This window comes from Curvibacter fontanus, from assembly GCF_054780335.1.
Map to the genome: position 1 here is coordinate 112046 of NZ_BAAGWN010000011.1, position 54686 is coordinate 166731.

At 63.2% G+C, this 54686-nt stretch carries 58 protein-coding genes (2 of these 58 running past the window's edge); 1 reads left to right on the forward strand and 57 read right to left on the reverse strand.

The window, feature by feature from the left end; genetic code table 11:
- The 9 genes from htpX to ACYVH8_RS06670 form a co-directional block, all read right to left on the reverse strand.
- A protein-coding gene (htpX, locus tag ACYVH8_RS06630; RefSeq protein ID WP_460488087.1) for a protease HtpX crosses the window boundary here: on the reverse strand, window positions 1-112 show its 5' portion. The gene continues 764 nt to the left of window position 1, outside the view; only the first 112 of its 876 coding nucleotides appear in the window; the start codon lies at window positions 110-112; its stop codon lies beyond the left edge, outside the window.
- Window positions 113-229: 117 nt separating this feature from the next.
- Window positions 230-964 (reverse strand): DUF3025 domain-containing protein, encoded by a 735-nt coding sequence (locus tag ACYVH8_RS06635; RefSeq protein WP_460488088.1) that lies wholly within the window; start codon window positions 962-964, stop codon window positions 230-232.
- Complete coding sequence (gene pyrC, locus ACYVH8_RS06640) at window positions 943-1980, reverse strand: dihydroorotase (protein ID WP_460488089.1); 1038 nt, start codon at window positions 1978-1980, stop codon at window positions 943-945. The genes ACYVH8_RS06635 and pyrC overlap by 22 nt, the downstream gene beginning before the upstream one ends.
- A gap of 122 nt (window positions 1981-2102) precedes the next feature.
- A complete protein-coding gene (locus ACYVH8_RS06645) occupies window positions 2103-2840 on the reverse strand; it encodes an amino acid ABC transporter ATP-binding protein (protein WP_460488090.1) in 738 nt (245 codons plus the stop codon).
- 96 nt (window positions 2841-2936) lie between these two features.
- Window positions 2937-3605, reverse strand: a complete 669-nt coding sequence (locus ACYVH8_RS06650; RefSeq protein ID WP_460488091.1) for an amino acid ABC transporter permease — start codon at window positions 3603-3605, stop codon at window positions 2937-2939.
- Between the two features lie 162 nt (window positions 3606-3767).
- On the reverse strand, window positions 3768-4490 hold the full coding sequence (locus tag ACYVH8_RS06655) for an amino acid ABC transporter permease (protein ID WP_460488092.1): 723 nt from the start codon (window positions 4488-4490) through the stop codon (window positions 3768-3770).
- Between the two features lie 114 nt (window positions 4491-4604).
- On the reverse strand, window positions 4605-5504 hold the full coding sequence (locus ACYVH8_RS06660) for an amino acid ABC transporter substrate-binding protein (RefSeq protein ID WP_460488093.1): 900 nt from the start codon (window positions 5502-5504) through the stop codon (window positions 4605-4607).
- Between the two features lie 120 nt (window positions 5505-5624).
- A complete protein-coding gene (locus ACYVH8_RS06665) occupies window positions 5625-6554 on the reverse strand; it encodes a LysR substrate-binding domain-containing protein (RefSeq protein WP_460488094.1) in 930 nt (309 codons plus the stop codon).
- 36 nt (window positions 6555-6590) lie between these two features.
- Entirely contained in the window at window positions 6591-8492 is a 1902-nt protein-coding gene (locus ACYVH8_RS06670; RefSeq protein WP_460488095.1) for an ABCB family ABC transporter ATP-binding protein/permease, read from the reverse strand.
- A gap of 40 nt (window positions 8493-8532) precedes the next feature.
- On the opposite strand from ACYVH8_RS06670, the gene ACYVH8_RS06675 reads away from it, so the two are divergent.
- Window positions 8533-8949 carry an acyl-CoA thioesterase gene (locus tag ACYVH8_RS06675; RefSeq protein ID WP_460488096.1) on the forward strand — a complete coding sequence of 139 codons (417 nt, stop codon included), beginning with the start codon at window positions 8533-8535 and terminating at the stop codon, window positions 8947-8949.
- 138 nt (window positions 8950-9087) lie between these two features.
- Here the strand turns inward: ACYVH8_RS06675 and ACYVH8_RS06680 are convergent, their stop codons facing one another.
- The 48 genes from ACYVH8_RS06680 to ACYVH8_RS06915 form a co-directional block, all read right to left on the reverse strand.
- Complete coding sequence (locus tag ACYVH8_RS06680) at window positions 9088-9852, reverse strand: enoyl-CoA hydratase (RefSeq protein ID WP_460488097.1); 765 nt, start codon at window positions 9850-9852, stop codon at window positions 9088-9090.
- A gap of 5 nt (window positions 9853-9857) precedes the next feature.
- The gene (locus ACYVH8_RS06685; protein WP_460488098.1) at window positions 9858-10682 is read right to left on the reverse strand and encodes an acyl-CoA thioesterase; all 825 of its coding nucleotides are present in this window, start codon (window positions 10680-10682) and stop codon (window positions 9858-9860) included.
- Complete coding sequence (locus tag ACYVH8_RS06690; RefSeq protein ID WP_460488099.1) at window positions 10679-11608, reverse strand: alpha/beta hydrolase family protein; 930 nt, start codon at window positions 11606-11608, stop codon at window positions 10679-10681. Before ACYVH8_RS06690 ends, ACYVH8_RS06685 begins: the two co-directional genes overlap by 4 nt.
- A 3-nt stretch (window positions 11609-11611) precedes the next feature.
- Window positions 11612-12811 carry an acetyl-CoA C-acyltransferase gene (locus tag ACYVH8_RS06695; RefSeq protein ID WP_460488262.1) on the reverse strand — a complete coding sequence of 400 codons (1200 nt, stop codon included), beginning with the start codon at window positions 12809-12811 and terminating at the stop codon, window positions 11612-11614.
- Between the two features lie 18 nt (window positions 12812-12829).
- Complete coding sequence (locus ACYVH8_RS06700) at window positions 12830-13225, reverse strand: endonuclease domain-containing protein (protein ID WP_460488100.1); 396 nt, start codon at window positions 13223-13225, stop codon at window positions 12830-12832.
- 69 nt (window positions 13226-13294) lie between these two features.
- Window positions 13295-15715: a 3-hydroxyacyl-CoA dehydrogenase/enoyl-CoA hydratase family protein gene (locus ACYVH8_RS06705; RefSeq protein ID WP_460488101.1), complete on the reverse strand. Its 2421-nt coding sequence runs from the start codon at window positions 15713-15715 to the stop codon at window positions 13295-13297.
- Between the two features lie 259 nt (window positions 15716-15974).
- Window positions 15975-17786, reverse strand: coding sequence for an acyl-CoA dehydrogenase C-terminal domain-containing protein (locus ACYVH8_RS06710; RefSeq protein WP_460488102.1), 1812 nt, complete (start codon window positions 17784-17786; stop codon window positions 15975-15977).
- A gap of 5 nt (window positions 17787-17791) precedes the next feature.
- Entirely contained in the window at window positions 17792-18547 is a 756-nt protein-coding gene (locus ACYVH8_RS06715; RefSeq protein ID WP_460488103.1) for a TetR/AcrR family transcriptional regulator, read from the reverse strand.
- Between the two features lie 286 nt (window positions 18548-18833).
- The gene (locus ACYVH8_RS06720; protein WP_460488104.1) at window positions 18834-19682 is read right to left on the reverse strand and encodes a fumarylacetoacetate hydrolase family protein; all 849 of its coding nucleotides are present in this window, start codon (window positions 19680-19682) and stop codon (window positions 18834-18836) included.
- Between the two features lie 127 nt (window positions 19683-19809).
- On the reverse strand, window positions 19810-20460 hold the full coding sequence (slmA, locus tag ACYVH8_RS06725) for a nucleoid occlusion factor SlmA (protein WP_460488105.1): 651 nt from the start codon (window positions 20458-20460) through the stop codon (window positions 19810-19812).
- Window positions 20461-20682: 222 nt separating this feature from the next.
- Complete coding sequence (gene argB, locus ACYVH8_RS06730; RefSeq protein ID WP_460488106.1) at window positions 20683-21573, reverse strand: acetylglutamate kinase; 891 nt, start codon at window positions 21571-21573, stop codon at window positions 20683-20685.
- A gap of 9 nt (window positions 21574-21582) precedes the next feature.
- A complete protein-coding gene (gene vapC, locus ACYVH8_RS06735; RefSeq protein ID WP_460488107.1) occupies window positions 21583-21984 on the reverse strand; it encodes a type II toxin-antitoxin system tRNA(fMet)-specific endonuclease VapC in 402 nt (133 codons plus the stop codon).
- On the reverse strand, window positions 21984-22217 hold the full coding sequence (vapB, locus tag ACYVH8_RS06740) for a type II toxin-antitoxin system VapB family antitoxin (RefSeq protein WP_460488108.1): 234 nt from the start codon (window positions 22215-22217) through the stop codon (window positions 21984-21986). Before vapB ends, vapC begins: the two co-directional genes overlap by 1 nt.
- Before the next feature lie 92 nt (window positions 22218-22309).
- A complete protein-coding gene (locus ACYVH8_RS06745; protein WP_460488109.1) occupies window positions 22310-24172 on the reverse strand; it encodes a polysaccharide biosynthesis protein in 1863 nt (620 codons plus the stop codon).
- Window positions 24173-24187: 15 nt separating this feature from the next.
- Window positions 24188-24565, reverse strand: coding sequence for an H-NS histone family protein (locus ACYVH8_RS06750; protein WP_460488110.1), 378 nt, complete (start codon window positions 24563-24565; stop codon window positions 24188-24190).
- Window positions 24566-24593: 28 nt separating this feature from the next.
- The gene (locus tag ACYVH8_RS06755; protein WP_460488111.1) at window positions 24594-25157 is read right to left on the reverse strand and encodes a sugar transferase; all 564 of its coding nucleotides are present in this window, start codon (window positions 25155-25157) and stop codon (window positions 24594-24596) included.
- Complete coding sequence (locus tag ACYVH8_RS06760; RefSeq protein WP_460488112.1) at window positions 25154-26089, reverse strand: UDP-glucose 4-epimerase family protein; 936 nt, start codon at window positions 26087-26089, stop codon at window positions 25154-25156. Before ACYVH8_RS06760 ends, ACYVH8_RS06755 begins: the two co-directional genes overlap by 4 nt.
- Window positions 26086-26841, reverse strand: coding sequence for a glycosyltransferase family 2 protein (locus tag ACYVH8_RS06765; protein ID WP_460488113.1), 756 nt, complete (start codon window positions 26839-26841; stop codon window positions 26086-26088). The genes ACYVH8_RS06760 and ACYVH8_RS06765 overlap by 4 nt, the downstream gene beginning before the upstream one ends.
- Window positions 26841-27833, reverse strand: a complete 993-nt coding sequence (locus ACYVH8_RS06770; RefSeq protein WP_460488114.1) for a hypothetical protein — start codon at window positions 27831-27833, stop codon at window positions 26841-26843. Before ACYVH8_RS06770 ends, ACYVH8_RS06765 begins: the two co-directional genes overlap by 1 nt.
- Entirely contained in the window at window positions 27812-28615 is an 804-nt protein-coding gene (locus ACYVH8_RS06775; protein WP_460488115.1) for a class I SAM-dependent methyltransferase, read from the reverse strand. The genes ACYVH8_RS06770 and ACYVH8_RS06775 overlap by 22 nt, the downstream gene beginning before the upstream one ends.
- Window positions 28612-29355: a class I SAM-dependent methyltransferase gene (locus ACYVH8_RS06780; RefSeq protein ID WP_460488116.1), complete on the reverse strand. Its 744-nt coding sequence runs from the start codon at window positions 29353-29355 to the stop codon at window positions 28612-28614. The genes ACYVH8_RS06775 and ACYVH8_RS06780 overlap by 4 nt, the downstream gene beginning before the upstream one ends.
- On the reverse strand, window positions 29352-30272 hold the full coding sequence (locus tag ACYVH8_RS06785) for a glycosyltransferase family protein (protein WP_460488117.1): 921 nt from the start codon (window positions 30270-30272) through the stop codon (window positions 29352-29354). Before ACYVH8_RS06785 ends, ACYVH8_RS06780 begins: the two co-directional genes overlap by 4 nt.
- Window positions 30272-31966, reverse strand: coding sequence for an ATP-binding cassette domain-containing protein (locus ACYVH8_RS06790; RefSeq protein ID WP_460488118.1), 1695 nt, complete (start codon window positions 31964-31966; stop codon window positions 30272-30274). The genes ACYVH8_RS06785 and ACYVH8_RS06790 overlap by 1 nt, the downstream gene beginning before the upstream one ends.
- On the reverse strand, window positions 31966-32907 hold the full coding sequence (locus ACYVH8_RS06795) for an FkbM family methyltransferase (RefSeq protein ID WP_460488119.1): 942 nt from the start codon (window positions 32905-32907) through the stop codon (window positions 31966-31968). The genes ACYVH8_RS06790 and ACYVH8_RS06795 overlap by 1 nt, the downstream gene beginning before the upstream one ends.
- Complete coding sequence (locus tag ACYVH8_RS06800) at window positions 32904-34142, reverse strand: phytanoyl-CoA dioxygenase family protein (protein ID WP_460488120.1); 1239 nt, start codon at window positions 34140-34142, stop codon at window positions 32904-32906. Before ACYVH8_RS06800 ends, ACYVH8_RS06795 begins: the two co-directional genes overlap by 4 nt.
- A gap of 255 nt (window positions 34143-34397) precedes the next feature.
- Window positions 34398-36023, reverse strand: a complete 1626-nt coding sequence (locus tag ACYVH8_RS06805; protein ID WP_460488121.1) for a hypothetical protein — start codon at window positions 36021-36023, stop codon at window positions 34398-34400.
- 90 nt (window positions 36024-36113) lie between these two features.
- Complete coding sequence (gene pseI, locus ACYVH8_RS06810; RefSeq protein WP_460488122.1) at window positions 36114-37175, reverse strand: pseudaminic acid synthase; 1062 nt, start codon at window positions 37173-37175, stop codon at window positions 36114-36116.
- 1 nt (window position 37176) lies between these two features.
- Window positions 37177-38469: an MBL fold metallo-hydrolase gene (locus ACYVH8_RS06815; RefSeq protein ID WP_460488123.1), complete on the reverse strand. Its 1293-nt coding sequence runs from the start codon at window positions 38467-38469 to the stop codon at window positions 37177-37179.
- Between the two features lie 4 nt (window positions 38470-38473).
- Entirely contained in the window at window positions 38474-39370 is an 897-nt protein-coding gene (locus tag ACYVH8_RS06820) for a class I SAM-dependent methyltransferase (RefSeq protein WP_460488124.1), read from the reverse strand.
- Between the two features lie 8 nt (window positions 39371-39378).
- Complete coding sequence (locus tag ACYVH8_RS06825; protein ID WP_460488125.1) at window positions 39379-40074, reverse strand: WbqC family protein; 696 nt, start codon at window positions 40072-40074, stop codon at window positions 39379-39381.
- Window positions 40075-40085: 11 nt separating this feature from the next.
- Window positions 40086-40631: a GNAT family N-acetyltransferase gene (locus ACYVH8_RS06830; RefSeq protein WP_460488126.1), complete on the reverse strand. Its 546-nt coding sequence runs from the start codon at window positions 40629-40631 to the stop codon at window positions 40086-40088.
- A complete protein-coding gene (gene pseG, locus ACYVH8_RS06835) occupies window positions 40624-41658 on the reverse strand; it encodes a UDP-2,4-diacetamido-2,4,6-trideoxy-beta-L-altropyranose hydrolase (protein ID WP_460488127.1) in 1035 nt (344 codons plus the stop codon). Before pseG ends, ACYVH8_RS06830 begins: the two co-directional genes overlap by 8 nt.
- The gene (pseF, locus tag ACYVH8_RS06840; RefSeq protein ID WP_460488128.1) at window positions 41655-42353 is read right to left on the reverse strand and encodes a pseudaminic acid cytidylyltransferase; all 699 of its coding nucleotides are present in this window, start codon (window positions 42351-42353) and stop codon (window positions 41655-41657) included. Before pseF ends, pseG begins: the two co-directional genes overlap by 4 nt.
- Window positions 42350-43510 (reverse strand): UDP-4-amino-4,6-dideoxy-N-acetyl-beta-L-altrosamine transaminase, encoded by a 1161-nt coding sequence (gene pseC / locus ACYVH8_RS06845; RefSeq protein ID WP_460488129.1) that lies wholly within the window; start codon window positions 43508-43510, stop codon window positions 42350-42352. The genes pseF and pseC overlap by 4 nt, the downstream gene beginning before the upstream one ends.
- Window positions 43511-43513: 3 nt before the next feature.
- Window positions 43514-44515 (reverse strand): UDP-N-acetylglucosamine 4,6-dehydratase (inverting), encoded by a 1002-nt coding sequence (gene pseB, locus ACYVH8_RS06850; protein WP_460488130.1) that lies wholly within the window; start codon window positions 44513-44515, stop codon window positions 43514-43516.
- A 17-nt stretch (window positions 44516-44532) separates the two neighbouring features.
- Window positions 44533-45642 carry a DegT/DnrJ/EryC1/StrS family aminotransferase gene (locus ACYVH8_RS06855; protein ID WP_460488131.1) on the reverse strand — a complete coding sequence of 370 codons (1110 nt, stop codon included), beginning with the start codon at window positions 45640-45642 and terminating at the stop codon, window positions 44533-44535.
- Window positions 45626-45994 carry a sugar 3,4-ketoisomerase gene (locus tag ACYVH8_RS06860; protein WP_460488132.1) on the reverse strand — a complete coding sequence of 123 codons (369 nt, stop codon included), beginning with the start codon at window positions 45992-45994 and terminating at the stop codon, window positions 45626-45628. Before ACYVH8_RS06860 ends, ACYVH8_RS06855 begins: the two co-directional genes overlap by 17 nt.
- A gap of 11 nt (window positions 45995-46005) precedes the next feature.
- Window positions 46006-47370: a UDP-glucose dehydrogenase family protein gene (locus tag ACYVH8_RS06865; RefSeq protein WP_460488133.1), complete on the reverse strand. Its 1365-nt coding sequence runs from the start codon at window positions 47368-47370 to the stop codon at window positions 46006-46008.
- A complete protein-coding gene (gene fcl, locus ACYVH8_RS06870) occupies window positions 47367-48338 on the reverse strand; it encodes a GDP-L-fucose synthase (protein WP_460488134.1) in 972 nt (323 codons plus the stop codon). Before fcl ends, ACYVH8_RS06865 begins: the two co-directional genes overlap by 4 nt.
- Window positions 48335-48820, reverse strand: a complete 486-nt coding sequence (locus ACYVH8_RS06875; RefSeq protein WP_460488135.1) for a hypothetical protein — start codon at window positions 48818-48820, stop codon at window positions 48335-48337. Before ACYVH8_RS06875 ends, fcl begins: the two co-directional genes overlap by 4 nt.
- Window positions 48817-49119 (reverse strand): nucleotidyltransferase domain-containing protein, encoded by a 303-nt coding sequence (locus tag ACYVH8_RS06880; RefSeq protein ID WP_460488136.1) that lies wholly within the window; start codon window positions 49117-49119, stop codon window positions 48817-48819. Before ACYVH8_RS06880 ends, ACYVH8_RS06875 begins: the two co-directional genes overlap by 4 nt.
- A gap of 1 nt (window position 49120) precedes the next feature.
- Window positions 49121-50245 (reverse strand): GDP-mannose 4,6-dehydratase, encoded by a 1125-nt coding sequence (gmd, locus tag ACYVH8_RS06885; RefSeq protein WP_460488137.1) that lies wholly within the window; start codon window positions 50243-50245, stop codon window positions 49121-49123.
- Window positions 50246-50262: 17 nt separating this feature from the next.
- Window positions 50263-51939, reverse strand: coding sequence for a sugar phosphate nucleotidyltransferase (locus tag ACYVH8_RS06890; RefSeq protein WP_460488138.1), 1677 nt, complete (start codon window positions 51937-51939; stop codon window positions 50263-50265).
- Window positions 51936-52481: a dTDP-4-dehydrorhamnose 3,5-epimerase gene (gene rfbC, locus ACYVH8_RS06895; protein WP_460488139.1), complete on the reverse strand. Its 546-nt coding sequence runs from the start codon at window positions 52479-52481 to the stop codon at window positions 51936-51938. Before rfbC ends, ACYVH8_RS06890 begins: the two co-directional genes overlap by 4 nt.
- 8 nt (window positions 52482-52489) lie before the next feature.
- The gene (locus ACYVH8_RS06900; RefSeq protein WP_460488140.1) at window positions 52490-53044 is read right to left on the reverse strand and encodes a hypothetical protein; all 555 of its coding nucleotides are present in this window, start codon (window positions 53042-53044) and stop codon (window positions 52490-52492) included.
- Complete coding sequence (locus ACYVH8_RS06905; protein WP_460488141.1) at window positions 53041-53346, reverse strand: hypothetical protein; 306 nt, start codon at window positions 53344-53346, stop codon at window positions 53041-53043. Before ACYVH8_RS06905 ends, ACYVH8_RS06900 begins: the two co-directional genes overlap by 4 nt.
- A gap of 35 nt (window positions 53347-53381) precedes the next feature.
- On the reverse strand, window positions 53382-54299 hold the full coding sequence (gene rfbA / locus ACYVH8_RS06910; protein ID WP_460488142.1) for a glucose-1-phosphate thymidylyltransferase RfbA: 918 nt from the start codon (window positions 54297-54299) through the stop codon (window positions 53382-53384).
- A 30-nt stretch (window positions 54300-54329) separates the two neighbouring features.
- Window positions 54330-54686, reverse strand: partial view of a TA system VapC family ribonuclease toxin gene (locus ACYVH8_RS06915; RefSeq protein WP_460488143.1) — the 3' portion only. 93 nt of this gene lie beyond the right edge of the window; the window shows 357 of its 450 coding nt (coding positions 94-450); its start codon lies off the right edge, out of view; the stop codon is at window positions 54330-54332.

A 54686-nucleotide genomic window follows, 5' to 3' on the forward strand; every position in this document is an offset into this window, starting at 1 on the left:
GGTTCAGACCGTTGGCCGTCAGGAACTTGTTGACGCCCAGCAGGCTGGCCACGATGCCCAGCACCACCACCACGGCAAGGTTGGTCAGGACGAACAGAATGATGCGTTTCATGGTTTCCTTCTCATACAGCCCGACACAAGCGGACCGATGGCGCAAATGGTAAGGGTGAATGTGGCGAATTCAAGCATGGAGGAGCCATTTCCACATCAACTGTGGCGATTTGGTGCCTCAGCCCGGGCGCGGCGGGCGAAACACCCGGGCATCGGCATAAAAAGCCGCATCCTGCTCGGGCCACCAGCCCGGCACGCCCAGCACCGGCAGGGGCACAAAGGGCTTGCCGGCCAAGCGCTCACCGTGCAGGTCCTGCGCCAGCCAGGCATCGAGCACGGCCGGCCCCAGGCCCTGCGGCACAGGGTAAACATGGGCGGTGATGGCCTTGCGCGGCTGCACCAGCTTTTCCAGCAGGGCATGACCGAACAGTGTCAGGCTGACCTGCGTCCACAGCGGTCGCAGGCCGATGAAAAGCTGCTGCCAGTCGCGCGCGACCAGCGCCTCCCAGAGCGCATCGGGCGCCTGCAGCAGGGCAGCGTTTTCATCGAACACGGTGAGGGCGTCGCGCAGCGGCCCGCGCACCGGCTGCACGCCATCGGCGGCGATCTGCGCCGCCTGCAGCTGGTTGAGGCGCCGCTTGGTCTGCGGAAAATGCAGCCAGGCCAGGCCGTTGAAAAAATCATGCAGGCCGTCGCGCGTGGGCACACGCTGTCGCTCGAAGATGAACTGCTCGTAGGCCATGCCGGCCGGCAGCTCGGTCTGCGACACGAAGCGCACCGCGGCGCCGGCGCCGTCGAGAATCTCGGCGCAGCTGCCGCCGGCCTGGATCTGCTGCGCCAGCGGTACTCCGATGTCGCGATAGCCCGCCAGCCAGGGCGCGTCCCAGCCGATCAGCTCCAGACCATGCGCCATGGCAGCGCCTCACCCGAGCGCAGGGGTTTGAGCTCGGCCTCGCCAAAGGGGAAGCTCTCGGGCGGGGTCCAGCTCTCGCGACGCAGGCGTATCGTTCCCGTGTTGCGCGGCAGGCCGTAGAAATCGGCGCCATGGAAACTGGCGAAACCCTCCAGCTTGTCCAGCGCGCCGGCCGCGTCGAAGGCTTCGGCGTACATCTCGATCGCGGCGTGGGCGGTGTAGCAGCCGGCGCAGCCGGTGGCGTATTCCTTCAGGTGCACGGGGTGCGGCGCGCTGTCGGTGCCGAGAAAGAACTTCGGGCTGCCGCTGGTGGCAGCGGCCACCAGGGCCTGCCGGTGCACTTCGCGCTTGAGCACGGGCAGGCAGTAGTAGTGCGGACGGATGCCGCCGGTGAAGATGGCGTTGCGGTTGTAGAGCAGGTGGTGCGCGGTGATGGTGGCGCCGGTGTAGCGGTCGCTCTCCATCACGTACTGCGCCGCCTCCTTCGTGGTGATGTGCTCGAACACGATCCTGAGTTCGGGGAAATCACGGCGCAGGGGCTTCAACTGCTGTTCGATGAACACGGCCTCGCGGTCGAACAGATCGATCTCGGGCGAGGTCACCTCGCCGTGCACCAGCAGCAGCAGGCCCTCGCGCTGCATGGCCTCCAGCGTCCTGTAGGTCTTGCGGATGTCGGTCACGCCGGCATCGCTGTTGGTGGTGGCGCCGGCCGGGTAGAGCTTGCAGGCCACCACGCCGGCCGCCCTGGCGCGCTCGATCTCCTCGGGCGGCAGATTGTCGGTGAGGTAGAGCGTCATCAGCGGCTCGAAGGCCACGCCGGCGGGCACGGCGGCGCGGATGCGCGCGCGGTAGTGCGCGGCCTCGTTGGCCGTGGTCACCGGCGGCTTGAGGTTGGGCATGATGATGGCGCGGCCGAACTGGCGCGCCGTGTGCGGCACCACGGCGGCCAGCGCGGCGCCGTCGCGCACGTGCAGATGCCAGTCGTCGGGGCGGGTGATCGTGATTTCCTGTGTCATGCCGCTATTGTCCCAGACGTGGGCAAGGGCTCCCTAACGGGGGCTGCCGCAGAACCGGCTTTGCCGGGCTGCTGGCAGCGTCCCCTGAAGGGGAAGCGGCGCAGCCGCTCAGGGGGGTGCGTTTAGTGGGCGAGGATCTTGTTCAGGAAGTCCTTGGTGCGCGGCTGGCGGTTCTCGGGGTGGGCAAAGAACTCGTCCTTGCTGCAGTCTTCCAGGATACGGCCGCCGACGTCGATGAAGATCACTCGGCTGGCCACCTTGCGGGCGAAGCCCATCTCGTGCGTGACCACCATCATGGTCATGCCCTCCTTGGCCAGAGTCACCATGACGTCCAGCACCTCGCCCACCATCTCGGGGTCCAGCGCCGAGGTCGGCTCGTCGAACAGCATCACGATGGGGTCCATGGACAGCGCACGCGCGATCGCCACACGCTGCTGCTGGCCGCCCGAGAGCTGGCCGGGGAACTTGTCCTTGTGCGCCATCAGGCCCACGCGGTCCAGCATCTTGAGGCCGCGGACCTTGGCCTCATCGAGGCTGCGGCCCAGCACCTTGACCTGGGCGATGGTCAGGTTCTCGGTCACGGACAGATGGGGAAACAGTTCGAAGTGCTGGAACACCATGCCGACGCGGCTGCGCAGCTTGGGCAGGGCGGTCTTGGGATCGTGCAGGGGCACGCCGTCGACGAAGATCTCGCCCTGCTGGATGGGTTCCAGGCCGTTGACGGTCTTGATCAGCGTGGACTTGCCCGAGCCCGAGGGGCCGCAGACCACCACCACATCACCCTTGTTGATGCTGACCGTGCAGTTGTTGAGCACCTGCACCGGGCCGTACCACTTCGAAACGTTCTTGATTTCAATCATGTCATGCCTCCTGCCGAGCCGCCTCAAGGGAGGCATGCGCCCCCTCGGGGGGCCGCGAACGAATGTGAGCTTGGGGGTTCATGGTTTCTCCGATGCTTAACGGATGATGGCAATCTTGGCCTGCAGGCGCTTGACCAGCCAGGAGAGTGCAAAACAGATCACGAAATACACCACGGCGGCCAGCAGATAGGCCTCTTCGGGCCTGCCGTAGATCTTGCCGGCATTGGTGAAGCCCTTGAGCAGGTCGTAGGCGCCGATGGCGTAGACCAGCGAGGTGTCCTGGAACAGGATGATGGTCTGCGTCAGCAGCACCGGCAGCATGTTGCGGAAAGCCTGCGGCAGCACGATCAGGCGCATGTTCTGGCCGTAGCTCATGCCCAGGGCCTCCCCGGCGAAGACCTGGCCGCGCGGGATGGACTGGATGCCGGCGCGCATGATCTCGCTGAAGTAGGCCGCCTCGAAGGCGATGAAGGTGACGATGGCCGACACTTCGGCGCCGATGGGTTTGCCGATCAGGAAGGGAATCAGCAGGAAGAACCAGAGGATCACCATCACCAGCGGGATGGAGCGCATGCCGTTGACGTAGAGGGTGGCCGGCAGCATCAGCGCCTTGCGGCCCGACAGGCGCATGAGCGCCAGCACGGTGCCGAAGAAGATGCCGCCCAGCGTGGCGATGAGGGTCAGCTTGATGCTGAACCAGAAACCACCCAGCACGAACTTGCTGATGATGTCCCAGTCGAGGAAGGTGAGGTCGAGGCCTAGCATGTCAGACCTCCTGCAGAGGCCGGCCACAGCAGATCAGCTACGCCTTCAGAAACCGAAACCCAGGAACGCCGTGGAACCGGCTGGGCCGGGCCACTGGCGTTGCCCCCTGCAAGGGGGGTAGCGGAGCGACACGAAGTGCGCGGAGCTTGGGGGTGTGCCATCTTAATGCCCCCCGCCCGTGCCGCCCGCAACGATGAAGCCGGGGATCTGCACCCGCTTCTCGACGAAGGCGAAGATGCGGTTGACCGCGAAGGCCGACAGCATGTACAGCGCCGTCACGGCCAGGTAGACCTCGACACCGCGCGAGGTCTCCTCCTGCGCCTGCATGGCGAACATGGTCAGCTCGGCGATCGACACGGCGAAGGCCACCGCCGAGTTCTTGAGCAGGTTCATGGATTCGCTGGTCAGCGGCGGCAGGATGATGCGCAGGGCCATGGGCAGGATCACGTAACGGTAGGCCTGCGCCGTGCTGAAACCCATGGCCAGGGCCGCATGACGCTGCCCGCGCGGCAGGGCCTGGATGCCCGCGCGCACCTGCTCGGCGATACGCGCCGAGGTGAAGAAGCCCAGGGCGAAGACCACCAGCGCGAAACCCGGCACCTGCTGGAAGGCCGGGAACATCTTGGGCACGACAAAATACCAGAGGAAGACCTGCACCAGCAGGGGGATGTTGCGGAACAGCTCCACCCAGACCGTGGCCAGGCGCACCAGCCAGGGGCTGTCCTGCAGGGTGCGCAGCGTGCCCATGAGGACGCCCATCACCACGGCCACCACCCAGGAGCTGCCGGCCACGGCCAAGGTCCAGCCCCAGGCGTCCATCATCCATTGCAGATAGGTGCGGCCGCTGCCGTCGTCGTTGAGGAATACCTGCCAGTCCCAGCTCATGTGCGGTGTCTCCGTGCGGAATGACGCGTCTTCTGTCGTCCTTCATGCACAAGCAAAAACCCCGCCCGGATGGTGACCGGGACGGGGTTGAGCCTGTGCTTTGCCAGGCGCCCGTTATTTCTTGGCGTAGTCTTCCATGGGTCGGTCGTTCGGAGCAGCCCAGGCGCCCTTGGTGCTTTCGCTCAGGGCCAGGCCCACCTTGACGTTCTTGGGCGGGATGGGTTGCAGGAACCACTTGTCGTAGATCTTGGCCATCTCGCCGGACTGCATCATGCCCTTGAGCGTGTCGTCGGCCAGCTTCTTGAAGGCCGGGTCGTCCTTGCGCAGCATGATGGCGATGGGCTCGACCGACAGCACCTCACCGACGATCTTGAAGTCGGCCGGGTTCTTGGCATTGGCGATGTTGCCGGCCAGAATGGAGCCGTCCATCACGAAGGCGTCGGCACGGCCCGATTCGAGCAGCAGGAAGCTGTCGGCGTGATCCTTGCCGTAGATCTCGTTGAAGTTGATGCCCTGCGCGCGCTCATTGCGACGCAGGGTCTGCACCGAGGTGGTGCCCGTGGTGGTGGCCACGTTCTTGCCGTTGAGCTGGTTGATCGAGGTGATGCCCGAATTCGCCTTGACGGCCATGCGCACTTCCTCGACGTAGGTGGTGACGGCGAAGGCCACGTCCTTCTGGCGGGTGGCGTTGTTGGTGGTGGAGCCGCACTCGATGTCGACGGTGCCGTTCTGCGTCAGCGGGATGCGGTTCTGCGAGGTCACCGACTGGTACTTGATCTCCAGCTTCTTGCCCACGGCCTTCTCGACATTGGCCACGATGCGCTGGCAGAGCTCCACATGGAAACCGGCGTACTTGCCGTCACCCAGGGTGTAGGACAGGGCGCCGGACGAGTCGCGCACACCCATGGTGATGCTGCCTGCAGCCTTGACCTTGGCCAGGGTGTCATTGGCCTGGGCGTGGGCGCCCGCGGCGAAGGTGGTGGCGATGGCGAGTGCCAGCAGATGCTTCTTCATGCGTAACTCCTAAAAAAGAAAAGTCAGAACAAGAGTATCCAGCAAAACCCGTGCCGGAATGCGCTCGATGTGGCGCTTATTAAGAACGAGCGCTCTCGTTTTGGCAAGACAGGTCTACCCTCATGGACCCTGCCCGCCCCCGGCCAGAAAGCTCCAGAGCGCCTGGGCCGTGCGTTTGGGCAACTGCCTGCCCTGGGGTTTTTCCCGATACAGGCGCATGTCCATGGTGATCTGCCAGGCCAGCCCCGCCGGCGCGGCGGGCACCAGGCGACCCGCACGCACATCGTTGCGCACGGCGCTGTGCGGCAGGAAGGCCAGGCCATGGCCTTCGAGCGCCATGGCCTTGAGGCCTTCGGCCATGTCGGTCTCGTACACACGGTCCAGATGGACGGCCGTTCCGGCCTGCTTGAGCATGAAATCCACCACCTGGCCGAGGTAGGCCCCGGGCGCGTAGCCCAGGTAGGGCAGAGGCTGGTCGGCCCGCCCGGGCAGCGGGAACAGGGGCTGGCCCTGGGCGTCCGGCCGGGCATAGGGGGCAATGGTTTCCTGCCCCAGGCTGACCAGCTCGTAGCGTTCCGCGTCGAGCTGGAAAGGGTGCGAGGCATGGTGGTAGGCCAGCAGCAGGTCGCAGCTGCCTTCGGTCAGGCGGATCACTGCGTCGTGCACATTGAGGGCGATCAGCCGGCTCTTGAAGGGCCCGAAGTTTTCCCTCAGACTGGAGACCCAGGCCGGAAAAAAGGTGAAGGCCAGGGTGTGCGGCACGGCAAACTCGATCACATCCTCACCGGCCTCGGTGTGGCTGCGCAGCATGGCGCGCGTGTGCTGCAGGGCCTGCAGCATCTCCAGGGCCTGGCCGTAGAGGGTCTCGCCGGCGGGCGTGAGGCGCGTGGGGTAGGCGCTGCGGTCCACCAGGTCGGTGCCGGCCCAGGCCTCCAGCGACTGGATGCGGCGCGAGAAGGCCGGCTGGGTCACGTGGCGCAGCTGGGCCGAGCGGCTGAAACTGCGCGTCTCGGCCAGGCTGACGAAGTCCTCGAGCCACTTGGTTTCCATGCCGTCAATTATGACGGCGGCCCATCGCGGCAGAAACTATTCGGCGCTCTGCTGCAGCGCCCACATGCGGGCATAGGCGCCGTTGCGGGCCAGCAGCGCGCTGTGCGAGCCACGCTCGACGATGCGCCCGGCCTCCATGACCAGGATCTCGTGCGCATCGACCACGGTGGACAGCCGGTGCGCGATCACCAGCGTGGTCTTGTTTTCGGCGATGCTGCGCAGCTCGGCCTGGATCGCGCGTTCGTTGGCGGAATCGAGCGCCGAGGTGGCTTCGTCAAAAATCAGCACGGGCGGGTTCTTGAGCAGGGTGCGCGCGATCGCCACGCGCTGCTTCTCGCCCCCCGAGAGCTTGAGCCCGCGCTCGCCCACCATGGTGTCGTAGCCCCTGGGCGTGGCGCTGATGAAGGCATGGATGTGGGCGGCGCGCGCCGCCTCCTCCACCTCGGCGCGGCTGGCGCCGGGGCGGCCGTAGGCGATGTTGTATTCCACCGTGTCGTTGAACAGCACGGTGTCCTGCGGCACGATGCCGATGGCCTGCCGCAGGCTGGACTGCGTGACCTGGCGGATGTCCTGCCCGGCGATGGTGATGCGGCCGTCGCTCACGTCGTAGAAGCGGTAGAGCAGGCGGGCCAGCGTGGACTTGCCTGCGCCCGAGGGGCCGACCACGGCCACGGTCTTGCCGGCCGGGATCTCGAAGCTCACCTCATGCAGGATGGCGCGCGCCGGCTCATACGAGAAGCTGACGCGCTCGAAGCGCACGGCGGCCGCAGTGCCCTCACCCCCGCCCTCTCCCGCAAGCAGCGGGAGAGGGGGTACCTCACTCCCTCTCCCCTCGGGAGAGGGTTGGGGTGAGGGCGGCAATTGCAGACCGGGCGCACCCGGCGCGTCGGCCACCTCGCGCTCACGCTCGAGCAGGGTGAACATCTTGTCGATGTCGGTCAGGCTCTGCTTGATCTCGCGGTAGAGCACGCCCAGGAAACCCAGCGGGATGTAGAGCTGGATCATCAGCGCGTTGATCATGACCAGGTCACCCAGGGTCATGCGGCCGTCGATCACGCCCTGGGTGGCACGCCAGAGCATGGCCACCAGGCCGGTGGCGATGATGAGCTGCTGCCCGGTGTTGAGCAGGCTCAGGCTGGTCTGGCTCTTGACGGCAGCACGCCGGTACTTTTCCAGGTTCTCGTCGTAGCGCCGGGCCTCGAAGTCCTCGTTGTTGAAGTACTTGACGGTCTCGTAGTTCAACAAGGAATCGACGGCGCGGCTGTGCGCGGTGGAGTCCAGCTCGTTCATGCGGCGGCGGAAACGCGTGCGCCATTCGGTGACGGTGACGGTGAAGGCGATGTAACTCACCAGCGCGGCCAGCGTGATCCAGACGAACATCAGGTCGAACTTGACCGCCAGCAGCGTGAGCACCAGCGTGAACTCGATCAGCGTGGGGATGATGCTGTAGAGCGAATAGGAGATCAGCGAGTGCACGGCGCGCGTGCCGCGCTCGATGTCGCGTGTCATGCCGCCGGTCTGGCGCTCCAGGTGGAAACGCAGGCTCAGGGCGTGCAGGTGGCGGAAGACCTGCAGCGAGATGGTGCGCGCCGCGCCCTCGGTGGCCTTGGCGAAGACCAGTTCGCGCAGCTCGGTGAACAGCGAGCTCATGAAACGCAGGGCGCCGTAGGCCAGCAGCAGCGCGGCCGGCACCAGCCACAGCGCGGCCGGGTCGCTCAGGCGCAGGCCCATGCGGTCCACCAGCTCCTTGAGCAGCAGGGGCACCCCCACATTGGACACCTTGGCGCCCACCATGAAGGTCAGCGCGGCAATGACCCGCCACTTGTAGTGCCAGAGGTAGGGGAAAAGACGCTGCAGCGTGCCCCAGTCGGAGCGCACCGAGGCGGTGGACGGGCTGGAGGGATCGGGGTGGGGGGCAGTTTCGCCGAGGCGTCGCATGGGGGACAATCAGGGTCAGTCTTTACACCGATTGTCCCCCATGAGCGAATTCCCCAGCACGGCCGCCCTCCAGCCCCCCTCCGACGAGGAGCTGGTTCTCAAGGTCATCCCCATGCCAGCCGACAGCAATGCCAACGGCGACATCTTCGGCGGCTGGGTCATGGCCCAGGTCGACCTGGCCGGCTCGGTGATCCCGGCCCGTTATGCGGGCGGTCGCATCGCCACCGTGGCGGTGAACGAGTTCATCTTCAAGCAGCCCGTGCGGGTGGGCGACATCCTGTCCTTCTACTCCAAGCTCACCCGCATCGGCAAGACCTCGATCACGGTGAAGGTGGAGGTCTATGCCGAGCGCTTCCAGGCCCAGGGCCGTTTCGTCAAGGTGACGGAGGCCAACCTGACCTATGTGGCCATCGACGAGAACGGCCGGCCGCGCGAGGTGCCGCGCCGACAGTTATGAGTCATGACGCCCGCTGCGCGAGCATGACCTCGCGCTAAAAGCGCATGGATGACGCGGACTGCGCCCGCATGACTTCGGTCATTTCGTCATCGCCGCTGCGCAGCGGCGAAGTCATGCCCGCGCAGCGGGCGTCATGCGTCAAACCTTGCTGAAGTCCGGCTTCCTCTTCGCCATGAAGGCGCCGAAGGCCTCGCGCGCGGCAGGTTCGCGCAGCATGCGCCCGAAGCTCGCGCCCTCCTCGCCCATCTGCGCCATGATCTGCGCCGCCTGGCCCTTTTTCATCAGGCGCTTGGTCTCGATCAGGGAGGGCAGGGGCTTGGCAGCCAACTTGCGCGCCTGCACCTGCGCATAGCCATTGGCCTCGGTCGGCGGCAGCACGCGGTTGACCAGGCCGGCTTCGAGCGCGGCTTCGGCCATGAAGGGCTCGCCCAGCAGCAGGGCCTCGGCCGCGCGGTGATAGCCGAACATCTGTGGCACCGTCAGGCTGGAGGCGAACTCCGGGCACAGGCCCAGGTTCACGAAGGGCATGGAGAAGGCCGCGTTGTCGCCGGCGTAGACCAGGTCGCAGTGGAACAGCAGGGTGGTGCCGATGCCCACGGCCGGGCCGCTGACGGCGGCGATCACCGGCTTGGGAAAGCCGGCCAGCGCGCGCATGAAACGCCAGACCGGCGCATCGGGGTCCGAAGGCGGGGCGTTGAGGAAGTCGCCGATGTCGTTGCCGGCCGAGAACACCGTTTCGTGCCCCTGGAACACCAGCACGCGCACGGCGGCGTCCGTCGCGGCCTGCGTCACGGCGTCGGCCATGGTGGCGTACATGGCCGAGGTGATGGAGTTCTTGCGTTCCGGGCGGTTGAAGCTCAGGGTGCAAACACCGGCTTCGGTGTGGACGAGGATCTCGCTCATGGTGTTCATTCCTTGAAGTAGACGATCTGGTGCGAGGTGCAGAGCAGGGTGCCGGCCTCGTTCCAGAGCTGGGCCGATTGATCGAAAAAGCCGTTGCGGAATTCCTGGCCGCGCGCCTGCCCCAGCAGGTAGCCGCTGCCGGTCTCGCGCAGCTCCTTCTCGCCGGCGTGGAAATAGGTGGTGATGGACACGGTGCCGGCCGGCACGCGTGTGGCGCGGCGCAGCCAGACGCGCGGATAAAAGATGTCCGAGAGGGCCAGCAGCGAGCAGAAGTCCAGCGGGCGCAGTGGCTGGTCGCGCATCCACAGCCGCGAAACGCTGTGGTCCTGCTCGCGCCCATCCCAGGCCTGCGGGATCAAACCACTGACCGGGCGCAGTTCATAGTGGTCCAGCCAGGCCATGGCCTTGTCATAACGCATGGGCTGCGCCTCGCTGGGCCGGGGCACGGCCGGCATGGGCAGGTCCGACAGGCTCCAGGTCTCGCGCCGCACAGCCGTGATCACGGTGGCCGTGGTCGCGACGACGGGCTGGCCCTGGGCGTCGTTCTGCACGATGGCCGCCGTCCAGTGCTGGGTCGAGCGGTTGGTGCGTGCCGGCAGCAGCTGCACCTCGAAAGGCCCTTGTGCCAGGGCGCCGGCGTAGTTGACCGTGATGGACAGCGGCGCGCCCAGCAGCTCGGGGTGGCCGAGGACGGCCTTGAGCACCGTGGCGGCCGTGCAACCGCCGAAGGGGCCGACCATGTTCCAGTAGTCCGCGCTGGTGCGGCCGGCATAGCGGCCGGACGCGATGGGAGTCAGCGCGAGCGCGGCGTCGAAAGCGTGTGGTTTCATGGCAGCGTAGTTTGCACTTGTGCCGCCACCGCTTCCGTCCCCGGCGTGACGCCGGACGCGACCAGGGATTGCAGGGCGGCCAGGCTGCGCGGCCACAGGGTCGGCCGCATGGCCTCGCGGAAGAAGCCGAAATGACCAATGCGCCGCGAAGGCACCTCGACCGGGTGGATCACCTGCACACCCTGCGGCGCGGCACTGTAAAGGCCCAACAGGCTGCGTGTGCCGCGCAGGGTCATGAGTTCGTCGTCACTGAAGGACCAGGCCAGCACGGGGAAGCGCGCCCGCGCATAACGCTGCGCCACCTCGGGGCCTTCGGCGCCCACGCTGTAGCGCGGGTGCATGCACCAGCGCCGCCACTGGTGGATCACGCCGGCCGGCAGGTTGCCCACCATGCCCAGACGCTTGCCCGGAAAGTAGCCGCAGACGCGCGTGGCCAGCGGCACCATGACATGCCAGAAGAAGAGCACACGGCGGCGCAATTGCGGCGCGTTGTCTCGCCAGTAACCGCTCCCCGCGGCGATGCTGAACAGGCCATCCACCTGCTCGGGATGGCGGAACAGGCCCGGCAGCTGCGCGCCCAGGCTGTGGCCCAGCAGATAGAGCGGCAGCGCCGGCCGCTCGCGCCGCGCCGTCAGCACCACGGTCTCGTAGTCGCGCGTCCAGTCGAACAGGTCCGCACTGAAACCGCGCAGGCTGTGGCCGGGCGTGTGCGGCAGCGATTCGCCGTGGCCCCGGTAGTCGAAGCTCCAGACGCGGTAGCCCTGGGTTGCCAGCCAGGCGGCATAGGGCGCGTAATAGTCCTGCGGCACGCCCATGGCGCTGCCGATGACCACCGTGGCCCTGGCTTCACCGGACGCCTCGTAGACCCGCAGCGCCAGCGCGCCGCCGCCTTCGAGTGGCAGACTGCGTTGCTGCGCTGCGCTCATGGCTTACACGCGCTCGAAAATACCTGCAGCCCCCTGCCCCGTGCCCACGCACATGGTCACCATGCCGTACTTGAGCTTGTGGCGATGCAGGGCATGGACGACCGTGGCCGCACGGATCGCGCCGGTGGCGCCCAGCGGGTGGCCCAGGGCGATGGCGCCGCCCATGGGGTTGACCTTGGCCGGGTCCAGGCCCAGGCTGTTGATCACCGCGAGTGACTGGGCCGCGAAGGCTTCGTTGAGTTCGATCCAGCCGATGTCCTCGTGCTGGAGGCCGGCGTAACGCAGCGCGGCGGGAATCGCCTCGATCGGGCCGATGCCCATGATCTCGGGCGGCACGCCGCGCGCCGCGAAGCTGACAAAACGCGCCAGCGGCTTGAGGCCGAACTGCTGGACCGCCTTTTCGCTGGCCAGGATCAGCGCGCCGGCGCCGTCGCTGGTCTGCGAGCTGTTGCCGGCGGTCACGCTGCCGCGGGCCGCAAAGACCGGCTTGAGCTTGGCCAACGCTTCGAGCGTGGTGTCGGGGCGCGCGCCTTCGTCCAGGTTCACGGTGCGGGTCTTGCTGAGCACTTCACCGGTCGCCAGGTCGGGCGTGCGCTCGACCACATCGATGGGCGTGATCTCGGCCGTGAACCCGCCGGCCTTCTGCGCCTTGATGGCGCGCATATGGGATTCCAGCGCGAAGGCGTCCTGCATCTCGCGCGTGACCTTCCACTGCTGGGCCACCTTCTCGGCCGTCAGGCCCATGCCGTAGGCGATGCCGACGTTCTCGTCACGGGCGAAGACCTCGGGGTTGAAGGAGGGCTTGACGCCGCCCATGGGCACCAGGCTCATGGACTCGGCGCCGCCGGCGATCAGCACATCGGCCTCGCCCACGCGGATGCGGTCGGCCGCCATCTGGATGGCCGTCACGCCCGATGCGCAGAAGCGGTTGACGGTCACGCCGCCGATGGGGTGCTTGAAGGCCAGGCCCACGGCGATACGCGCCATGTTCATGCCCTGCTCGGCTTCGGGGAAGGAGCAGCCGATGATGGCGTCCTCGATGGCCTTGGGGTCCAGCGTGGGCACCTGCTGCATCGCGCTCCTGATGGCGGCGACCAGCAGATCGTCCGGACGGGTGTTGCGGAAGAAACCGCGGCCCGAGCGGCCGATGGGCGTGCGCGTGGCGGCAACGATGTAGGCGTCTTGAACTTGCTTCACAGGAATACTCCTTTTCAGTTTGTCTTACTCCTTCCCCCTCTGGGGGAAGGCAGGGATGGGGGCAGTCGGCATCAAATCAGCCAGCCGGCTGATGATCACCTGAAGCACTCCCTCCAGATTGATAAATGGCGCGTTCGAAGGAAAACGCAGGACTTCGTACCCTTGCTCCCGAAAGAATGCTTCACGTTGCGTGTCATAGCGCTGCTGCTCCTGATGCTGTGATCCATCGAGTTCGATCATCAACCTGGGGGACAAGCTGGCGAAATCCGCGATGTAAGGACCCACCGGGTGCTGCCGCCGAAACTTGACACCCAGTTGCTCACCACGGATGCGCGACCATAGGCGACGCTCAGCATCCGTCATGTCCCGCCGCAGGATGCGCGCGTTCGCTTGCGCCGTCGACGTAGCCTGGTTTTGCATAGGTGTGATGGTTTGGGTTCGTGCCCCCATCCCTGCCTTCCCCCAGCGGGGGAAGGAGTGGGACAGGTGTCAGTTGCGCACCGGTTTGCCCGTCGACAGCATGCCCATGATCCGCTCCTGCGTCTTGGGATGGACGATGAGCGAGCAGAAGGCCCGGCGCTCCAGGGCCATCAGGTACTCCTCGCTCACCAGGGTGCCGGCGTCCACGTCGCCGCCGCAGACCACGTTGGCGATCAGGGCAGCGATGTGGAAGTCGTGTGCGCTGATGAAACCGCCGTCGCGCATATTGACCAGCTGCGCCTTGATGGTGGCCAGGCCGTTGCGGCCCGCCACCGGGAAGGTGCGGCGGTGCGGTGCGCGCCAGCCGCCCTGGTACAGGGCGCGCGCTTCGTTGAGCGCGGTGTAGAGCAGCTCGTCCTTGTTGGGCACAACGAGGTCGCTGTCCAGCAGATAACCGAGCTTGCGCGATTCCAGCGCGCTGGTGCCCACCTTGGCCATGGCCGCGGCGGTGAAGCCCTCGGTCAGGAAGGGCAGGATGTCCTTGCCCGTGGAGGCGGCCATGTTCTCGGCTGCGCGGCGCGCGATATAGGTCAGGCCGCCGGCGCCCGGGATCAGGCCCACGCCCACCTCCACGAGACCGATGTAGGACTCCATCGCCACGACACGGCGCGCGGAATGCACGGCCAGTTCGCAGCCACCGCCCAGGGCCATGCCGCGCACGGCCGAGACCACGGGCACGCCCGCGTAGCGGATGCGCAGCATGAGGTTCTGCAGTTCCTGCTCGGCACCATCGATGGCGCTGACACCGGCCACCATGAAGGCGGGCAGCATGGCCTGCAGGTCGGCGCCCACGCTGAAGGGCTCGTCGCCCGACCAGACCACCAGGCCCTGGTAGTTCTGCTCGGCCAGCTCGACACCCCGCGCCAGGCCTTCGGCCACGGCCGGGCTGATCGCGTGCATCTTGCTCTTGATGCTCGCGATCAGCACGCTGCCGCTGGCGGCTTCGCGGTTTTCGTCCAGCGTCCACAGGCGGATGGCCTCGTCCTCGAACAGGGTCTTGCCCGCGGTCTTGTAGTCGGGCGAGCCGTCGCCCAGCAGGCTTTCGCGGAAGTACTGGATGCCGTAGACCGGCAGCTGGCGACGCGGCTGGAATTGGCCCGTGCTCGGGTTGAAGGAACCTTCGGGCGTGTGCACACCACCCGCTTTGGCCACCGGGCCCTCGAACACCCATTGGGGCAGCGGCGCCTTGCTCAGCGCCTTGCCTGCATCGATGTCCTCCTGGATCATCTGGGCCACTTCGAGCCAGCCGGCTTCCTGCCAGAGTTCGAAGGGGCCTTGTTTCATGCCGAAGCCCCAGCGCATGGCCAGGTCCACGTCGGCCGCGGTGTCGGCGATGGTGGCCAGGTGCACGGCCGCGTAATGGAAGCTGTTGCGCAGGATGGCCCAGAGGAATTGCCCTTGCGCGCCCTCGGCCTTGCGCAGCAGCTTGAGGCGTTCGCCGGCCGGCTTCTTGAGCATGCGCTCGTAGACCGCATCGGCCTTCTCGCCGCCGGGCACGTAGTCCTTGGCCGCCGGGTCGAAGCGCAGGATGTCGCGGTCGACCTTCTTGTAGAAACCGGCCTTGCTCTTCTGGCCCAGCTTGCCCATCTCGATCAGGGTCTTGAGCACGGGCGGCGTGCCGAAGCTGGCGTAGAAGGGATCGCTCTTCTCGTCCAGATTGTCCTGCAGGGTCTTGACCACGTGGGCCATGGTGTCCAGGCCCACCACGTCGGCGGTGCGGAAGGTGCCCGAACTCGCGCGGCCGAGCTTCTTGCCCGTGAGATCGTCGACCACGTCGTAGCTCAGGCCGAAGTTCTCGACCTCCTTCATCGTGGCCAGCATGCCGGCAATGCCGACACGGTTGGCGATGAAGTTGGGCGTGTCCTTGGCGCGCACCACACCCTTGCCCAGGCCGCTGGTGACGAAGGTCTCGAGCTGGTCCAGGATGAGGGGCTGGGTGGTGGGCGTGGCGATCAGCTCCACCAGGACCATGTAGCGCGGCGGGTTGAAGAAATGGATGCCGCAGAAGCGCGGCTTGATTTCCTGCGGCAGCACTTCGGAGAGTTTGGTGATAGACAGGCCCGAGGTGTTGGAAGCCACGATGGCGTGCTCGGCCACGAAGGGGGCGATCTTCTTGTACAGATCGAGCTTCCAGTCCATGCGCTCGGCGATGGCCTCGATGATGAGGTCGCAGTCCTTGAGCAGGGCCAGGTTTTCCTCGTAGTTGGCGGCCTGGATCAGGCCCGCGTCGTCGGCCACGCCCAGCGGCGAGGGCTTGAGCTTCTTGAGGTTGTCGATGGCCTTGGTGACGATGCCGTTCTTCGGCCCCTCTTTCGCTGGGAGATCGAACAGGATCACCGGCACCTTGACGTTGACCAGATGGGCGGCGATCTGCGCGCCCATCACGCCGGCGCCGAGCACGGCAACTTTTTTCACTTGGAATCTAGACATTGCTTTCTCCTGTTCCCTCCCCCGTTGGGGAAAGATATTTCATGCTCCCTCCCCCAGAGGGGGAGGCAATCTCATCATTCCTCCCCCTCTGGGGGAGGGGGGGTGGGGGCTCGCAACGCCTGCCCTCACCCCCGCCCTCTCCCAGAGGGAGAGGGAGTTAATTACCCTGAGATCCATCCCCTCTCCCTCTGGAGTGGATTCTCAATCCCCTCTCCCTCTGGGAGAGGGTTAGGGTGAGGGCTGCCTTCATGCAGTACTTTCACGCCAGCGCCAGATCTGTGTCCATCAGGACCTTGGCGCCGGCACGGGCGGTGCGCATCAGCGACGCGGTCTCGGGGAAGAGCTTGGCGAAGTAGAAGCGCGCGGTCTGCAGCTTGGCGGGGTAGAAGGGGTCGGTCGGCTTGCCTTCCTTTTCCGCGGCGGCGATCTGCTTCAGCGCGACCGAGGCCATGCGGGCGAAGAAGTAGCCGAACACCAGGTGGCCGGCCACGCGCAGGTAATCCACGGCGGCGGCGCCCACCTCGTCGGGGTTCTGGAAGCCCCTGAAGCCAACTTCGGTGGTGAACTTGCTCATCTGGTCACCCAGGTAGGCCAGGGGGTTGATGAACTCGGCCATCTTCTCGTTCACGCCCTCTTCTTCCACCAGCTGGCCGACCAGCTTGCCGAACTTCTTCAGCGTGGCGCCGTTGTTGCCCAGGATCTTGCGGCCCAGCAGGTCCAGCGACTGCACGGTATTCGTGCCTTCGTAGATCATGTTGATGCGGGCATCGCGCACGAACTGCTCCATGCCCCATTCCTTGATGTAGCCGTGGCCACCGAAAACCTGCTGGCACATCACGGTGGCCTCGAAACCGTTGTCGGTCAGGAAGGCCTTGATGATAGGGGTCAGCAGGGCCAGCATCTCGTCGCTGTCCTTGCGCACCTTTTCGTCGGGGTGGTAGAGGTGCTGGTCCAGCAGCAGGGCGCAGTAGCAGGCCAGGGCGCGGCCGCCTTCGGCGTAGGCCTTGGCGGTGAGCAGCATCTTGCGCACGTCGGGATGCACGATGATGGGGTCGGCGTCCTTGTCCTTGGCCTTGACGCCCGACAGGCTGCGCATCTGGATGCGGTCCTTGGCGTAGGCCAGGGCGTTCTGGTAGGCCACTTCGGTCAGGCCCAGGGACTGGTTGCCCACGCCCAGGCGGGCGGCGTTCATCATCACGAACATGGCCTGCAGGCCCTTGTTGGGCTGGCCCACCAGGGTGCCGACCGCGTTTTCCAGGATCATCTGGCAGGTGGAGTTGGCGTGGATACCCATCTTGTGCTCCAGGCCGCCGCAATAGATGCCGTTGCGCGTGCCCAGGGAGCCATCGGCCTTCACGTTGTACTTGGGCACGGCGAACAGACTGATGCCCTTGCTGCCCTTGGGCGCGTCGGGCAGGCGGGCCAGCACCAGATGCACGATGTTCTCGGCCAGGTCATGCTCACCGGCGCTGATGAAGATCTTGGCGCCGTTGAGCTTGTAGCAGCCGTCGGCCTGGGGCTCGGCCTTGCTGCGCAGCAGGCCCAGATCGGTGCCGCAATGGGGTTCGGTCAGGCACATGGTGCCGGTCCATTCGCCGCTGACCAGCTTGGGCAGGTAGAGCTTCTTCTGCTCGTCGGTGCCGTGGGCGTGCAGGGCCTCGTAAGCGCCGTGCGAAAGGCCGGGGTACATGGTCCAGGCCTGATTGGCCGAGTTCATCATCTCGTAGATGCACTGGTTCAGCACAAAGGGCAGGCCCTGGCCGCCGTAGTCCGGGTCGCAGCTCAGCGCGGCCCAGCCGCCTTCCACGTACTGCGCATAGGCCTCCTTGAAGCCCTTGGGCGCCTGGACCTCGTGCGTGGTCTTGTCCAGCTTGCAGCCTTCGGCGTCGCCGCTGATGTTGAGCGGGAAGATCACGTTGGCGGCGAACTTGCCGCCCTCTTCGAGCACGGCGTTGATGGTGTCGGCATCGGTGTCGGCGTGGCGCGGGATCTGCTTGAGCGTTTCGGTGGCGTTTAGCACTTCGTGCATCACGAACTGCATGTCGCGCAGAGGCGGGTTGTAGCTGGGCATGGGCCTTACTCCTGTTTGGATGGGGTGACTGATCTGGTGGTGGATTTGCGAATGGGCTTGACGTTGGCAACCTTGGGTGCCACGGTCTTGACGGCCGGGCCGGCGGCGCCATAACGGGCCAGGATCTGCTCGAAGGCCTTGTTGGCGCGTTCGAGCGATCCGGGGGCCTTGAGAAAGCGGGCCTCGTAGTGCACGGCCAGGATCAGGGCGTGGATCTCGAAACCGATCTGGCTCGCATCGGCATCGGGGACCAGTTGCCCCTCTTCCTTGGCCTGCACCACGGCGCGCTGCACCGCAGCCAGCCAGGTCTTGACAGAACTGGCCAGGGCGTCGCGCACGGGGCCGGGCCGGTCGTCGAAGTCGACGGCGCCGCTGATGAAAATGCAGCCGGACTGGATTTCCACGGTCACACGTTTCATCCAGTTGGAGAACAGGGCCTGCAGGCGCGGCAGGCCGCGCGGCTCGTGCAGCGCGGGATAGAAGATTTCCTGCTCGAAGCGGCCGAAATACTCGCGGATGACCGAGATCTGCAGCTCCTCACGCGAGCCGAAATGGGCGAAGACGCCCGACTTGCTCATGCCGGTCACCTCGGCCAGCACGCCGATGCTCAGGCCCTCCAGGCCGATCTGGGTGGCGAGGCCGAGCGCGGCATCGATGATGGCCAGCTTGGTCTGCTGGCCCTTGTGCAGGGCGCGGCCATCGCGAGGTTTCTCGCGAGCGACGCTGCGTGACGGTTTGGCGGCCGGGGTGGCAAGGGACATGGCGAGGAATAAAAACGAACGGTCGTGCTATTTTGCACTAAAAAACCCGTCCGTCAACTGCTGTCTGCAAACCGGCCCTTGCCGGCACCCTCACCCCTGCCCTCTCCCAGAGGGAGAGGGGGGGTTGCACGACGCCCTCGCCCCTCCGGAGAGGGGGGGTTGCACGACGCCTTCGCCCCTCAGGGGAGAGGACTCAAAAACAGCGTTGGATATGGTGCATGGAAGTTACACGGCTCCCTCGCCCCTTTGGGGAGAGGGTTGGGGTGAGGGGCAGGAACCCGGCAGCTCAGCGCTTGAAAGGCACGACGCGCTGGGTCTGCGTCCCCAGGCCCTCGATGCCCAGGGTCATGACATCCCCCGCCTTCAGGAAGCGCTGGGGTTTCATGCCCAGCCCCACGCCGGGCGGGGTGCCGGTGATGATGACATCGCCCGGCATCAAGGTCATGTACTCGCTCAGGTGGCTGACGATCCTGGCCACGCTGAAGATCATGGTGCGGGTATTGCCGGTCTGCATGCGCTGGCCGTTGACGTCCAGCCACAGGGCCAGTTTCTGGGGATGGGGGATCTCGTCCTTGGTGACCAGCCAGGGGCCCAGGGGACCGAAGGTGTCGCAACCCTTGCCCTTGTCCCACTGGCCGCCGCGCTCGAGCTGGAACGCGCGCTCGCTGACATCGTTGGACAGGCAATAACCCGCCACGTGGTCCAGCGCGGCCTTCTGCGTGACGTAACGCGCCTGCCTGCCGATCACCACGCCCAGCTCCACCTCCCAGTCGCCCTTGACCGAGCCCCGGGGCAGCATGACGTCGTCGTCCGGGCCCTGGATGGAGCTGATGGCCTTGGTGAAGACGATGGGTTCCTTGGGGATGGGCATGCCGGCTTCATCGGCATGGTCCTTGTAGTTCAGGCCGATGGCGATGAACTTGCCGATGCCCGCCACGGGGCAGCCCAGACGCGGCTTGCCGCGCACCAGGGGCAGCTTGTCGGTCTTGAGCTTGAGCAGCTTGCCCAGCACGGCGTCGCTCAGCTGGGCCGGGCCGAGGTCCGGCAGCAGGCCGCTGAGGTCACGCAGCTTGCCGGCCGCATCGATCAGGCCCGGCTTTTCCTTGCCCGGGTTGCCGTAGCGCACGAGTTTCATGGGGTTTCCTTTGCTTGGATGAAGTCTGACCGTTGTCTGCCCTCACCCCTGCCCTCTCCCGGAGGGAGAGGGAGAAAGACGACTCCCTCGCCCCTCCGGGGAGAGGGCTGGGGGTGAGGGGCCGGCCTCAGCGCAGCATCTGGCCCAGGCTGGCGTCCAGGTGCTCGGTGGGCAGGCGGCGGAAACCCGAGCGTGCGAAACGCTGCAGGCGTCCGACCACAAAGGCCGTGAGCACCGAGGACTGCACCTGGGCGTCGGCCGTGGGCGTCATGGAGCCGCCCGATTGGGCGCCGTCACGCAGGCACTGCTTGAGGGTGGCTTCGATCTTGTCGAAAAACTGGTTCATGCGCTGCTGCAGGCGTTCGTTCTCGAACACCAGGGCATCCCCCACCATGACACGCACCATGCCGGGGTTCTTCTCGGCAAACTGCAGCAGCATGGTGACCACCTTGCCCGCATGGCGGCCGCCTGCGGCGGGGTCGGTGGCGGCGGCCTCGCGCTCGGCGATCTGGCCCACCAGGGTGAAGACGGCCTGCTCGATGAACTCGATCAGGCCCTCGAACATCTGGGCCTTGCTGGCGAAATGCCGGTACAGGGCGGCCTCGCTCACCTCCAGCTTGGCGGCCAGGGCCGCGGTGGTGATGCGCTCGGCGCCCGGCTGCTCCAGCATGCTGGCCAGGGCCTGCAGGATCTGGACCCGGCGCTCGCCCGGCTTGGGGCGCTTGCGGGCCGGGGTTTCGGCAGACTCGGCGGCGGGGGTTGGGTCGGCGTCAGACATGGTGTACGGCTATCCTTTTTTTGATTCTCGCACAGTGCCGGCTGGAGCTTAGTCCTCAGTGGCCGCCCACTCCGGTTTGTAGCTTTGAGGCCACGCGCGCTCCACCGCGGAAGGTGCTTACCACCCTCTCCCCTCTGGGGAGAGGGCAGGGTGAGGGGCCCGGCAGCATGTCGCCCGCCCTCACCCCAACCCTCTCCCAAAGGGAGAGGGGGAAAGCCCCGCTCAATGGGAGCGGATCATCGTGCCGTAGGCCTGGTCGGTCAGGATTTCCAGCAGCATGGCGTGCGGCACACGGCCGTCGATGATGTGCACCGCGTTCACGCCGCTCTTGGCGGCGTCCAGCGCGCCGGCGATCTTGGGCAGCATGCCACCCGAGATGGTGCCGTCGGCCACCAGCTCGTCGATGCGCTTCATGGTCAGCTCGGTCAGCAGCTGGCCCTGCTTGTCCAGCACGCCGGGGATGTTGGTCAGCATCAGCAGCTTTTCGGCCTGCAGTACGGTGGCCAGCTTGGCGGCCACCACGTCAGCGTTGATGTTGTAGCTCTCGTTGTGCTCGCCGAAGCCGATGGGGCTGACGACCGGGATGAAGGCGTCGTCCTGCAGGGCCTTGACCACGCTGGGGTCGATGGACTCGATGTCGCCCACCAGGCCGACGTCGTGCACCTTGCCCGGGTCGCTGGCATCCACCATCCTGAGCTTTTTGGCGCGGATCAGGCCGCCGTCGCGCCCGGTCAGGCCCACGGCCTTGCCGCCGGCCTGGTTGATCAGGCCCACGATGTCCTGCTGCACCTCACCGGCCAGCACCCATTCGACCACCTCCATGGTCTCGGCATCGGTCACGCGCATGCCCTGGATGAACTCGCCCTTCTTGCCCAGGCGCTTGAGCGCCGTCTCGATCTGCGGTCCGCCGCCGTGCACCACCACCGGATTGATGCCCACCAGCTTGAGCAGCACCACGTCCTCGGCAAAGGCGGCCTGCAGGGCGGGGTCGGTCATGGCGTTGCCGCCGTACTTGATGACCATGGTCTTGCCATGGAAGCGACGGATATAGGGCAGCGCCTGGGCCAGGATCTGGGCCTTGTCGTGCGGGGCGATGGCGAGGGTGTCGGTCATGGTGAACTTTCAGATGACCCAATTGGCCAGTTGCAGGGCTTCCACACGCTCGAATTCGCGCTGGTTGTTGGACACCAGGGTCAAGCCCTCACTGCGGGCATGCGCCGCAATATGCAGGTCGTTGACGCCTATGGGTTGCCCCTGTTTTTCAAGTGCGCTACGAATGCTACCGTAATGCTGTGCGGCCTTGGGGCCATAAGGCAGCACTTCCAGGCGGCTGCAAAAGTCTTCCACTGTGGCCAGAGAACGCGCTGGCGCGCTGCTCTTCTCGGCGCCGTGCAGCAATTCGGCCAGCGTGATGCAAGAGATTGCCATGTGGCCCGCGTGCTCATTGAACAACTCCAGCGCGGACATGGGACGGCGCTTGATGACATAGATCACGATATTGGTGTCCAGCAAGTAGCGCAACATTACAGCGCCTCGCGCTCGGGCTGATGCTGGCTGGCGCGCGATTCCATGAAATCGTCGGCCGCTTCAGGCCCATTGATGAAGAAACTGTCCCACGACTGGCCCAATGGCGCAATGATGCGCTCGCTGCCCCGGGCACGCACGTCCACCCGCTTCACGTTTTCAGGCAGACGCAGTTCTGCTGGCAGCCTGATGGCCTGGCTGCGATTGTTGATGAACACGGTCGTGGCAGTCATGCTTTGCTCCTTCCATCGCAAATGGATAGCGCACTAGTATATGCCAACTATTTCACTCACAAGTGACACAGCAAGGGTCCGCCAGGTGAGCCTTAGCTGGTGTGTGCCCCATAACCATGTACGCAAGCCTGCAAGACACGACGGATGCCTTGCTCATCAGCACCGTCGGCAGCGATCCGCAAACACTCGAGCTGCCCGGCCAACTCCTGCCAGGGCAGCAAATCTTCATGCGCCTTCATGATGCGCGGATGGCCGGTCGGCGCGGGGTTGTCGCCGATCAGCAGTTCCTCGTAAAGCTTTTCACCCGGGCGCAGGCCCGTGATGGCGATCTCGATGTCGCCCTGGGGGTGCTCGGGGTCACGCACCGTCAGCCCGGACAGCTCCACCATGCGGTGCGCCAGGTCCAGGATGCGCACCGGCTCGCCCATGTCCAGCACGAACACCTCGCCACCACCGGCCATGGCGCCGGCCTGCAGCACCAGCTGGGCGGCCTCGGGGATGGTCATGAAATAGCGCGTGACGTCCGCATGCGTGACCGTCAGCGGCCCGCCTGCCGCCAGCTGGCGACGGAACAGGGGCACCACACTGCCGCTGGAACCCAGCACATTGCCGAAGCGCACCATGCTGAAACAGGTCTGGCCGGCCTCGGCCGCCAGGGCCTGCAGCACCAGTTCGGCCATGCGCTTGCTGGCGCCCATGACGTTGGTCGGGCGCACGGCCTTGTCGGTGGAGACCAGGACGAAGCGGGCGACACCGCAGTCCCGCGCAACACGGGCCATGTGCAGCGTGCCGAAGACGTTGTTGCGTATGCCTTCGGCGGGGTTGGACTCCACCAGGGGCACATGCTTGTAGGCGGCGGCATGGTAGACCGTGTGGGGGCGGTACTGGCGGCAGATTTCATGCAGCCGGGCCTCCTGGTTCACGCTGCCCAGCAGAGGCACCAGCTCGATCGTGCCACCCAGCTCCGCGCACGCGGCCAGCAATTCCTGGTGAATGCTGTAAAGCGCGAACTCGCTGTGATCGAGCAGCAGCAGCCGGCTGGGCTGCTGGCGCAGGATCTGGCGGCAGAGTTCGCTGCCGATGCTGCCGCCGGCCCCCGTCACCAGCACGACCATCCTCGACAGGTCACGGGCCAGCAGTTCGGCATTGGGTGGCACCGGATCGCGTCCGAGCAGATCCTCGATATCGAGCTCACGAAAATCCTGCACGGTGACCCGGCCACTCGTCAGATCCGACATGCCAGGCAGGGTGCGGATATGCAGGGGCAGATGCCGCAGGCTTTCGATGATGCGGTTGCGACGCTCGCGCGTCACGCTGGGCAGCGCCAGCAGGATGTCGGTGATGCCCTCACGCTCCACCAGGGCCGCTATGTCCCGGCTGGCGTGGACCGGCACGCCATTGATGCTGCGCCCGATCTTGGCCGTGTCGTCGTCAACGAAGCCGACGAGTTCGTACTGGCCACTCATGCCCAGGGCCGCCGCCGTCTGCGCACCGGCCAGCCCGGCCCCATAGATCAGAAAGCGGCTTTGACCCGCATGCGTGCGCCCCCAGCCGGCCAGCCAGAAGCGTGCCAGCGCACGACTACCGCCCACAAGCAGCAGGAAAATCAGGGGTTGCAAAACGCCCACGCTGCGCGGCACATTGGTCCAGCGTGCCCACAACAGGACACCCAGCAACAAGACACCGTAGATCGCCACCGCCTTGGCCGTGGTCAGCAGCGCAGCCTGCCCGGTATAACGAAAGATGGCGCGGTACAGGCCCAGACGCACGAAAACCGGGATGGCCAGCAGCGGCGCCAGCACATAAATGCGCAGCTGCATCTCATCGGGCCAGTTCGGATTGTCCAGGCGCAGGGTAAAAGCCAGCCAGGTCGCCAGCAGCGACAAGACCACGTCCATGGCCACCACCACCAGGCGTTTCACGGCCCGCGGCCAGGCAAGAATCTTCTGCTGCATGACGATCGCCGGTCCTCAGCCCTTGATGGCGAAACTTTCACGTGTCCGACCCTGCGCCACCAGTTCGGCCAGCCAGCGCGGCATGGAGCCGCGCCCGCTCCACGTCTCACCCTTGGGGCCGCGGTACTTGGCCGCCACCTTGGCGCCCGCTTTAACCGCAGTTTTGCGCACAGACTTCTTGACCGCTGTTTTCTTGACAGGCATCGTCTTGGCCTTGCCGCGACGCTGACGCGGCTTGCCAGCGGCCTGCTGCAGGTCCCGCAGCGTGATGCCGAAAGCCTGCATCTTGGCCAGGATGTCCTTGACGGTCTTGTCGAACTCTCGTGTCTTGATGTCGGCGGCCTGCTTTTGCAGTTTTTCGATCTGGTTTTGAATGTCGATCAGATTGCCCACAGCGTTCTCCTAAGGAAAATCCAGCGCATTAATGCGAAATGCTTTCACGTCGTATGACTTTGACCGCCGTCCGGAGGATTATCTGCAAATCGAACAGGAAGGAACGGCGCTTCAGATACTCGACGTCCAAGGCCACTTTCTGCGGGATCGGGAGCTCGTCCCGGCCGTTGATCTGCGCCCAGCCCGTGAGCCCCGGCAGCGCCTCATGCACCCCATGCTGCGTGCGCAGCGTTATCAGGTCGGTCTGGTTGAACAGGGCCGGCCGGGGACCGACAAAACTCATGTCCCCCTTGAGGATGCTCCACAGCTGCGGCAACTCGTCCAGGCTGGTCTTGCGCAGCAGCCCCCCCACCGGCGTCAGCCAGGCCTGGGGGTTCTCCAGCAAATGCGTGGCGACCGCCGAGGTCCCGACCCGCATGCTGCGGAACTTGGGCATGCTGAAGATCCGGTTGTCCCGCCCTATCCGATCCGACCAGTACAGGACCGGTCCCCTGCTGCTGAGCTTGACCATGAGCGCGATCACCAGCATGGGAAGGCCCAGCACCAGGACCGCGAAGACAGCCAGGCACAGATCGAACACGCGCTTTTTCATGGTTTGCAATGCGATACCGTTTGCGACAGTCCCTGCCGCACGCTCTGCGGAGGACGCCAAGCCAGTATTGTGCGTGCCTTCGTGATGTCCACCTGAAGATTGCCGCAGACGCGCTCCATGGCCGCTTTGCGCCCGGCCAGCGCGGCCAGGGCCCGCAGCAGCCCCTGCGGCAGGGCGAACAGCCGCGGCGGTTTCCCCATGGACTGGGCAAGCCGCCGGATCAGCTCGGGCGTGGACAGGTCTTCGCCATCGCTGACCAGAAAGGTCTGGTTGGCCGCCGCCGGGTGCGCCATGCAGGTCACGATGAAGTCGACCAGGTTATCGAGCCCGACGAGGCTGCGTCGGTTGTCCACGGCCGCCAGCGGCAGCGGCAGGCCCTTGGCCACGGCCCGCATCAGGGACTGGAAGTTGGCGCGCACGCCGGGACCATAGACCAGCGGCGGGCGGATGATGACGAGTTCCATGCCCGTCTCTCGTGCGATCGTCAACAACCCCTGCTCGGCCTCCAGCTTGGACAGACCGTAGGCATCCTGCGGAGCTGGTGCATCGCCCTCAGAAAATGGGCGGCCTGCTGGCGTCGACTCGCCGTGCACCTTGACCGAACTGATGAAGACAAAACGCCGCACGCCTGCCGCCGCGGCCTGGCGTGCCAGGTTCAGCGTGCCGGCCACATTGGTCCGCCGGAATTCATCAAACGGGTCGGCAGCCGTGTCGCGCATCACGTGGACGCGGGCTGCCAGGTGGACCACCGTCTGACACCCCTGGACGGCCTCCGCCCAGCGTGTCGCGCCATCGATGTCACCGACCACTTTCTCGCCCGGTATCCCGCATGGACGCCGCACACCGGGCACGGCCTGATGGCCCGCCTGGTCCAGCCGCGCGCAGAGCGCCCGCCCGACAAAGCCATTCGCACCCGTGACCAGGACTTTCATTTGCGCAGAAACTCGAGGAGCTTGGCCGGGTATTTGGAGAGGATCTTCAACCAGTTGCTGGCGATCCCGTTCTCCCGGCATGCCCTCAGCACCTCCTGGTTCAGAAGCAGGGTGCTGCGCAAGCCCCCCGTGCTGATGCCACCGGTCCGCATGCGCACCAGCACCTCGGGCATGTGCTGGTAGACCAATTCACCCGGGTGGAATATGCGCGCGACCAGTTCGAAGTCACCCGCGATGCGATAGTCCGGCCGGAAACCGCCATAACGTTCGAAGACCTGGCGCTTGAGGAAAAGCGCCGGGTGGGCCGGCATCCAGCCCCAGGCGATCCGGTCCGGCCGGAAGCGGTCGGACCGGTAGCGGCGGACGGGTTTGTTGAGATTGGAGGGATGGACGAACTCCGTATCGCCATACAGGGCGTCGAGTCCGCCCTGCTCCATGAGCGCACCGACCCGCGCCAGCACGTCATTTGCCGCATACATGTCGTCGGCGTTGAGAAATCCGATCACGTCGCCCGTCGCCAGCCGCAGGCCCTTGTTCATGGCGTCGTAGATGCCTTTGTCCGGCTCGGAGATGATGACCTTGCCGCCGCGGCCCAAAGTGTCGGCCAATTTGACCGTGCCGTCTCGCGACCCCCCATCGACGATGACATGCTCCACGTCCGGGTGCGTCTGATCGACAACAGACCGGAGCGTGTCGCTGATGGTGGCCGCGCTGTTGAAGCAGACCGTGATGACGCTGATCTTCATGGCCATCAATACTTCACGATCCGCTTGAGGAGTTCCTTGAGGCGCCGCGGCAGGAAGCGATGCGCCCATCGGCGTGACCTGATGTAGGCCGTGGACTTCATGCCGCGCGTGAAACCGGGCACCAGCGACTGGACCTCGGACACCACGTTCCGCAGGTTCTTCTCATAGAGGTGGTAGACCTCTTCGGGCGGTGCCATTTCTGTCGTATAGAAAGAAGACAGGCGGTCAAACCCACCGTCATCCAGCAGCTGAAATTGATGGAAATGGTAAAAAATCAGCGGCTGACCATCGACCAGCACCGGCTCATCACCTGCACCCTCGATTTTGTAATTCGGGTAGTTCCAGGGCGCCAGGCCCGCGCCCGGATGCTGCAGCACGCAGGTGGATGCATAGCGTTCCGGCCATTCGTCGAGGTACTTCTGGTCCCCCATGCGCCCGTCTTCAAGCCGCGCATAACACCAGTCTATGCACTGCTTGCGCCATCGATCGAGGCAGGCCAGCCCTTCCTGATCGCGTCGAAACGTCACCCATTCCACGCAGAAACGGCCGTTCTCTTCCAGGTACTTCAGCCGCGGCGTGAACCGGTGCTCGATGATGGCAATGGAGGATGCGCCGATTTCTTCGAACAGGGGTTCGACCGAAGAATAGAACATCAGATCGGCGTCGACGTAGGTGAGCAGGTCCACCTCCGGGCGCCTGTCCATCACCCATGCCGGCAGGCTGGCCGAAAGCGTCCAGCAGTATTCGGCAATGTTGCGATCCTTCTTGGCCGCGAGCAGTTCGGCGCTCTCGATTTCCGGCAGTGAAATGCAAGTCACGCCCGGCAAACCAAGTTGTTCGAGCATGCGCCGGCACGGTTCGTCCATGCACAGGACAAAAACCTGCGCGCCCGTACAGTGCTGGCGCAGCGTGCGCAGCATCACCACCCCTTTGAAAAGGTAGTTGCTGTCGAAAAGGGTGCAGAAGTACCTGCTGATCAGGTCTTTATTTTGCCGCATACATAGGTTCTCACTGCGGTCTTGACACCTTGATGCACATCCTCGTCCAGGGTATGTGCATCGACCAGCGCCAGTCCGTGCTTGCTCAGCAAGGCCAGGAATTCCGCCTCCCCAAAATGGATTTCAACCGTCTCGACCCCGTACGCCAGCTTGCGGAAATGCATCGTGGACTGATGCGGCAGAACGGGTGTCCGATGGAAAATGGCATGGTGCCGAGCCACCCGCGCCGTCTCCGCAATGGCTGCCTCATACTCGGGAATATGCAGGAGGCAACACCCCGAGATGACGACATCGAATTGCGCGTCTGCATAGGCCAGTGCGGTGGCATCCTGGACATCGAACTGCAAACCCGGATATGTCTTCCGGGCCAGCTCCACGAATGCGGGTGAGTAATCGCATCCGGCATACGTGAATGGCAAACCCGCGATACCGAACACCTCGGAATAGTAGCCACTCGAACAGCCGATTTCGAGAAGCGAGCCCATACCGTTCAGACGCGGGAGCTTCTTGATGGCTCCGACCAGAACGTCGAACACGTCGACGCACTGCCCAGCCCGGTAGTGCGCCAGCTGACGATCGACCAGTACGCGCTGCCTCGCCGGCAATTCGTCTGCCTGCCACGAGTTACGGAGTCTGCCGGCCTCCGATTCCAGATCAGCGCTGGATAACTGGACGAAATCGGTCGACACAGAATGCCGCCCGGGGATGAATGATCTGATCCGTCGCGCCGCGCTTCTCAGGCGCGGATGTTTTCCGAGCCACTGCCGGAGCAGGCTTATCACGATGCACCCTCCACATCCCCAGCCTTACGTTCCGCCACCACCAATTGATCGAGGAAGAAATCCTCATTTCTTGGCAGCAGCACTGATGCCAGCAGCCCCAGCATCGACACCGGGGCGAACAGGAACACACGCAGCACCAGCTTCGCCAGGATGGACCGCGCACCCGTCACCTTGAAGAGATAGGCATTGGCCATCTGGAACAGGATGGATGCGTCAGCCAGAATCTTGCGCTGCCGAACGATATGGAAACCGTTTCTTTCCAGCATGGCACGCAGGCCAAAGCTGGAATACCGGGCGTAGTCGTAGGGCTGCTCATGCTCGTCCCAGACAAAAGGAACGGTCAGCAGCAACCGGCCCTGCGGCCTCAACACTCTGGATATTTCCCTCAGGAAGTCATCCGGCGTGAAGACGTGTTCGAGAACCTGGTTGCACAGGACCGCATCGAAACTGGCGTCATCGAAGGGAAAGGATTGCCCGTCGTAGTAGGCTTCCGCCACATCACGCTGCCGGGCTATGGGCGTGTCTATTTCAAGCCCTGTATAGGAACGAACCCTGAACAGGGATTGATAAGGCTTCGTACCACAGCCGACATCGAGCAAGTCACCCGTCAGCATCGGGCTTGCCGCCTCGATCTCACGCCACAACCCCCGACGCGCCAGGAAAAAAGGATTGATGAAGACCCCGACAATACCGGGCTTGAACTGCCTCGCGGCAAACTGGCGACGCAGATTGACACTCATGATTTTTTCAGCGCCTCCCACAGACGGGTGATCACGCGTTTGGCCCGGGCGGCGAATGCGGTATGTTGCCCAAGGAATCTGGCGAAACTGTCGTGGGCCGCCACACTTTCCTGTACCTCGATAGGCAGGACATTGACGGGAACGACAGCGACAAGCTGTTCGAAATCATCGGTTGTCGCGCAGTGCGTCCCGCTGTCATCCGTCCCGATGTTGTTGACCAGGCTGCGTCCAGGATAAAGCGTCAGCATGTTGTCCAGGAAACACGAGGCATGCCAGCGCACCGCCCACGAATCATTCTTGCCCGCTACCTGGTTGGCCAGCATCTTTCTATAGGGATAGGCGCCCCCCATGTCAAAAGCACGTGTCAGACGCTCACGTCGCAATGCATCCAGCAGCTTCTGGCCATCCGGCTCGAAATGACGCCACGCGCGGGACCAGGTGGCCCAACCCCAGCAATCCGCCCCGCGCAGGAAAAAGGTTTCCGGCAGCGTTTCGGGCACCGGGTAGCAGTAACCATGAATGCTGGCGACGCGCTCCTGGTCCCGATACTGCTGCAAGCCTTCGTTCATGAACTTCAGAAAATAGGGCGAGACGACCAGATCGTCTTCCATGACGATCACCGAATCGTGCGTGGACAGGGTTTCGCTCACGCCACTGATGATGGACCGGGCCAATCCCAGGTTCTGGTCACGGTAAATCCGCGTCACGGATGCAAAGCCCTCGATCGAGTCGACGTAGGCACGCACGGCGTCGGTTTGCGACTTGTGCCCTTCGTGCCTAGGCCCGTCGCAAAACACGTACAGCGATGTCGAGCCGGCCTCCCGGTTAGCCCGCAAGGACTCCACCGTCTGGCGCAAGTGGTCCAGGCGGGCATATGCAAACAGGACTACGGGGGCGAAACGGCCAGCGGTACTCATCAGACTGTTTCCTTTTGGATCTGCAGCACCTGGTCTGCCAATGCCGCAATCTCTTCATCATGTGTGATGAAGATGATGATCCCATCGCGCATCCTGGTGCGCAACTTGCCCACCACCTCGACCCGTGTCTCCGGATCGAGCGCGCTGGTCGCCTCATCGAGCAGCAACACCTCGGGCTTGCGTATCAAGGCACGGGCTATCCCCAGACGCTGGCGTTGCCCGCCGGAGAAGTTCTCCCCCAGATAGCTCAGCCTGGTATCCAGCCCTCGGTCGAGCGAGCGGATCAGACCATCCAGGTTCACGCTTTCCAGGGCGGCGTACAACTCTTCATCGCTGGCCTGCGCCCCCAGAAGCAGGTTTTCCTTGACCGTGGTCGAGAATATTTTCGGCTGCTGTTCCACCAGCATGAAGTGCGCACGCGCAGCCCCCAGCGGAATACGCCCCTCATTGACCACCACCTGACCGCTGTCCGGGACACTCAAACCCAGCAGGATGTCTGCCAGGGTGGATTTGCCTGCACCGGAGGGGCCTACAACGGCATAGGTGTGCCCCGCCTCGAAGCGGAAAGTGACATCGGCAAGCACCCGTCCCCGATCTCCATAGGCAAACGAAACCTGCTGCAAGGCCAGTGTCCGCACACGATCGACTGCGGCGTCCGACGTGGCGCTCTGCCTTTCTTGCGCCAGTTCAACCAGGGCGCCAATATCCTTGACGGCCCGGATATCCGTCAAGAGCTGTGAGCCCGCCGTCACCATCTGCCCCAGGGAAGCAAATACCCGGATGATGATGATGGTGCCGGCAAACAAGGCCGCATCGGTCATGTCCACGGCGGCGCCTGGCCGCAAGGCAATGGCTGCCAGCAGCAGCAGCACGATGGCCGGAAATGCCTTGACCCCCGACTTGATGGCGTCCATCTCCACCAGCATGCGGATATAGGCGTGGATCTGCGCGGCATAGGTGGCCATGACGAACCGTTCACCATGCAGCGAACGGATGGAGCGCAGGCTGTTCAGTGCCTCCACGAAGGTGGTGCCAAGTTCCCGCGACAAATTGACCGCCCGATTGTTCACGCGTACCACGCGCCGCAGCAAGAAGGCGATTACGGCCAGACTGGCCAACAGGAACAGCACGACGCCGGCGAACACCTGCTGGGAAAACTGGTACAGCACCACCATGCCAACCAGTGCGGTGAAAAAACCCACCGCTGCCTGCAGGAGGCTGCTGACGATGGTGCCACTCTTGAAGGTGTCGTCTCCCGCCATCGTGATGTAGTGCCCCACGGAGCGCGTGTACACCCGCCCCATGGGCTCCAGCAGCAGGATGTGGCCAAAGACCTTGCCGCTCAGGGTTTCATGCACCCGCTTGCCCAGCCAGGTCGTCAGCACCGACAGGACGTAACCCAGCACCAGCCGGGCCATCATGACCATGAAGAACAGCCACAGCCACGTCCTGGAGACCGGCTCCAACCCCAGCTGCCCGGCAACCTGGCTCCAGACCTGGGTGACCGGCGAGTTGGCCGCCGTCTGCCCCGGAGCCATGGGAATCATCAGACTGGTCGCCAAGTATTCCAGCACCAGCACCAGTGCGGCCAACGCTACCACGATATAAAAAGCACGGAAATTCCGCGCCACAAAACTAGCATAGTGGGCGATCTGACCCGCCATCGCGGAGATCGAAGCTAGGACGTTGACCATCAGACCACTGCTTTGAGGGTAGCCACCAGAGCATCCACGCCGCAACCCTGTGTGCGCAGGAAACCCGCTACCTCTGCGTCCCGCTCCAGCAGGGACAAGCCCTCCTCGTAGAACAGGTTGGTCAGGTAGAACGCTAGCAGGTTGACACGGTACTCCACCGCCAGCGCAGCGGCCACATCCAGACGCAGTGCAAACACGGCATCACATTCGTTGAGAAAGGTGTGCAACTGCGGCCTGGACCGCCCGGAACGGCGTGGCGCATGGATGGGCTTGACGTGCAGCAACTCGAATCCCTGCTGCTCCATGTATTCGCACGCTTGCCAGAATTTGCCCGAGCCCTTCATAACCGGCTGCGCCAGCATGGTGGATTCCATCTCAATGCCGACGATACGCTGGGCATCGAACAAGGTCTGCGCGCCCTGCAAGATGGAAAGTTCCGTGCCCTGCGTGTCAAGTTTCACGAAGACCGGAGCCGTGACCGACAACCCTGCCATCGCCTGCACCAGGGTGAGAGTTTCAATACGGCGCTCCGTCACGGGGAAGAAATATTCCAGATTAGTGACGCGGTGCTTCATGGATGGCGTGATTTCCGGCGGAAGCAGACTGGAGCCGGTGTCCACATTGGTCACATACAGGACTTGTTCGCCCCCTTCGTGACTCAACCCAGTGGTGCAGGCGGACACCTGGCAGGGCCAGGCCCAGGATTTCACGTATGCGATGTTGGCTTCATTCGGCTCCACCGCCAGCCACTGGGTGCCTGGAGCGTTGAGGAATGCCAGCCACTTGCCATGCGGGTAATACGAGGCCCCCACATCCACGCAAACTGCCGCCGGCAAATACGGGCTTAGCAATTTTGAAACACGCCATGGCAGCGTATGTTGACGCAAAAAGTTCTTGAGCGACTGCGGAATCATCCGGCGCACGGCCTGGCCCAAACTCATGACACCATCCTTTTCACCCTGCTGACAGCACGCTCCGTAAACGTCAGATCCGAAAAAATCACCTGGAGCGCTACGCGCTCGCCTTCCTGCATCAACCCCCCGCGGTGCAGCAGACAAGCACCGTCGAAAGCAATGAAGGTGCCTGCCGGTCCGGTCATCTTGCGCTCGGCAGCTGCCAGTTGGCTCTCCAATTCGCTGCCCGGCGCCACATCCCAACCCATGTGCGAATTGAAACGCAGGCACTCGGGCAAGCGCATGAAATGCCGCCTGAAGTTCTCCGAATTCACGGACTGGTGGTACTGCTTGGCGTAATAGTCCTTCAGGGGAGAATCGGGTCGCGTGCCCACCGTCCCCACCACGCGGCCTATCATTTCCTGCAACGGATTCAGCTGCATGGCTTCGTAGGCACCCGGATAGCACCCGGTAGGGCCGTTCTGCTCGGTCACATCCGAGAGATAGACGATGGACTTAGGGCAGGAAATGGTTTCGTCCACGTGAGCGTAAAGCGTCTGGGGCGGGCGATCCAGACCCGTGATGGCGTTTTTCCACCATGTGGCCTGAGGCACACTGAGCTCAAGGGCCAAGCCAGTCACCCGGGTCTTGCGCCCCGTATAAGCACTGACCGCATCCAGCACCCCCAGCTTTTTGAACTCCCGATTGAGCACGGCGCGGATAGCGCGCACAGTGGGGCCGGAACTCACCGATAGCTCATCACGCTTGAGCCGCCCCGCGGCCGCATTGACCCGAAACTGTCCCAGCTCCCGCTCTGCCAGACTGCGCAACTCGGCGACGGCCGCTTGGGGCAGGCGGCCAAAATAATGCCTGTCCCGCTGCATCCGGACGGCATCCTGCCGCGCCCGCTCATTGGTCAGGTCCACGAAACCCACCTGCGGCTGCCTGACATACCAGGTCAGTTCCTCGTCCAGCAGGCGAACGCTTGCGCTCCTAAGCTCAAGGAGAAAACATGCTTCGTATTCGTCTGCCGACTGCTCGTGAAAGGATGCGAACACCGCGTCAAGCGCCTGCAACAGCTCCTTCTGCAATGCGATCCGGCTCTCACCATCCAGTGTCGAACCAAACTGTCGGGCTGCCTTATAGATTTCATTGAAGACAGCCAGCTTTTCGGCAGGCAGATCCCAATGGGGAGCGGCAAAGCTGAAGGCCGGGTGGTTCCGGTAGCTGCTCTCCATCAATGTTTTCAATACTTGCATTTTGATCAGTTTGTCGTCCGTCATGCATACCCTGCAGCGCCATCAGATATCACCACGAGATCACAGCGAACACATCCACCAGGCACACCGCTTTGTGTAGGTGAATTTTATTCCGCAAACAGCCGCAGGAATAGCATCGGGGCACCCAATCGCCCGGAGCGAACGCCCGCCCGGGGATACAGCTCAATGCCAGGCTGGCCCGGTATAACCCAGACTATATGCCTGCCCACAAAACCGTCACTGCGCCGGCACGCTCCCGGTCTCCGGCACGGCCCCATCTCAAACCGCACGCGCTCCCTGTTCTTCCCGGTCATTGGCCATCGCCGTGACAAAGCGATCGAATGCAGGAAGCTGGACCAACGCCAGGAAAGCCTGCATCACCTCGTGCTCTGCAGCCACCCCGACATTGCACGCCCTCCAGAAATTCACAAAAGCCTTGCGCAAGACACTCTGATCTCCAGCGCCGTAGAGGTTATGCATGTAGTAGAAAACCAGCGCCTGGCGCCGCATTTCATCCTTGGGCACCGGCAACGTAGCGTAGGTCTTCAGCATGCCCGCATACTCTTTTCGCGTGCGAGCCGTGCGGCAAAAGTCGAAGGCGTGGTGAGGATGGCGCGCACAACCGATGCTGGGTACACCCAAGTATGCCAACTCGTGCGCCACCGTGCCATACACAGTGACCCCGCATGAGATACCTGCCTGGGCCAATTGCACGTTGGTGATGGCGACCGGCACCCAGTTCAGACCTGGGTATTTCTGCCGCAGATGCCGCAGGGCCTCGTCGCTCAGTTCGATCTGATTGGGGTGCGGCTTGAGGAAGAAGCTAACGCCCTCTGCCTGCAAAGTCTCGATGGTGAAACAGACCCATTGCCAGAAATCGTCAAAAACCAGATCGGGATAGACATGCGGGCTGTCGTAGAAATCATGCAAGAAGATGACAACAGCCCCCTTCAAACCGGCCGGTAATGACTCGCTGGATTGCCCGTAGGCCGACCGGCGCATGTAGCTCGTAGCCGCATCGATGCCTCCAGACAGCCGCTTTCCCAACTGTTCGCGGGCCACCTCCAAGAGATCGGATGGGCGGCTCAGAGAATGAAAGTCTTCTCTATAGCGACTTGAATTCACGGTCTGGTAAGGATCAGACGGCGTCAACTTCTTACCGAAACGGCTCAGATTCCCGAATGACCAGACGTCCACACCGTGCTGCAACGCCACTCTCGCTGGGATTCCATGCTCAAGATAGGAAGTGTAGGACGTCAGATACCAGCGCGGCTTGACGGTCCCGAAGTATGCGTGCGCCTGCCTGACATCACGCAAGGCCTGCCAGATCAAACGCCTCACGAACGGATCCGACGCAGAAAACTCGGGTGCCGGCTTGAATCGCAAGTATGAGCTGATGACAAGATCAGCGGCTTCGATGCCATCAATTTGAAGCGAGTAGTTCCCGCTTACTGCCTGCTCTTGTAAGAGGGTCCAGAACGAGCGAGACCTGATCCAGTCCCGGAAATCGGCGAAGGGATGCATCCAGGTCGCACATCTGTAGGCAACACGATCGATGGCCGGGCCATAGGCTCGGATCCACGGCCCACTCCAAAGCCATGCAATCAGCGCCGACCTCTTCAACTCGGAAGACCAGCCAGAACCTACCGCACCACTGACAGACCGCACAACCACCAAGTCCGCACGTGCAGCCAGGCGCGATCTGAATGCACCAAACAACAGAAAGTAGAACTTGTCCGATACGGACTGAAAAGCCAGGACGTCGAGGCTGGCGCCCTTGCCGCCCTCCTGTCCAATCTGAGCAAACGCACGGGGCGACACCCCGACCTCATCCGGATAACGAGCGATGAGCTTCCGCAGATTGACCAATATTTTTTTATATGCAGCTGCCATCACATAGCCCAACAGATTGCCTCGACACCGCTCCGAACGGGGCAGCCGGCCATTTCGTACGCCTTCAATAGCGGCCCGATCGGTCCCTGCTCGCTCAACCAGCTAGGCAATCAGATCCCACGACAGCGCCGTGCCCCGCTTCACGGCGACTTTCACCTTGCGCCCCAGAACCACATCGAGATATCCGGACGTCAACTCCCCGCCCGGACGGATGGCTTTCACATTGACATGCGTCAGCACGTCGCCAGGTGCCAGGTCCGCAACGACACGGAGTCCGCGACGGTATTTCAGCGACTTCAACTCCGCGGCGGTCGGGCCATACGAGATCGATCCCAGCGATCCCCACGCCCGTTCCGTTTCCTCGACCAGTGCGCGCATTTCGTGGGGCTCAAGAGAAAAAGCTGAATCCACGCCCCCGTCCGCGCGCGCCAGGGTGAAGTGTTTTTCAATCACACTCGCCCCAAGCGCAACACTGGCAACACTGACCCCCACGCCCATCGTGTGATCTGACAGGCCCACCTCACAACCAAACAACTCCCGCATATGCGGAATGGTCCGTATATTTGTATCGTCCGGAGGAGCGGGGTAGGAACTGGTGCATTTCAGCAGCACAAGGTCACGGCAGCCGCTTTCTCTGGCTGCGGCAACCGCATCGCCCAACTCCGAGGCAGTGGCCATGCCGGTCGATATGATCATGGGCTTCCCCGTGGAAGCCACCTTCCGTATGAGCTGGATGTCCGTATTCTCGAAAGACGCGATTTTGTAGCACGGCACGTCCAACGACTCCAGGAAGTCTACAGCGGAGGCGTCAAACGGGCTGCTGAAGGCAATCATTCCCAGCTGAGCCGCACGCTCGAATATGGCCTTATGCCACTCCCAAGGCGTGTGCGCCTCCGCATACAACTTGTAGAGCGTCGTCCCGTGCCATAGATTATTTTTGTCGCCGACAAAAAAATCCCCGCCATCGAGATCAAGCGTCATCGTGTCAGGGGTGTATGTTTGAATCTTCAGCGCGTGCGCACCACTTCGCGCGGCGGCCTCCACGATCTGAAGTGACCGAGGCAACGACTGGTTGTGATTTCCAGACATTTCGGCGATCACAAACGGCGGTGCATCTTGACTGATACGCCGCCCACGCAACTCGAAACCGGTGTTGGCAGCCATGCTAAACCTTCAGAAAATTCAACAGGACATAAATCGACGGGTCATATACGTTCGGCCTGCGCTCATAATCTAAAAATAGCGCTGCATCCGCAATATTCCAGGATATATGCCCGATCAACAACATGATCTGCAGCGTATCCGATCCGGACATTCTGAGATAAGGCTCCTTCAGCGGCTTGCGGATATCCGACTCCACCACATCCTCAGTCGCCAAATCAATTTCAAAACGGCGCTGGCTAGTGTTGAAATCAAGCACCAGGCATGTCGCAGGAAATGTCTGACGCCGCGTCTGCACTTCCCAAAGACGCTTGCGCGCGTGCCGCACGAGGCGATCGATGGATACCGATGGACCAAAAGTGACTCGCTCATGGTCATAGGTGTAGTGCGAAAGATGTTCGGCGATATGACGCTCGCGCTCTTCTTCCGTGTATTCTTTGTAAGGCATGTCCGGTTTTTTTGTCTGGTCACCCAAATCAAAAGATTGGCCCGAATTCAGCAACAGCAAGCGCTCGCCCAATCCCGCCTCCCGCACCTGCTTGCCCACAACCCCGGGACACGAGCCGTGGGAAATGAATCGATTCAAATGAGCGCGCGAACCGCCGACAACATACTGGTCCGCGAACGGCACCACATATTTCGGATTGATCTGCCTGGTGCTTTCGATGAACCCGGCGATCCGCCGTTCAAGAATTCGCTCTCTTTCCGAGATTTTTTCACCTTCAGACAAATTGCTGTAGCAACTGGGATAGCCTGAACCGCCGGAGTAAGGCAACAAGGCAAGATCGATCTTCGGGTAATTCTTTCTCAGGTAATCGATGCCGTCAGGATGAGGCTGGCAATCGTTCGCGTTAAAGATGACATGATCGCCCCATCGAATGACGATGGATGAATCCACCAGATAGGCCATTTCATTCGCCAGATCCGCCTCAATCATGTCGACAAACAGATCTTCCGAGAGGCGCAGACCTTTGCGCGGAGGGACCAGATGCACCTTCGAGAAATTAAACTCGTGCGAGCTCAGGAAGTTGGCGACAAAATTTGGCCGTCGGTCCATGATGATGATTTCCGCATCACGATTAATGTGCCGAATGGTCCCCGCCGAGCAATGGTCCTCATGAATATGCGAGATGTACACATAGTCAAAGCGACCGAGATCTTTTATGTCAGCCGAGACCGGGGGCCAATGAAACCATGATCCATGGAATATGCCGTCATCCAGCCAAGGATCAAAAAGCATCCGCTTGCCGCGATGCTCCAGGATTGCTGTCGCACCACCCAGATTAATAAACTTCATAGCTTTACGCGCCCTTCAATGCATAGGCGATAACTTGCCTGCCCAGATCGACGTCGGCCAACGCCTTGTAAAAAGATCTCAGCGCTTTGCCCCGCCCCTGCTTGCGCATGTTCATCTCGAACGCCATGCGCCGCTCGTGACAATACCGTCCCAGCTGCCTGTCAGACACGTAGTTCTCGCCCATCAGCAGGAACAGCTCCATCGGGAACGAAGCCTCGACATGCGGCACCTCGAAGCCCGACCCTCGCAGCAATGCAGCCAACGATGAAGAACTGAAATAGTTCAGATGAGCCGGAGGAGCCACCCACCATTGCGAAAGACAGTGCAGCTCCTGGGCCGCCATCTGGAATGCATTGAACTCGTTCGGGACCTCCACGACCAGCATCCCGCCTTTCTCAAGAACGGAGCCGCAGATATCCTCGACCACCTTGACCGGATCTGACAGGTGTTCGAGAACGTTCATGAGCAGCACCACATCGAAGCGCCGCCCCTCGAACACGTCCATCCTTTCCATCCCCGCTCGCACGCATTCCAGACCTATCGACTGGACGTAAGACACGGCTTCCGGCGCGGGATCAAAGCCAGAACAACGCGCCCCCTTCGAGGCCAGGTACTTCATCGTCTGCCCCCAGCCACAACCGATATCAAGAATGCTCAAACCACTCAGCGGGCGCCCGAGGAGTCGCTCGATATTGGTTGCGATGTCTTCACGGTGTGCATCGTGAAATTCCCGGTCGGCCTCCTGAACCTCCAATGCAGAGTTATTGAAGGCCTTGTACTTCGAGCTGTAAAACTCCTCAGCATAGAAACGGGTGATCTCCTCCTGCGTCGGCGTTGGCTTCACCTGGAGGAACCCAAACTTCGGGTGTCGCTCCAAATTTGTCTTTTGAGTGTCGGTCATGATTCCCTCTAAAGAATTCGAACGGATTCGGTCGTCGGATGAATATAGCTTTTTGTTTCGCCCCAGCCCAGATGCGCCACCACATCAAGAATGGACAAATGGCTGACAAACTCTTCGGTGTCGCGCTGCATGTACTTGGCCGGGTGGAAATCATGGACAAGCAGCCTGATCTTCGTGTGCTCCACAAACGCGTCCTCGTGGAGGTACCCCAACGCTCCAGGAGGAGTGACATATTCGGTCGCTCCGAGCTTCTCCAGCATGGCAATCAGGCGGTCCGTCCGCGTGCCGGGCACCCCCAGCTGGCTGCTCCGCATCGTTGGCGTCGTAATTCCAAGCCTTTGACGAAACCACTCCAGCAACGCGATGTTCAGATCCGCGAGACAGGCATGCGAAGCGACACCCAACAGTTCCGCCACCTCGAGCATCTCGCGCGCATAAGCATGACGGGCATACGAATTGGACAGCAGTGCAACATGCTTCCGGCGCCAGGGAGTGGCGTCATCCACCGCAACATGATTGATCTGCGCCCCGAGAAACCCCCTGACAACGGGCACCGTCAGCCAAGTCGGAGCCCCTTTCACTAACACCCGATTCCGATTCTGCCAAGAGGACCTCTCATACTGCGCATCATCCAGGTAGATAAAAGCATCTACTTGCGTCATCAGATTCAGATACCCCGCCCACGGCACGTACGTCGGCTGCATGATCGCGAACCTCAAGGTTGCCACCCTTCGCCGGACATGCCACGCCACTCGGTCACCAACAATGACCAGCGACGTTGACTCACATAGACGCCGTCCACCAAGAGGGCCTCGCGCTCGACACCTTCAAGCACAAATCCATGCTTTTGATATAGCGCCTCAGCCCTCACATTTTCAGGGAACGTATGCAACCAGACGCGATGCAGTCCATATTTTTCGTACGCAGCTTTCAGCACGGCAAGAAACGCTTTCTCTCCGAGCCCCAAACCGCGAGCACGGGGCTCGCCGATATAAATCTGAAAATATCCAGACCGGTGCCGCTGATTGATCTTGAGCAGAACATTTCCAACGTGGTGCCCGGTCGGCTCACGGATCGCCCAGATCTGGGTGTCAATCGCCGCTTTCACCCAACTCCGATGCGAGTCGAGACTGACCTCCTGCCGCAATCCAAACGTGGCCCGCAAATCAGCGGAGTTCAGCCAGCCGACGGTTTTTTCGTCATACTCAGACGTATAGGGAGTCAAGACCTCCGAGACCAGTACCGATTGCCGCTCAGTCATCGCCGACACCTTCTGAAAACAACTTCTGAACAATTCGTTGCGCACCCAGCCCATCTACCGAGGACAACCCCAGAGCACGCGTAGCTGCCAGCGATGCCTTGTCCTGCAAGAAATCTTTGAAAAGCCGTACGAACTTTGGCTCATCAAACTCCCAAGCCGCCCCCAGATACCTGCAAAACCCTTGGCGCTCCAAGTCACGCAGTATTGGAATCTGGTTGCTCGCAGTCGCAACGAGACCAGATGGCAAACCGATGCAAGCGCGCTCCCAGGTCGCTGTCCCCGGGGAACCGACAGCCATGTCGCACTGCGAGTACTCCCAAGCCATGTCATCGACGTGCCGTTTCCATTTCAGCCGTGGACCATAGAACTCGACCAGCCGGGCCATGGCCTCCTCATCACCCAACCCCACCGCCGATACACTTAATGATGGCGCCGCTTCAAGCATTGCGCTGACATATGTAGGCAGCCATCTCGCGGGTGACCCGCCACCGAAGAAGACATGGGCTCGGCAAGCCTCAGGCCACACCGGAGCAGCGTCGTGATACTCGGCATACGAGGGCTTCAAAATCGCGTACTGGGTTCCCAACAACATCTCTGCCCGGCGCCCCATCAATCCTGCGTAATCCCCGGCCCGACGCCCGAGGCCGGGATCCACGAGCAAGTCACAGTCATGAGGGCGGTCCGCCAGATCATCCAGCGCCAATATACGCTTGGCCTTGGCACGAGCGATCCGCTCCCACCCAGCGTCAAGACCATAGTGATCAACCACGAACCAGTCGGTGGCCTGTAGCATTTTCTGCACGACTGCTTCGGCATCCGTCTCTGGAGCGCTCGCCTCGTCCACATCCAAAGAGAACACCTCATGGATCGTATTGTTAAGTATGCGCTCTGCGTACTTGTTGACGTGGCACAAGAAAAAGGCGCACCTTCCCCCACGAGCAGCAATCGCATCGGCCAACACCAGACACCGCACCAAATGTCCCGCCCCCAGGGCCTCCGATGCGTCTACGCGAAAATGAACCTTCATTTTCCGGACATCGCAGCCAAGGCCGCATGCAAGGCCTCGGCCAGCTCCCAATCCTCGGCTGTATCAATATCCACGACACGCGATCGAGGCAACACGACTGCGGCTGAGTTCTGAAGCATAGGGAAACGACCTTCAAGAAACGCCGCCGCAGTACCCCAGCAAAATTGTCCGGCATCATGGAAGGCCGGCTCCATGTCTTGGGAGCGGGTGAGGGCGTATTCAGCGAAGAACATAGACACATGCCCCGTCGCGCTCATTCTCAGGGCCCGCTGTATCGGGTGGCCAAAATTCGCCACGCCCAAACAAAACGGACTTTCAGTCTGAACGATGCGCTCATATGCCTGCGACAACGACTCAGGCAAAAGTAGCGGCGCAGTGGGATAGATGCAGCAGACGTAGTCTGGAGTCCGCCCTTGATCAGCGTACCAGTTGATGGCATGAGCCACCACAGGCAAGGTTCCTGTGTGGTCATCGGCCAGCTCTGCTGGCCGCATGAACGGCACACTCGCCCCCCAATGCCTGGCGACATCGGCAATCTCGGCATCATCGGTGGACACGGCAACCTCGTCAAAACAGCCGCTCTGCAATGCCGCCTCAATCGACCACACAATCATGGGCTTGCCGCGAAAGAGCTTGATATTCTTCCGTGGGATGCGTTTGCTGCCCCCTCGGGCAGGAATGACCGCCAACCTCATGCCTGCAAAGCCTTACGAAGAGCCGCAACGACCTGATCCTGCTGGGCATCAGTCAAGCCGGAATACAAGGGCAAACTGATGGCCTCGGCGTAATAGCGGTCAGCCTCCGGGAATTGCCCCGTTGCAGTCCCCAGGTCTCGGTAATAGGGTTGCGTGTGCACAGGGATGTAATGCAGATTCACGCCGATGCCCTGCTCGCGCAATGACTCGAAAGTCTGCCGATGGCCACGACTGACCTTGCCCAGTTGCAGGCGGATGACATACAGGTGCAGGCCGGAATAGCCATCCGGATGCTGCCATGGTGGCGTAACGGGCAAACCATCCAGCAAGCGGTCGTACCGACGTGCCAGTGCATGTCTGCGCTCGATATAGCTGTCCAGGCGCGTCATCTGGCTCACGCCCAGGGCAGCCTGGATGTCCGTCATGCGGTAGTTGAAGCCCAGGTCCACCTGCTGGTAGTACCAGGGGCCATCAGGCACGTGCGTCATCAGCGCGGGATCGCGTGTGATGCCGTGGCTGCGCAGCAAGGCCATCCGGCCCGCCAGCTGCTCATCGTTGGTCATGGCCATGCCGCCTTCGGCGGTGGTGATGATCTTCACCGGATGGAAGCTGAAGACAGTGATGTCGCTGTAACGGCAGTTCCCCACCGGTTCGCCCTTGTACTTCCCGCCTATGGCGTGCGATGCATCCTCGATGACCTTGAAGCCGTATTTCCCGGCCAGTGCGTGGATGCGCTCCATGTCGCAAGGCTGTCCGCAGAGATGCACGGGAACGACGACCTTGGGCAGGCGGCCCGTGCGCTGCGCCTCTGTCAGCTTGCGCTCCAGGGCCTCCGGGCACAGGTTGTAGGTTCGGGGATCGATGTCGACGAAATCGACCTGGGCGCCACAGTACAGGCCGCAATTGGCCGACGCCACGAAGGTGATGGGCGAGGTCCAAAGCCAGTCCCCGGGGCCCAGACCCAGGGCCAGGCAGGCAATGTGCAGAGCCGAAGTAGCGCTGTTCACGGCGAGCCCATGGCGAGCACCACAGTAGCCGGCCACCGCCGCCTCGAAGCGCGGAACCATGGGGCCCTGCGTCAGGAAATCTGATTTCAGAACATCAACAACGGCATCGATATCCGCCTGCGTGATGTCTTGACGCCCGTATGGAATCACAGCTTATGCCTCTGCCATCTGGTTAAATTTAGCGATTTCTGCAGCAGAAAGAAAAACCGGATTGGTGCCCGAGTTGTACTCGAAGCCCTGCGGCACTGGCCGCCCCTTTTCCCCCAGTCCATTGGTCGAAAAATCATTCGACCGCGAAGCGAATGAAATGGTCGGACTGATCACATAGTGGTCTTCAAACTCATGGGTAAGGTGCGAATCGTCGGCCGGGCACATCACTTCGTGGAGCTTTTCGCCGGGTCGGATGCCGATCACCTGATGCGGCATGTCCGGCGCCATGGCCTTGGCAAGATCGACGATGCGCACCGACGGGATCTTGGGCACAAAGATCTCGCCGCCATGCATGCGCTCGAAGTTCTTGAGGACGAAATCGACGCCCTGCTGCAGGCTGATCCAGAAACGGGTCATGCGCACATCGGTGATGGGCAGGTCGGCAGCTCTCTGTGCGATCAATTTGCTGAAGAACGGCACCACCGAGCCACGCGATCCGACGACATTGCCATAACGCACGACGGAAAATTTGGTCTTGTGCCCTCCGGCCATATTGTTGGCGGCGACAAAAAGTTTGTCCGAAGCCAGCTTGGTTGCGCCATAGAGGTTGATCGGGTTGGCCGCCTTGTCGGTCGACAGGGCAATGACCTTGTCCACCTCGTTCTCGAGAGCGGCGTGAATCACGTTCTCTGCCCCGTGGATATTGGTCTTGATGCACTCCATGGGGTTGTATTCGGCAGCAGGCACCTGCTTCAGCGCTGCGGCATGAATCACGTAGTCCACGCCGCGCATGGCCTGGACCAGGCGCTGCTGGTCTCGCACATCACCGATGAAATAGCGCATGCAGGGCGCATTGAAGTCCTGCTGCATTTCGTACTGCTTCAGCTCATCACGCGAGAACACGATCAGCCTGCGCGGCTTGTAATTCGCCAGCAGGGTCTTCACATACTTCTTGCCGAATGAGCCCGTACCGCCGGTGATCAGTATGGATTTGTCGTTGAACATGGTTCCTTGCGCCTCGGTTATTTGAATTTTCGGACGATTTCCGACACGAACTCCACGTCTTGCGTGGTGTGGCCCGCTGAAATCGGCAGGCTCAATTCGGTCGCATGCAGCTCGTCTGCGATCGGACAGTCACCATGAAGAATACCTTTCATGGCCTCCTGCCGGTGCGGGGGTATGGGATAGTGGATCTCGGTCTTCACGCCATGGTCCAGCAGATGCTGACGCAAGGCATCGCGCCTGGGATGCCGGATGCCGTAGATGTGGAACACGTCGAACTCGTCCGGCCTCCGCGGCGGCTTGGCCACGCCTGCGGGCAGGCGAGCAAAGTAGACCTCGGACAGCGCCCGTTTGTGCGCCGTCATTTCGTCGAGATGGCGCAACTTGACGCGCAGCAGCGCAGCCTGCAGCTCATCCAGTCGGGAGTTCACCCCGACATAACGGTTCACGTATTTTTGCCTGGAGCCATAGTTGCGCGTATGGCGCAGGCGATCGGCCAGGGCATCGTCGTTGGTGACGATGGCGCCGGCATCGCCAAAAGCCCCGAGGTTCTTGGTCGGGTAGAAGCTGAAGCAGCCTGCATCGCCGAAAGTGCCGGTCATCTGCGCGCCCAGCCGGGCGCCATGTGACTGGGCGCAGTCCTCCACCACCCGCAGGCCGTGTTCCCGGGCGAAGGCGCCGATGGCATCCATGCGGCAAGTCTTGCCAAACAGGTGCGTGACGCAGAGGGCACGGGTATTGGAGGTGATGGCCTGCGGCAGCAGGGCGGCGTCCATGTTGAAGGTTTCAAGCTCAGGTTCCACCAGCACCGGCTTGTGCCCCGCCCGAACGATGGCGAGGATGGTGGCGATGTAGGTGTTGGAAGCCACCAGGATGTCGCTGCCCCTGGGCAGGTCCAGGGCCTCGATGGAGAGGATGAGCGCATCCAGTCCGTTGGCCACGCCGATGCAGTGCCTGGCGCCGACATAGGCGGCGAACTCGGCTTCGAAGGCGCTGACTTCCTGCCCCAGCACGTACCAGCCGCCGCGGATCACGCGCGCGGCCGCCGCCTCCAGCTCCGCCATACAGGGCTGGTTGGAGCGGGCCAGGCTTTCGTATTCGATCATCTGCGGCTCAGGCATAGGGCTCATCGATGTATTCGCTGCGGTCGTAGGGATGCGAGGACATGACCAGCAGCACCGCACCGGGGCCGAAGGTCATGGTGTGCCAATCCTTGGGCTCCACCAGCAGGCACTGCCCGGGCCGCTGCAGCACGACGTTGTCACTGGCGACACCATCGTTCATATAGATTGTGACCTCGCCATTCAGCGCCACCAGCGCCTGCCGGGTGTGGCGATGGCGGTGACCGCCACGGGTCTGGCCGTCGGCGCCGTAGATCCAATAGGTGCGCACGGCGGCAAAAGGCAGGGCCTTTTCGAGCACAGTCAGCGACCCCCGCGGGTCGGTGAATGTGGGCAGATCCAAGAGGGTGAAATGAGACATGTCTTCCAAGCTCAGGCCCGGCGGCCGATGCCTTCGTACTGAAAGCCGGCTTCACGCACATCGGCCGGTTCATAAAGATTGCGTCCGTCAAAAATGACCGGCTCGCGCAAAGCCGCCTTGATGGCTGCGAAGTCCGGGCTTCGGTAGGCCTTCCATTCGGTGGCGATCACCAGGGCATCCGCCCCCTGCAATGCCTGCATGGGCTGCTCATGGAAGGTCACGGCCGCCAGATGCGCGGCCGGCAGATCCAGTGCCAGGCAGCGCCGGGCCTCATGCATGGCCACGGGATCATTGGCCTGCACGCGTGCGCCACGGCGCACCAGTTCCGCAATGATCACGCGGCTCGGTGCGGCGCGCATATCGTCGGTGTTGGGCTTGAAGGCCAGGCCCCACAGAGCAAAGGTCCGGCCTCGGAGGTCATCGCCAAAACGGGCCAGGATCTTGCCGACCAGCACCTGCTTCTGCCGATGGTTGGCCGATTCCACGGCCTGCAGTATCTCCAGCCCCTGGCCGTACTCGCCAGCCGTGCGCACCAGGGCCTGCACATCCTTGGGGAAACAGCTGCCACCGTAACCGGTCCCGGCGTACAGGAAGCTGTAGCCGATGCGCGGGTCCGAGCCTATGCCCTTGCGCACCTGCTCGATGTCCACCCCCACCCGGTCCGCCAGATTGGCCAGCTCGTTCATGAAGCTGATGCGCGTGGCCAGCATGGCGTTGGCGGCATATTTCGTGAACTCGGCGCTCTTGACGTCCATGGTCAGGATACGGTCGTGGTTGCGCGTAAAAGGCGTGTAGAGCCGCACCATGAGTTCACGCGCGCGTCGGCCGTCCGGCTTGGCGTCATCCGCACCGATCACGATGCGGTCCGGCCGCATGAAGTCCTCCACCGCGGCGCCTTCCTTGAGGAACTCGGGGTTGGACACCACGGCGAATCTGGGCGACTCGCGCAGGCTCCTGTCCGCCAGCTCCCGTGCGATGGCTGCGTGCACCTTCTCTGCCGTGCCCACCGGCACGGTGGATTTGTCCACCACCACCTTGAAGCCCGTCATGTGCCGCCCGATATTGCGTGCTGCCGCCAGCACGTACTGCAGGTCGGCGCTGCCGTCCTCATCGGGCGGGGTGCCGACGGCGATGAACTGGATGTCGCCATGCGCGACGCTGGCGGCCACATCTGTGGAAAAGATCAGGCGGCCGGCGGCGCGGTTGCGATCGACCAGCTCCTTGAGACCGGGCTCATGAATCGGAATCTCACCCCGGTTCAGCAGGTCGATCTTGGCCTGGTCAACATCCAGGCAGAACACCGTGTTGCCGAGTTCGGCAAGACAGGTGCCCGTGACCAGCCCCACATAGCCGGTACCGATGACGGTGATCTTCATGCCTGCCTGACCTTCTGTGTTGTCATGTCCTGGTAGGCACGGCGCAGGCCTTCTTCCAGCCCGACCGTGGGCCGCCAGCCCATGGCCTTGAGCCGGGTCGAGTCCATCAGCTTGCGTGGCGCGCCATCGGGCTTGCTGGCGTCGAAAGTGATGCGCCCCGGATAACCCGTCACACGCGCGACCGTGGTCGCCAGCTCGGCGATGGTGACATCGGAGCCGTAGCCCACATTGATGTGGCTGAGCTGCGAGCGCACCTGCGCCGCGTAAGCCTGCGGCTCCAGATTCATCACGAAGACGCTGGCAGCGGCCATGTCGTCCACGTAGAGAAATTCGCGGCGCGGCGTGCCGGAGCCCCAGATGGCCACTTCGGGCGCGTTCGCCGCCTTGGCCTCGTGAAAACGGCGCAGCAGCGCCGGGATGACGTGGCTGTTTTCCGGGTGGTAGTTGTCACCCGGACCGTACAGATTGGTGGGCATGACGCTGCGGTAGTCGCGCCCGTACTGGCGGTTGTAGCTCTCGCACAACTTGATGCCGGCGATCTTGGCCACCGCATAGGGTTCGTTGGTGGGCTCCAGGGCGCCGGTGAGCAGGGCGTCTTCGGCCATGGGCTGCGGCGCCAGCTTGGGATAGATGCAGCTGGAGCCAAGGAACAGCAGCTTCTGCACGTCATGCACATGGGCGGCATGGATCACGTTGGCCTGCATCATCAGGTTTTCATAGATGAACTCGGCCGGGTAGGTGTTGTTGGCATGGATGCCGCCCACCTTGGCGGCGGCGAGGTACACCTGATCGGGTTTCTCGCGGCCAAAGAACTCATTGACGGCGCGCTGATCGGTCAGATCCAGCTCGGCATGGGTACGCGTGATGATGTGTTGCGCGTCCACGCCCTGGGCCTGCAGGCCACGCACGATGGCGCTGCCCACCATGCCGCGGTGGCCGGCCACGTAGATCTTGTGGTGGCTGCTCAAGAAAATCGCTCCTGTAGCCGACGCTGCAGGCCGGCCATGATGTCTGACAGCTCCCGCGCGGCACGCAAGGCCGCCTGCAGGCGAAATGCGCGCTGCGCCGGGTCTTCAGTGTAATCATGCGTAAACTGGTTGCGTATCTGCCGCAGCGTGCCCCAGGCCTGAGTGCTGGGCAACCAGCCGAGTTGCTCCAGGCGTGCAAAGCGGTCCAGCGCCGGCATGACGGCAACGTCTTCACCCAGGGCCTGCAGGATGCTCGGCATGAGACGGGCACCCATGTCGTCTTGCAACCGGGTGTAGCGATAGGCAAACTGGTCCAGCAGGCGCCGCCCGTTCTTGTCCAGCGGCTCCAAACCAGACATGACTGACGGTTGTTCTGCCAGATCGTCCAGTGCCTCCTTCAAGGCCTGCATATGGCCCAGGCATACGGCTTGCGCCTGCCGCAAGGCCAGTATCTCTGGAACGGGTTTCTGGGGCTCGCTCATTGAAGCTGTACTCCGGTCTGATGGGCGATGGTCACGATGGGCCGATGATCTTCCGGGGTTTCAACCACCAGATCAATCTTGCGCTCACCCAGACGCTGCTCCAGCAGGGTGAGCATGCGGATTTTGCAGCCAAAGACCTGCCCCATGTCCATCGGGCCGGGGCGCACCAGCAGATCAATGTCACCACCCCGCCGGGCTTCATCCACCCGGGAGCCAAACAGCCAGACCGCCACGCCGGGGCCAAAGGCCTCAGTGGCGGCGCTACGGATGGCCGCTTGCTGCTCAGGGGTGAGGCGCATGCTATTTTTCCTTGCTCACCTGTACGGTGTAACCATGGTGCTGCAGCAGGGCATGCTGGCGCGCCTGCTCCAGATCGTGGGTCACCATCTCCTGCACCATCTCGTCCAGCGTGATCTGCGGGATCCAGCCCAGGTCTTTCTTGGCCAGGCTGGGGTCGCCCAGCAGGGTTTCGACTTCGGCCGGGCGGAAGTAATGCGGGTCAACCCGCACGATGACGTCGCCCACCTTCAGACCCGGCGCCTTGTCGCCCTCGATGGCGGCCACGACCGCTTTCTCATCAATGCCCTGGCCTTCAAAGCGCAAGGTCAGGCCCAGCTGGGCGGCCGATTTCTCGATGAACTGGCGCACGCTGTACTGCACGCCGGTGGCGATGACGTAGTCCTTGGGGGCATCCTGCTGCAGCATCATCCACTGCATGCGCACATAGTCCTTGGCGTGGCCCCAGTCGCGCAGGGCGTCCATATTGCCCATATAGAGGCATTTGTCGAGGCCCTGGGCGATGTTGCACAGGCCGCGCGTGATCTTGCGGGTGACAAATGTCTCGCCGCGGCGCGGGCTCTCATGGTTGAACAGGATGCCGTTGCAGGCGTACAGGCCATAGGCCTCGCGGTAGTTCACCGTGATCCAGTAGGCGTAGAGCTTGGCCACGCCGTAGGGGCTGCGCGGATAGAACGGCGTGCTTTCCTTCTGCGGGGTTTCCTGCACCAGACCGTAAAGCTCGGAGGTGCTGGCCTGATAGAAACGGGTCTTTTTCTCCAGGCCAAGTATGCGGATGGCCTCCAGGAGCCGCAGGGAACCAATGGCGTCCACGTCGGCGGTGTACTCAGGGCTCTCGAAACTCACGGCGACATGGCTTTGCGCCCCCAGGTTGTAGACCTCGTCGGGCTGAACCTGCTGCATGATGCGCACCAGATTGCTGGTGTCGGTCAGGTCACCGTAGTGAAGGACGAAGTTGCGATGGTCAACATGAGGGTCCTGGTACAGATGGTCCACCCGTGCCGTGTTGAACTGGCTGGCACGGCGCTTGATGCCATGAACGATATAGCCCTTGCCCAGCAGGAACTCGGCCAGATAGGAGCCGTCCTGGCCGGTGATGCCGGTGATGAGTGCAATTTTCTGCGTCATGTCATTGACTCGCTGGCTCATTTGCGTCCATAAGTGTCTTCGAAACGCACGATATCGTCTTCACCCAGGTACGCGCCGCTCTGCACCTCGATGATCTCCAGCGGCTCCTTGCCCGGATTGGCCAGGCGGTGCACCTGCCCGATGGGAATGTAGGTGCTCTGATTTTCGCCCAGCACCATGACCCTGTCGCCATTGGTCACCTCGGCCGTGCCGCTGACCACCACCCAGTGCTCGGCGCGGTGATGGTGCATCTGCAACGAGAGCGAGGCGCCGGGCTTGACCATGATGCGCTTGACCTGGAAGCGCTCGCCCATGTCGATGCTGTCGTACCAGCCCCAGGGACGCGCCACACGGCGGTGCTGCACGGCCTGGGACGCATCGAGCGCCTCCAGCTTGGCCACCACCTCCTTCACGGCCTCGGCGTGGGCGGTATCGGCCACCAGCAGGGCATCGGGGGTGTCGATGATGAGCAGGTCTTTCGTGCCCAGCGCCACCACGGGTCGCCGGCCGCCCGCGTGGATGTAGGTACGGCTGGCGCGCAGGTGGTGGGCATGCTGCGCCTCGCCGCCGCTGCGGTTGCCCTGCGCGTCGGCTTGCGCCAGATCGGCCACGGCGTTCCAGCTGCCCACGTCGCTCCACTGGCCGGTGAAGGGGAAGACCGTGATGCCGGGGCTGCCCTCACCCCTCCCTCTCCCAGAGGGAGAGGGAGAAATACCGCCTTCGTCTGACTCACTTCCGGGCGGAGAGAGAGAGAGATCTCCCTCGCCCCTCCCTCTCCCAGGGGGAGAGGGGGGAACACCACCCGCGCCTGGCCCTTTTATCTCCCTCTCCCCCTGGGAGAGGGCAGGGGTGAGGGCCGGCTGTTGCGAAACCGGCTCCATGACGGCGTAGTCGATGGATTGGCTGCGGCAGCCGGCGAAAACCTGCGCATCGGGGCGCAGGAAGAGGCCGTCACGCTGCGGTTGCTGCATCGCCTGGCGACAGACGTCCAGGATGTCGGGCGCGTGGGCCTGCAGGGCCTGCAGCAGGTCGGCCGCGCGCATCAGGAAGATGCCGGCATTCCAGAGGTACTGCCCACTGGCCAGGAATTCGAGTGCCTTGTCCTGCGCCGGCTTCTCGACGAAGCGGGCCACCTCGAAGCCGGCACCGGTCACCGCCCCCTTCTGGATATAGCCATAGGCCGTGCTGGGGAAGCTGGGCTGCACGCCGAAGGTCACCAGCCGGCCGGCCTGTGCAGCTGGGGCCGCCTGTTGCACCATGTCTCCAAAAGCCTGCGCATCCGGAATGTGATGGTCGGCCGGGCAGAACAGCAGCAGGGCGTCGGCCGGTGCGGCCAGGGCCGCCAGGGCCATGGCGGCGGCGGTGTTTTTGGGCTGCGGCTCCAGAATCTGGCGCACGCGCAAGCCCGCCCGGGCCGCCACATCCGCCAGCAGGAAACGGTGTTCTTCGGACGACACGCAGGTGATGCAGGGACGGCCTTCGACAGGCTCAGGCCGAACGGCGGCGGGGTCGTCATGCGTCGGCATGTCATGCTGACACAGCGGCGCCACGCGCTCCAGCGTGAGCTGCAGCAGGGACTTGTCGCCCAGCAGCGGGATGAACTGCTTGGGGAAGGCCTTGCGCGACAGGGGCCACAGGCGCGTGCCGCTGCCGCCGCAGAGGATGACGGGATGGATGACGGGCGTCGGATTCATGCGTACACCTCGGCCTGCACCAGCGGCTTGCCCTGCTGATCCTTGCCGGACAGCACCGGCGCGCCGTTCAGGGGCCACTGGATGCCGATGGCCGGGTCGTTCCAGGCGATGCAGCGCTCGTACTCAGGCGCGTAATAGTCGGTGGTCTTGTAGAGGAAGTCGGCCGACTCGCTGGTGACCAGAAACCCATGCGCAAAGCCGGCCGGCACCCACATCTGGCGCTGGTTGCCTTCGCTGAGCTCTACGCCGACCCACTTGCCGAAGGTGGGCGAGCTTCTGCGCACATCCACCGCCACGTCAAACACGCTGCCGCGCACCACGCGCACCAGCTTGCCCTGCGCCTGCCTGAGCTGGTAGTGCAGGCCGCGCAGCACACCCCGGGCGCTGCGGCTGTGGTTGTCCTGCACGAAGTTCAACTCCAGGCCCGTGGCCTGATGGAAGGCACGTTGGTTGAAGCTTTCGAAGAAAAAGCCGCGCGCGTCGCCGAACACTTTGGGTTCGATGATCAGGACGTCGGGGATGGCGGTGGGGATGATGTTCATGGCAACCCTCACCCCCGCCCTCTCCCAGAGGGAGAGGGAGTTGATGGGGCGCCTCTCCCGGAGGGAGAGGAAGGTGAGGCACTCATGCGCTGCCGCGCCACGACAGCCATCTGATCATGCGCCTGCTCCAGCATGGGCACCTGCGCCACCAGTCGACGCAGGTTGGCGCGCATCAGTTCGGGCTGCGCCGGGTATTCGCGAGCGGTCTGGTTGCGTAGTTCGCGCAGCAGTTGCCATTGCTCGGCGCTGGTCAGCATGCCGAGCTTTTCGGCACGGTTGAGCTTGTCCAGGAAAGGTTCGTCGTCGCGCCACTCCTGCGTCATCTGCAGCAGCGCAGGCAGCAGGCGCGTGCCCATGGCGTCTTGCAGGCGGCCAAAGCGGTAAACAAGTTGATCCAACGTACGAACCTGCGCATCCTCCAGCGAGAGGACAAGAGCGGCATCTTCCTTCAAGGCCGCGAATTCGCCGGCTTCCAGCCAGGCCTGGTGCAGGCGCTGGCGGTGAACGGCACACTCTTCCAGTGCGGGATTGAGCTTGAATTCGATGATGTCTTGCGGCGTCACAAAGGCACTCCCGTTGTTTCAGCGATTCGGTGGATCGGCTGCACGGTCTGCCCAGGCGCGGGCGCGAAAACCAGATCAATGCGCTGTTCGCCCAGCTGCTGCTTGGCCTTGACCAGGAACTTGAGTTTGGCGTCCAACTGCGCGTCTGCGGTCAAAGCGAGGCCGGTGACATAGAGATCGATATCCCCGCCGCGTCGCTGATCGTCGATACGCGAGCCAAACAGGCTGATGCGCGCCTGTGGGCCAAACACCTCCGCAGCGATATGCTTGAGGCCTTCGATCTGCCGGGAAGTGAGTCGCATGGGGTCGATTCTATTGAGCGCCGGGCGTCTTGCCCTCACCCCTGCCCTCTCCCAGAGGGAGAGGGAGTCTGAATGGAGTTTTCCTTCAGCAGGCGCAGCAGGTACTGGCCATAGCCGTTCTTGGCCAGCGGCTGCGCCAGCTTTTCGAGTTGCTCACTGGTGATCCAGCCGTGACGCCAGGCGATCTCTTCCGGGCAGGCGATCTTCAGGCCCTGGCGGTGCTCCAGGGTGGCGATGAACTGGCTGGCCTCGAGCAGGCTGTCGTGGGTGCCGGTATCGAGCCAGGCATACCCCCGCCCCATCATCTGCACGCTGAGCTGGCCGCGGTCCAGGTAGATCTGGTTGACCGTGGTGATCTCGAGTTCACCCCGTGCGCTGGGCTGCACGGCCTTGGCGATGTCCACCACCTGGCTGTCGTAGAAATACAGGCCGGTGACAGCGTAATTGCTCTTCGGCACCTTGGGCTTTTCCTCGATGCTGCTGGCCTGGCCCCGGGCATCGAAGGCCACCACGCCGTAGCGCTCGGGGTCGTTCACGTGGTAGGCAAAGACGGTGGCGCCGCTGGTTTTGGCATCCGCGGCGCCCAGCAGGCCCTGGAAGTCATGGCCGTAGTAGATGTTGTCGCCCAGCACCAGGGCGCTCGGGCTGTTGCCCACAAAATGCTCGCCGATGATGAAGGCCTGGGCCAGCCCGTCCGGGCTGGGCTGCACGGCGTACTGCAGGTTCAGGCCCCATTGGCTGCCGTCGCCCAGCAGTTGGGAGAAACGCGGCGTGTCCTGCGGGGTGCTGATGAGCAGGATGTCGCGCATGCCGGCCAGCATCAGCGTGCTCAGCGGGTAATACACCATGGGCTTGTCGTAGACCGGCAGCAGCTGCTTGCTGATGGCCAGCGTGGCCGGGTGCAGACGGGTGCCGGAGCCGCCAGCCAGGATGATGCCCTTGCGTTGTGTCATGGTGTCGGATCCGGAATGTCAGGGGGGAGGTCAGGAAGAGGCACTGGGGGCTTTCAGCACCACCAGATGCCGGGATTGGGCGCCCTGCACAGCCGCCAGCGGAACGGCCCGGTCCAGCGTGACCAGCCGTCCCTGGTTCCGGACGGCCAGGGCCAGCAGATAGGCATCGGTGATGTGGCGCCCGGTGAGCAGCCGACTCCAGTCCAGCAGGTCGGGCGTCAGCAGGCTGATGGCGTCGGGCCAAAAATGATGCGCGGCATGCCGGGTGGCCTCGCCCAGCCGAAGCGCCACTTCAGCCGCTGGCGTCTGGTTGGGGTAGGCCGTCTGGGACAGGATGCGGATGCAGCCGTTCTGGGTCAGCGGGCAGGAGGCCCAGCCGGCATCGAG

What these genes read in the sequence shown, in the direction of transcription:
- ACYVH8_RS06635 (WP_460488088.1), bottom strand. Translation starts at nt 964, where the DNA reads ATGGCGCATGGTCTGGAGCTGATCGGCTGGGACGCGCCCTGGCTGGCG.
- pyrC (WP_460488089.1), bottom strand. Translation starts at nt 1,980, where the DNA reads ATGACACAGGAAATCACGATCACCCGCCCCGACGACTGGCATCTGCAC.
- ACYVH8_RS06645 (WP_460488090.1), bottom strand. Translation starts at nt 2,840, where the DNA reads ATGATTGAAATCAAGAACGTTTCGAAGTGGTACGGCCCGGTGCAGGTG.
- ACYVH8_RS06650 (WP_460488091.1), bottom strand. Translation starts at nt 3,605, where the DNA reads ATGCTAGGCCTCGACCTCACCTTCCTCGACTGGGACATCATCAGCAAG.
- ACYVH8_RS06655 (WP_460488092.1), bottom strand. Translation starts at nt 4,490, where the DNA reads ATGAGCTGGGACTGGCAGGTATTCCTCAACGACGACGGCAGCGGCCGC.
- ACYVH8_RS06660 (WP_460488093.1), bottom strand. Translation starts at nt 5,504, where the DNA reads ATGAAGAAGCATCTGCTGGCACTCGCCATCGCCACCACCTTCGCCGCG.
- ACYVH8_RS06665 (WP_460488094.1), bottom strand. Translation starts at nt 6,554, where the DNA reads ATGGAAACCAAGTGGCTCGAGGACTTCGTCAGCCTGGCCGAGACGCGC.
- ACYVH8_RS06670 (WP_460488095.1), bottom strand. Translation starts at nt 8,492, where the DNA reads ATGCGACGCCTCGGCGAAACTGCCCCCCACCCCGATCCCTCCAGCCCG.
- ACYVH8_RS06675 (WP_460488096.1), top strand. Translation starts at nt 8,533, where the DNA reads ATGAGCGAATTCCCCAGCACGGCCGCCCTCCAGCCCCCCTCCGACGAG.
- ACYVH8_RS06680 (WP_460488097.1), bottom strand. Translation starts at nt 9,852, where the DNA reads ATGAGCGAGATCCTCGTCCACACCGAAGCCGGTGTTTGCACCCTGAGC.
- ACYVH8_RS06685 (WP_460488098.1), bottom strand. Translation starts at nt 10,682, where the DNA reads ATGAAACCACACGCTTTCGACGCCGCGCTCGCGCTGACTCCCATCGCG.
- ACYVH8_RS06690 (WP_460488099.1), bottom strand. Translation starts at nt 11,608, where the DNA reads ATGAGCGCAGCGCAGCAACGCAGTCTGCCACTCGAAGGCGGCGGCGCG.
- ACYVH8_RS06700 (WP_460488100.1), bottom strand. Translation starts at nt 13,225, where the DNA reads ATGCAAAACCAGGCTACGTCGACGGCGCAAGCGAACGCGCGCATCCTG.
- ACYVH8_RS06705 (WP_460488101.1), bottom strand. Translation starts at nt 15,715, where the DNA reads ATGTCTAGATTCCAAGTGAAAAAAGTTGCCGTGCTCGGCGCCGGCGTG.
- ACYVH8_RS06710 (WP_460488102.1), bottom strand. Translation starts at nt 17,786, where the DNA reads ATGCCCAGCTACAACCCGCCTCTGCGCGACATGCAGTTCGTGATGCAC.
- ACYVH8_RS06715 (WP_460488103.1), bottom strand. Translation starts at nt 18,547, where the DNA reads ATGTCCCTTGCCACCCCGGCCGCCAAACCGTCACGCAGCGTCGCTCGC.
- ACYVH8_RS06720 (WP_460488104.1), bottom strand. Translation starts at nt 19,682, where the DNA reads ATGAAACTCGTGCGCTACGGCAACCCGGGCAAGGAAAAGCCGGGCCTG.
- slmA (WP_460488105.1), bottom strand. Translation starts at nt 20,460, where the DNA reads ATGTCTGACGCCGACCCAACCCCCGCCGCCGAGTCTGCCGAAACCCCG.
- argB (WP_460488106.1), bottom strand. Translation starts at nt 21,573, where the DNA reads ATGACCGACACCCTCGCCATCGCCCCGCACGACAAGGCCCAGATCCTG.
- vapC (WP_460488107.1), bottom strand. Translation starts at nt 21,984, where the DNA reads ATGTTGCGCTACTTGCTGGACACCAATATCGTGATCTATGTCATCAAG.
- vapB (WP_460488108.1), bottom strand. Translation starts at nt 22,217, where the DNA reads ATGACTGCCACGACCGTGTTCATCAACAATCGCAGCCAGGCCATCAGG.
- ACYVH8_RS06745 (WP_460488109.1), bottom strand. Translation starts at nt 24,172, where the DNA reads ATGCAGCAGAAGATTCTTGCCTGGCCGCGGGCCGTGAAACGCCTGGTG.
- ACYVH8_RS06755 (WP_460488111.1), bottom strand. Translation starts at nt 25,157, where the DNA reads ATGAAAAAGCGCGTGTTCGATCTGTGCCTGGCTGTCTTCGCGGTCCTG.
- ACYVH8_RS06760 (WP_460488112.1), bottom strand. Translation starts at nt 26,089, where the DNA reads ATGAAAGTCCTGGTCACGGGTGCGAATGGCTTTGTCGGGCGGGCGCTC.
- ACYVH8_RS06765 (WP_460488113.1), bottom strand. Translation starts at nt 26,841, where the DNA reads ATGGCCATGAAGATCAGCGTCATCACGGTCTGCTTCAACAGCGCGGCC.
- ACYVH8_RS06770 (WP_460488114.1), bottom strand. Translation starts at nt 27,833, where the DNA reads ATGCGGCAAAATAAAGACCTGATCAGCAGGTACTTCTGCACCCTTTTC.
- ACYVH8_RS06780 (WP_460488116.1), bottom strand. Translation starts at nt 29,355, where the DNA reads ATGAGTGTCAATCTGCGTCGCCAGTTTGCCGCGAGGCAGTTCAAGCCC.
- ACYVH8_RS06785 (WP_460488117.1), bottom strand. Translation starts at nt 30,272, where the DNA reads ATGAGTACCGCTGGCCGTTTCGCCCCCGTAGTCCTGTTTGCATATGCC.
- ACYVH8_RS06790 (WP_460488118.1), bottom strand. Translation starts at nt 31,966, where the DNA reads ATGGTCAACGTCCTAGCTTCGATCTCCGCGATGGCGGGTCAGATCGCC.
- ACYVH8_RS06795 (WP_460488119.1), bottom strand. Translation starts at nt 32,907, where the DNA reads ATGAGTTTGGGCCAGGCCGTGCGCCGGATGATTCCGCAGTCGCTCAAG.
- ACYVH8_RS06800 (WP_460488120.1), bottom strand. Translation starts at nt 34,142, where the DNA reads ATGACGGACGACAAACTGATCAAAATGCAAGTATTGAAAACATTGATG.
- pseI (WP_460488122.1), bottom strand. Translation starts at nt 37,175, where the DNA reads ATGGCTGCCAACACCGGTTTCGAGTTGCGTGGGCGGCGTATCAGTCAA.
- ACYVH8_RS06815 (WP_460488123.1), bottom strand. Translation starts at nt 38,469, where the DNA reads ATGAAGTTTATTAATCTGGGTGGTGCGACAGCAATCCTGGAGCATCGC.
- ACYVH8_RS06820 (WP_460488124.1), bottom strand. Translation starts at nt 39,370, where the DNA reads ATGACCGACACTCAAAAGACAAATTTGGAGCGACACCCGAAGTTTGGG.
- ACYVH8_RS06825 (WP_460488125.1), bottom strand. Translation starts at nt 40,074, where the DNA reads ATGCAGCCGACGTACGTGCCGTGGGCGGGGTATCTGAATCTGATGACG.
- ACYVH8_RS06830 (WP_460488126.1), bottom strand. Translation starts at nt 40,631, where the DNA reads ATGACTGAGCGGCAATCGGTACTGGTCTCGGAGGTCTTGACTCCCTAT.
- pseG (WP_460488127.1), bottom strand. Translation starts at nt 41,658, where the DNA reads ATGAAGGTTCATTTTCGCGTAGACGCATCGGAGGCCCTGGGGGCGGGA.
- pseF (WP_460488128.1), bottom strand. Translation starts at nt 42,353, where the DNA reads ATGAGGTTGGCGGTCATTCCTGCCCGAGGGGGCAGCAAACGCATCCCA.
- pseB (WP_460488130.1), bottom strand. Translation starts at nt 44,515, where the DNA reads ATGTTCAACGACAAATCCATACTGATCACCGGCGGTACGGGCTCATTC.
- ACYVH8_RS06855 (WP_460488131.1), bottom strand. Translation starts at nt 45,642, where the DNA reads ATGAGCCCTATGCCTGAGCCGCAGATGATCGAATACGAAAGCCTGGCC.
- ACYVH8_RS06860 (WP_460488132.1), bottom strand. Translation starts at nt 45,994, where the DNA reads ATGTCTCATTTCACCCTCTTGGATCTGCCCACATTCACCGACCCGCGG.
- ACYVH8_RS06865 (WP_460488133.1), bottom strand. Translation starts at nt 47,370, where the DNA reads ATGAAGATCACCGTCATCGGTACCGGCTATGTGGGGCTGGTCACGGGC.
- ACYVH8_RS06875 (WP_460488135.1), bottom strand. Translation starts at nt 48,820, where the DNA reads ATGAGCGAGCCCCAGAAACCCGTTCCAGAGATACTGGCCTTGCGGCAG.
- ACYVH8_RS06880 (WP_460488136.1), bottom strand. Translation starts at nt 49,119, where the DNA reads ATGCGCCTCACCCCTGAGCAGCAAGCGGCCATCCGTAGCGCCGCCACT.
- gmd (WP_460488137.1), bottom strand. Translation starts at nt 50,245, where the DNA reads ATGACGCAGAAAATTGCACTCATCACCGGCATCACCGGCCAGGACGGC.
- ACYVH8_RS06890 (WP_460488138.1), bottom strand. Translation starts at nt 51,939, where the DNA reads ATGAATCCGACGCCCGTCATCCATCCCGTCATCCTCTGCGGCGGCAGC.
- rfbC (WP_460488139.1), bottom strand. Translation starts at nt 52,481, where the DNA reads ATGAACATCATCCCCACCGCCATCCCCGACGTCCTGATCATCGAACCC.
- ACYVH8_RS06905 (WP_460488141.1), bottom strand. Translation starts at nt 53,346, where the DNA reads ATGCGACTCACTTCCCGGCAGATCGAAGGCCTCAAGCATATCGCTGCG.
- rfbA (WP_460488142.1), bottom strand. Translation starts at nt 54,299, where the DNA reads ATGACACAACGCAAGGGCATCATCCTGGCTGGCGGCTCCGGCACCCGT.